The 55,966-nt window shown below is 70.0% G+C and carries 53 protein-coding genes and 2 tRNA genes (1 of these 55 cut by a window edge); 16 read left to right on the forward strand and 39 right to left on the reverse strand.

The features are described 5' to 3' along the window. On the reverse strand, positions 1-1,732 hold a 1,732-nt coding region (locus KIH73_RS10925), incomplete at its 3' end, for a PspC domain-containing protein (RefSeq protein ID WP_338023969.1). A gap of 128 nt (positions 1,733-1,860) precedes the next feature. Here KIH73_RS10925 and KIH73_RS06360 point away from each other — a divergent pair. Together KIH73_RS06360 and KIH73_RS06365 are read left to right on the forward strand one after the other, a co-directional pair. Further along, positions 1,861-3,177, forward strand: coding sequence for an ATP-binding protein (locus KIH73_RS06360; protein ID WP_219081841.1), 1,317 nt, complete (start codon positions 1,861-1,863; stop codon positions 3,175-3,177). A 20-nt stretch (positions 3,178-3,197) separates the two neighbouring features. Then, positions 3,198-3,881: a LuxR C-terminal-related transcriptional regulator gene (locus KIH73_RS06365; RefSeq protein ID WP_219081700.1), complete on the forward strand. Its 684-nt coding sequence runs from the start codon at positions 3,198-3,200 to the stop codon at positions 3,879-3,881. A gap of 155 nt (positions 3,882-4,036) precedes the next feature. Here the strand turns inward: KIH73_RS06365 and galE are convergent, their stop codons facing one another. The 7 genes from galE to KIH73_RS06400 form a co-directional block, all read right to left on the reverse strand. Continuing rightward, positions 4,037-5,056 carry a UDP-glucose 4-epimerase GalE gene (gene galE, locus KIH73_RS06370; RefSeq protein ID WP_219081702.1) on the reverse strand — a complete coding sequence of 340 codons (1,020 nt, stop codon included), beginning with the start codon at positions 5,054-5,056 and terminating at the stop codon, positions 4,037-4,039. A 74-nt stretch (positions 5,057-5,130) separates the two neighbouring features. After that, complete coding sequence (locus KIH73_RS06375; RefSeq protein WP_219081704.1) at positions 5,131-6,630, reverse strand: galactose-1-phosphate uridylyltransferase; 1,500 nt, start codon at positions 6,628-6,630, stop codon at positions 5,131-5,133. Beyond that, positions 6,627-7,709 carry a phosphotransferase enzyme family protein gene (locus tag KIH73_RS06380; RefSeq protein ID WP_219081706.1) on the reverse strand — a complete coding sequence of 361 codons (1,083 nt, stop codon included), beginning with the start codon at positions 7,707-7,709 and terminating at the stop codon, positions 6,627-6,629. Before KIH73_RS06380 ends, KIH73_RS06375 begins: the two co-directional genes overlap by 4 nt. Before the next feature lie 88 nt (positions 7,710-7,797). Then, a complete protein-coding gene (gene gnpA / locus KIH73_RS06385; RefSeq protein WP_219081708.1) occupies positions 7,798-10,044 on the reverse strand; it encodes a 1,3-beta-galactosyl-N-acetylhexosamine phosphorylase in 2,247 nt (748 codons plus the stop codon). 147 nt (positions 10,045-10,191) lie between these two features. Next, a complete protein-coding gene (locus tag KIH73_RS06390; RefSeq protein ID WP_219081710.1) occupies positions 10,192-11,130 on the reverse strand; it encodes a carbohydrate ABC transporter permease in 939 nt (312 codons plus the stop codon). Then, positions 11,127-12,107, reverse strand: a complete 981-nt coding sequence (locus KIH73_RS06395; RefSeq protein WP_219081712.1) for a carbohydrate ABC transporter permease — start codon at positions 12,105-12,107, stop codon at positions 11,127-11,129. The genes KIH73_RS06390 and KIH73_RS06395 overlap by 4 nt, the downstream gene beginning before the upstream one ends. Positions 12,108-12,242: 135 nt before the next feature. After that, positions 12,243-13,550, reverse strand: coding sequence for an ABC transporter substrate-binding protein (locus KIH73_RS06400; RefSeq protein WP_219081714.1), 1,308 nt, complete (start codon positions 13,548-13,550; stop codon positions 12,243-12,245). A 250-nt stretch (positions 13,551-13,800) separates the two neighbouring features. Here KIH73_RS06400 and KIH73_RS06405 point away from each other — a divergent pair, with 250 nt between their 5' ends. Next, positions 13,801-15,285: a right-handed parallel beta-helix repeat-containing protein gene (locus tag KIH73_RS06405; protein ID WP_219081716.1), complete on the forward strand. Its 1,485-nt coding sequence runs from the start codon at positions 13,801-13,803 to the stop codon at positions 15,283-15,285. 154 nt (positions 15,286-15,439) lie between these two features. Here the strand turns inward: KIH73_RS06405 and KIH73_RS06410 are convergent, their stop codons facing one another. From KIH73_RS06410 to serS, 3 genes are all read right to left on the reverse strand, one after another. Further along, positions 15,440-16,075 (reverse strand): HAD family hydrolase, encoded by a 636-nt coding sequence (locus tag KIH73_RS06410; RefSeq protein WP_219081718.1) that lies wholly within the window; start codon positions 16,073-16,075, stop codon positions 15,440-15,442. Positions 16,076-16,153: 78 nt separating this feature from the next. Continuing rightward, positions 16,154-16,238 (reverse strand) — tRNA-Ser (locus KIH73_RS06415). Between the two features lie 75 nt (positions 16,239-16,313). Beyond that, positions 16,314-17,600, reverse strand: coding sequence for a serine--tRNA ligase (serS, locus tag KIH73_RS06420; RefSeq protein ID WP_219081720.1), 1,287 nt, complete (start codon positions 17,598-17,600; stop codon positions 16,314-16,316). A 249-nt stretch (positions 17,601-17,849) separates the two neighbouring features. Between serS and KIH73_RS06425 the strand changes: the two genes are divergently transcribed. The 4 genes from KIH73_RS06425 (at position 17,850) to rpiA (ending at position 23,499) form a co-directional block, all read left to right on the forward strand. Beyond that, positions 17,850-19,043: a diacylglycerol/lipid kinase family protein gene (locus tag KIH73_RS06425; protein ID WP_219081721.1), complete on the forward strand. Its 1,194-nt coding sequence runs from the start codon at positions 17,850-17,852 to the stop codon at positions 19,041-19,043. 226 nt (positions 19,044-19,269) lie between these two features. Beyond that, positions 19,270-20,946: a phosphoglucomutase (alpha-D-glucose-1,6-bisphosphate-dependent) gene (gene pgm / locus KIH73_RS06430; protein WP_219081723.1), complete on the forward strand. Its 1,677-nt coding sequence runs from the start codon at positions 19,270-19,272 to the stop codon at positions 20,944-20,946. Between the two features lie 338 nt (positions 20,947-21,284). Further along, positions 21,285-22,628 carry a ribonuclease H family protein gene (locus KIH73_RS06435; protein ID WP_219081726.1) on the forward strand — a complete coding sequence of 448 codons (1,344 nt, stop codon included), beginning with the start codon at positions 21,285-21,287 and terminating at the stop codon, positions 22,626-22,628. A gap of 172 nt (positions 22,629-22,800) precedes the next feature. Beyond that, positions 22,801-23,499: a ribose-5-phosphate isomerase RpiA gene (gene rpiA / locus KIH73_RS06440; RefSeq protein WP_219081728.1), complete on the forward strand. Its 699-nt coding sequence runs from the start codon at positions 22,801-22,803 to the stop codon at positions 23,497-23,499. A 489-nt stretch (positions 23,500-23,988) separates the two neighbouring features. Here rpiA and KIH73_RS06445 read toward each other — a convergent pair whose 3' ends face one another. Then, complete coding sequence (locus tag KIH73_RS06445; RefSeq protein ID WP_004268639.1) at positions 23,989-24,078, reverse strand: 30S ribosomal protein bS22; 90 nt, start codon at positions 24,076-24,078, stop codon at positions 23,989-23,991. Positions 24,079-24,185: 107 nt separating this feature from the next. After that, positions 24,186-24,812 (reverse strand): hypothetical protein, encoded by a 627-nt coding sequence (locus KIH73_RS06450; protein ID WP_219081730.1) that lies wholly within the window; start codon positions 24,810-24,812, stop codon positions 24,186-24,188. 126 nt (positions 24,813-24,938) lie between these two features. Here KIH73_RS06450 and radA point away from each other — a divergent pair, with 126 nt between their 5' ends. From radA to KIH73_RS06485, 7 genes are all read left to right on the forward strand, one after another. Further along, positions 24,939-26,342 (forward strand): DNA repair protein RadA, encoded by a 1,404-nt coding sequence (gene radA / locus KIH73_RS06455; RefSeq protein WP_219081732.1) that lies wholly within the window; start codon positions 24,939-24,941, stop codon positions 26,340-26,342. Positions 26,343-26,422: 80 nt separating this feature from the next. Next, a complete protein-coding gene (locus KIH73_RS06460; RefSeq protein ID WP_236022634.1) occupies positions 26,423-28,057 on the forward strand; it encodes an adenosylhomocysteinase in 1,635 nt (544 codons plus the stop codon). Then, positions 28,054-29,481 (forward strand): amidohydrolase family protein, encoded by a 1,428-nt coding sequence (locus KIH73_RS06465; protein ID WP_219081734.1) that lies wholly within the window; start codon positions 28,054-28,056, stop codon positions 29,479-29,481. The genes KIH73_RS06460 and KIH73_RS06465 overlap by 4 nt, the downstream gene beginning before the upstream one ends. Next, positions 29,478-29,987, forward strand: coding sequence for a cupin domain-containing protein (locus KIH73_RS06470; protein WP_219081736.1), 510 nt, complete (start codon positions 29,478-29,480; stop codon positions 29,985-29,987). The genes KIH73_RS06465 and KIH73_RS06470 overlap by 4 nt, the downstream gene beginning before the upstream one ends. Positions 29,988-30,113: 126 nt before the next feature. Further along, a complete protein-coding gene (locus tag KIH73_RS06475) occupies positions 30,114-30,986 on the forward strand; it encodes an ABC transporter substrate-binding protein (RefSeq protein ID WP_219081738.1) in 873 nt (290 codons plus the stop codon). A gap of 19 nt (positions 30,987-31,005) precedes the next feature. Next, the gene (locus KIH73_RS06480) at positions 31,006-31,887 is read left to right on the forward strand and encodes an amino acid ABC transporter permease (RefSeq protein ID WP_219081740.1); all 882 of its coding nucleotides are present in this window, start codon (positions 31,006-31,008) and stop codon (positions 31,885-31,887) included. After that, positions 31,884-32,675, forward strand: a complete 792-nt coding sequence (locus tag KIH73_RS06485; RefSeq protein ID WP_219081742.1) for an amino acid ABC transporter ATP-binding protein — start codon at positions 31,884-31,886, stop codon at positions 32,673-32,675. Before KIH73_RS06480 ends, KIH73_RS06485 begins: the two co-directional genes overlap by 4 nt. Before the next feature lie 170 nt (positions 32,676-32,845). Here KIH73_RS06485 and KIH73_RS06490 read toward each other — a convergent pair whose 3' ends face one another. The 5 genes from KIH73_RS06490 to nusA form a co-directional block, all read right to left on the reverse strand. After that, the gene (locus KIH73_RS06490; RefSeq protein WP_219081744.1) at positions 32,846-34,099 is read right to left on the reverse strand and encodes a riboflavin kinase; all 1,254 of its coding nucleotides are present in this window, start codon (positions 34,097-34,099) and stop codon (positions 32,846-32,848) included. A 76-nt stretch (positions 34,100-34,175) separates the two neighbouring features. Further along, the gene (gene truB / locus KIH73_RS06495) at positions 34,176-35,345 is read right to left on the reverse strand and encodes a tRNA pseudouridine(55) synthase TruB (RefSeq protein ID WP_219081746.1); all 1,170 of its coding nucleotides are present in this window, start codon (positions 35,343-35,345) and stop codon (positions 34,176-34,178) included. Next, entirely contained in the window at positions 35,342-35,956 is a 615-nt protein-coding gene (gene rbfA / locus KIH73_RS06500; protein WP_219081748.1) for a 30S ribosome-binding factor RbfA, read from the reverse strand. Before rbfA ends, truB begins: the two co-directional genes overlap by 4 nt. Before the next feature lie 132 nt (positions 35,957-36,088). Continuing rightward, a complete protein-coding gene (infB, locus tag KIH73_RS06505; RefSeq protein WP_219081750.1) occupies positions 36,089-38,917 on the reverse strand; it encodes a translation initiation factor IF-2 in 2,829 nt (942 codons plus the stop codon). 221 nt (positions 38,918-39,138) lie between these two features. Then, on the reverse strand, positions 39,139-40,173 hold the full coding sequence (gene nusA, locus KIH73_RS06510; protein WP_219081752.1) for a transcription termination factor NusA: 1,035 nt from the start codon (positions 40,171-40,173) through the stop codon (positions 39,139-39,141). Positions 40,174-40,248: 75 nt separating this feature from the next. Here nusA and KIH73_RS06515 point away from each other — a divergent pair, with 75 nt between their 5' ends. Together KIH73_RS06515 and KIH73_RS06520 are read left to right on the forward strand one after the other, a co-directional pair. Further along, positions 40,249-41,310 (forward strand): hypothetical protein, encoded by a 1,062-nt coding sequence (locus tag KIH73_RS06515; RefSeq protein WP_219081754.1) that lies wholly within the window; start codon positions 40,249-40,251, stop codon positions 41,308-41,310. Positions 41,311-41,403: 93 nt separating this feature from the next. Further along, a tRNA-Ser gene (locus KIH73_RS06520) sits at positions 41,404-41,492 on the forward strand. Between the two features lie 228 nt (positions 41,493-41,720). On the opposite strand, the gene KIH73_RS06525 is transcribed toward KIH73_RS06520, so the two are convergent. The 21 genes from KIH73_RS06525 to rplN form a co-directional block, all read right to left on the reverse strand. After that, a complete protein-coding gene (locus KIH73_RS06525; RefSeq protein ID WP_219081755.1) occupies positions 41,721-42,524 on the reverse strand; it encodes a transglutaminase family protein in 804 nt (267 codons plus the stop codon). Between the two features lie 253 nt (positions 42,525-42,777). Further along, a complete protein-coding gene (locus KIH73_RS06530; RefSeq protein WP_219081756.1) occupies positions 42,778-44,952 on the reverse strand; it encodes a circularly permuted type 2 ATP-grasp protein in 2,175 nt (724 codons plus the stop codon). A gap of 236 nt (positions 44,953-45,188) precedes the next feature. Continuing rightward, positions 45,189-46,121: a tRNA pseudouridine(38-40) synthase TruA gene (gene truA, locus KIH73_RS06535; protein WP_219081757.1), complete on the reverse strand. Its 933-nt coding sequence runs from the start codon at positions 46,119-46,121 to the stop codon at positions 45,189-45,191. Positions 46,122-46,434: 313 nt separating this feature from the next. Continuing rightward, complete coding sequence (gene rplQ, locus KIH73_RS06540; protein WP_219081758.1) at positions 46,435-46,980, reverse strand: 50S ribosomal protein L17; 546 nt, start codon at positions 46,978-46,980, stop codon at positions 46,435-46,437. Between the two features lie 87 nt (positions 46,981-47,067). Further along, a complete protein-coding gene (locus KIH73_RS06545; protein WP_219081759.1) occupies positions 47,068-48,063 on the reverse strand; it encodes a DNA-directed RNA polymerase subunit alpha in 996 nt (331 codons plus the stop codon). Positions 48,064-48,142: 79 nt separating this feature from the next. Continuing rightward, on the reverse strand, positions 48,143-48,541 hold the full coding sequence (rpsK, locus tag KIH73_RS06550) for a 30S ribosomal protein S11 (protein ID WP_219081760.1): 399 nt from the start codon (positions 48,539-48,541) through the stop codon (positions 48,143-48,145). Positions 48,542-48,624: 83 nt separating this feature from the next. Then, positions 48,625-49,002, reverse strand: coding sequence for a 30S ribosomal protein S13 (rpsM, locus tag KIH73_RS06555; protein WP_026641530.1), 378 nt, complete (start codon positions 49,000-49,002; stop codon positions 48,625-48,627). A gap of 132 nt (positions 49,003-49,134) precedes the next feature. After that, positions 49,135-49,248: a 50S ribosomal protein L36 gene (gene rpmJ / locus KIH73_RS06560; RefSeq protein WP_003842636.1), complete on the reverse strand. Its 114-nt coding sequence runs from the start codon at positions 49,246-49,248 to the stop codon at positions 49,135-49,137. A gap of 22 nt (positions 49,249-49,270) precedes the next feature. Further along, entirely contained in the window at positions 49,271-49,489 is a 219-nt protein-coding gene (gene infA, locus KIH73_RS06565) for a translation initiation factor IF-1 (RefSeq protein ID WP_004268611.1), read from the reverse strand. 169 nt (positions 49,490-49,658) lie between these two features. Further along, positions 49,659-50,222 (reverse strand): adenylate kinase, encoded by a 564-nt coding sequence (locus tag KIH73_RS06570; RefSeq protein ID WP_219081761.1) that lies wholly within the window; start codon positions 50,220-50,222, stop codon positions 49,659-49,661. An 18-nt stretch (positions 50,223-50,240) separates the two neighbouring features. Then, complete coding sequence (secY, locus tag KIH73_RS06575; RefSeq protein WP_219081762.1) at positions 50,241-51,575, reverse strand: preprotein translocase subunit SecY; 1,335 nt, start codon at positions 51,573-51,575, stop codon at positions 50,241-50,243. 231 nt (positions 51,576-51,806) lie between these two features. Beyond that, a complete protein-coding gene (rplO, locus tag KIH73_RS06580; protein ID WP_219081763.1) occupies positions 51,807-52,268 on the reverse strand; it encodes a 50S ribosomal protein L15 in 462 nt (153 codons plus the stop codon). A gap of 2 nt (positions 52,269-52,270) precedes the next feature. Beyond that, a complete protein-coding gene (rpmD, locus tag KIH73_RS06585; protein ID WP_219081766.1) occupies positions 52,271-52,453 on the reverse strand; it encodes a 50S ribosomal protein L30 in 183 nt (60 codons plus the stop codon). Beyond that, complete coding sequence (gene rpsE, locus KIH73_RS06590) at positions 52,453-53,178, reverse strand: 30S ribosomal protein S5 (protein WP_219081768.1); 726 nt, start codon at positions 53,176-53,178, stop codon at positions 52,453-52,455. Before rpsE ends, rpmD begins: the two co-directional genes overlap by 1 nt. Beyond that, positions 53,175-53,543: a 50S ribosomal protein L18 gene (rplR, locus tag KIH73_RS06595; RefSeq protein ID WP_219081770.1), complete on the reverse strand. Its 369-nt coding sequence runs from the start codon at positions 53,541-53,543 to the stop codon at positions 53,175-53,177. The genes rpsE and rplR overlap by 4 nt, the downstream gene beginning before the upstream one ends. A 1-nt stretch (position 53,544) precedes the next feature. Then, a complete protein-coding gene (rplF, locus tag KIH73_RS06600) occupies positions 53,545-54,084 on the reverse strand; it encodes a 50S ribosomal protein L6 (RefSeq protein ID WP_219081772.1) in 540 nt (179 codons plus the stop codon). Between the two features lie 17 nt (positions 54,085-54,101). After that, positions 54,102-54,500 (reverse strand): 30S ribosomal protein S8, encoded by a 399-nt coding sequence (gene rpsH / locus KIH73_RS06605; RefSeq protein ID WP_219081773.1) that lies wholly within the window; start codon positions 54,498-54,500, stop codon positions 54,102-54,104. An 85-nt stretch (positions 54,501-54,585) separates the two neighbouring features. After that, the gene (locus tag KIH73_RS06610; protein WP_003808046.1) at positions 54,586-54,771 is read right to left on the reverse strand and encodes a type Z 30S ribosomal protein S14; all 186 of its coding nucleotides are present in this window, start codon (positions 54,769-54,771) and stop codon (positions 54,586-54,588) included. Between the two features lies 1 nt (position 54,772). Continuing rightward, positions 54,773-55,342, reverse strand: a complete 570-nt coding sequence (rplE, locus tag KIH73_RS06615) for a 50S ribosomal protein L5 (protein ID WP_219081776.1) — start codon at positions 55,340-55,342, stop codon at positions 54,773-54,775. Then, positions 55,339-55,674 (reverse strand): 50S ribosomal protein L24, encoded by a 336-nt coding sequence (gene rplX, locus KIH73_RS06620; RefSeq protein ID WP_219081778.1) that lies wholly within the window; start codon positions 55,672-55,674, stop codon positions 55,339-55,341. The genes rplE and rplX overlap by 4 nt, the downstream gene beginning before the upstream one ends. 2 nt (positions 55,675-55,676) lie before the next feature. Further along, on the reverse strand, positions 55,677-55,966 hold the 3' portion of the coding sequence (gene rplN, locus KIH73_RS06625) for a 50S ribosomal protein L14 (RefSeq protein ID WP_219081780.1). Its footprint extends 79 nt past the window's final position; only the last 290 of its 369 coding nucleotides appear in the window; the start codon falls outside the window, past its right edge — the gene reads right to left on this strand; it ends in the stop codon at positions 55,677-55,679.

Here is a 55,966-nt window from a genome sequence, read left to right on the forward strand (position 1 = left end):
GCGGGATGGGTCGCGACGGGGGTGCGGCGGGGCCGGACGGCCCGGCGAAGGGTTGCCGGACGGCGCCGTCGGGACGACTGCCCGGCGTTGCGGAAGGCCCGGCATCGCCGGGACGGGCGCCCGGCACGGCGGAGGATTCGGCGTCATCGAGACGAGTGCCCGGTGCGGCGGAAGGCTCGGCGTCATCGAGACGAGCGGCCCGCGCGGCGGGGTCGGCGTCGGCATGGATCGCGTCGCCGTTCGCGCCGTCTCCGGCCGTATCGTCGCCAGTCGTACCATCGCCGGCGCCGTCGGCCGGATCCACGGCATCGGCGTTCCGACCGGATACCGCGACGGGCGCGGCGACGGCGGCGGCATCGACAACAGCGCCATCGACGGCAGCGGCACCGACAGCGGCAGCGTCGACGGTTACATCATCGGCAGCAGCAACGACGTCATCAGCAACGGTGTCATCGGCACCGCCGACGGTCGCCGTGCCGCCGTCGGCGGCATCGGAAGCAGCGACAGTAGTGCCGGCGGCACCGGGCGCCGCAGCGGCGTCATTGGCGGAGTCCACCTCGCCGCGCGGGCCGGACGGGACCGGAGCGGCGCCGTCATTGCGGGTCAGCCCCGGCTCGGACGCGGGTCCGTGGGCCGCGGCACCGTCCGGAGCGGTCGGGACCGAGAGATCGGGGCCGCCGTTCGGCGTGCCGGCGCCATACGGGTTCGCGGCGCCGCCGGGATTCGTGGTTCCGCCGAAGACCGGAACCCCGCCGGATGCGGAGCCGGGTACGGAGCCGGAGGCGCCACCGCCGTCCCCCATGCCCTGCGGCGCGGGAACGGGCCCCTGGGCCGGGGCGCCGGGAGCGGCGGCACCAAAGACCGAAGCGCCGGGAGCCGGGGCGCCCGTCTCCTGTCGGAAGTCATACCCGCCGGCGGCACCCGCGGCATACCCGGCTGCACCGGCGCCCGCGGCAGAACCGGCGGCACCCGTGGCGTACCCGCCATCGGCTCCAGAGGCATACCCGCCGGCACCGGCGCCCGCGGCATACCCGGCGTACCCGCCGGCGGCATACCCCGGCGCGGCGTTGCCCTGCGCCCGCCAGCGGTTCGCGTCGGCTTCGTTGCGCCGGTTGACGCACGACCACACGATCAGCCACAGCGCGGACGCGCCGACGCCCAGCCCGAAGATCCACATGCCGGGCCAGAAGATCGTGGCCACCAGGCACACCAGCACGCCGACGCAGCTCCAGTCCCAGCGCGCCCCCATCAGCTCCTCGCACAGGATGCGCCCGTCGCGGCCGTCCGGCAGCAGGAACCATGCCAGCCCGTAGAACGCGGCGCCGATGCCGCACACCAGGACCGCGCCGACCATCAGCGCGCGCACCAGCATCGGGCTCCACCCCAGGTACGACGCCAGGCCGCCGCACACGCCGCCGATCCATCGCTCGTCGCCGCGCGTCAGCCCGCTTTCGCGGATCCAGGAGAAGAACCGCGTGGAATACCGTTCGTAGTCGCCCGGCGAGCCGGCGGGCCGCCCCTGCGGCGGCTGCCAGCCGGGCGCCCCCTGCCCGCCCTGCGGCGGCTGCCAGGATGCGCCGGACGTTGTGTGGTTTGCATTGCTCATGGTTCCATTACAGCAAAGCCGCGGCCTCGGAACCCATCCGGGAACACCCTGAAAATTCCCTGAACACCGCGGTTCTCCGGGTCCGAGCCGGTTCGCGGCGGGACAATGGAACCATGACGCAACCATGGAACCCCACGCCGGGCACTCCGCCCCACATGCCTGCGTACGCCACGCGCGCCGTGCCGTACGGCGCGCCGCCGCAATGGCACGGCGCGCCCGGGTACGGGCCGGCGCATCCGGCGGCGCTGCCCCTGATGCGCCCGAGGCAGGGGCGGTGGCTGTGCGGCGTGTGCCGCGGCATCAGCCTGCACCTGCACGTCTCGGTCGCCGTGGTCCGGCTGCTGTTCGTCGCCGCGGCGTTCCTCTTCGGCGCCGGCATCCTGGCCTACGTGTTCCTGTGGCTGTTCCTCCCGGTCGGCGACCCGGTCGCCGCGGCGGCCGCGCACGCCCGCCCGGTCGGCCAGGCGCCGCTGTCGCGCGGCAACGCGGCCTTCGGCGCCGCATCCGCGGACGCCGACCCCGGAGCGGACACCGACCCCGCCGACGGCTCCGAAAGCCTCGTCGACGCCCTCAAACGCGCGCCGAAACCCGCGCTCGTCGCCTCGGCGGGCGTCGTGCTGATCGTCGCCAGCATCCTGCTCATGGCCAGCGGCGTCAGCTCGTTCGCCGTGTTCCCGATCATGCTGGGCCTGTGCGGCGTCGGGGTCTCCTGGCTGCGGTTCACCGCCGAGGACGGGCGCCCCTGGCCGACGATCGCCGGCTTCGCGCTGCTGTTCCTCGCCTACGCGATCTACGTGGCCAACGTCGCCTCGACGGGCTGGACCGCGCCGGGCCGCTACATCCTCGGCGGCATGGCGCTGCTGGTCGGCGCGGTGCTGGCCGTCGTGCCGTGGCTGAACGCGATGGTGCGGGGGCTGGCCACCGAACGCGCCCTCAAGGAGCGCGAGGAGGAGCGCGCCGACATGACCGCGCACCTGCACGACGGCGTGCTGCAGACGCTGGCGCTGATCCAGCTGCACTCCGACGAGCCGCAGACGGTGTTCTCGCTCGCCCGGCAGCAGGAGCGCGAGCTGCGCGAATGGCTGTACCAGGAGCGCACGCCGTCGGACCGCTCCGTGAGCAGCGGGCTCAAGCAGATCGCCGCGCAGGTCGAGGACGAGCACGGCAAGCCGATCGAGGTGGTCACCGTCGGCGACGCGCGGCCGAGCGCGCAGACCGACGCGCTGCTCGACGCCGCCCGCCAGGCCCTGGTCAACGCGGTGACGCACGGCGGCGAGCCGATCTCGGTGTACTGCGAGGCGGGCGACGACACGGTCGAGGTGTTCGTGCGCGACCATGGCGACGGATTCGACGTCCACGCCATCCCCGAGGACCGCCTCGGCATCCGCGAGTCCATCGTGGGCCGAATCAAGCGCCGCGGCGGCTCCGTGGAGATCGTCTCGCGGCCCGGCTGGGGCACCGAGGTGCGCATGCACATGCCGATCCGCGGCACGGCGCGGACGGCGGACGGCGCCGACCAGACGCCGCACGGCGAGCCGGCCGGGGAGCAACGGGGAGGAGGCGCGCGATGAACGCTGCTACGCTCGAAGACATGACACCCTATGACACGACCGATCCCCATGCCGCCCCGATCCGGGTGGCCGTGGTCGACGACCACGAGATGTTCCGCGCCGGGGTCATCGCCACGCTGCAGCCGTATTTCGACATCGTCGGGCAGGCGCCCGACGTCGAGGGCTCGGTGGCGATGATCGGCGAGACCCGCCCCGACGTGGTCCTGCTCGACGTCCACGTGCCCGGCGGCGAGGGCGGCGGAGGCGCCGAGATCCTGGCGAAGTCGCGGGCGCTGTCGCCCGGGTCGGCGTTCCTGGCGCTGTCGGTCTCCGACTCCCCGCAGGACGTGGGCGCCGTGATCCGCGCCGGCGCGCGCGGCTATGTGACCAAGACCATCACCGGCGACGATCTGATCTCCTCGATCAAGCAGGTGCACGAGGGCTACGCGGTGTTCTCCCCCAAGCTCGCCGGGTTCGTGCTCTCCGCATTCCAGGGCGCCCCGGCCGGCGCGCCCGTGCACGACGACGAGCTCGACCGCCTCTCCGCACGCGAGCAGGAGGTCATGCGGCTCATCGCCCGCGGCTACACCTACAAGGAGGTCGCCTCGGAGCTGTTCATCTCCATCAAGACGGTGGAGACGCATATGAGCTCGGTGCTGCGCAAGCTGCAGCTGTCGAACCGCACCGAGCTGACGCGGTGGGCGGCCGACCGGCGCATCGTCTGACATCGGCGGGCGGCGGCACGCGCCGCGCATGGAACCGCCCGCCGGTCGCGGGGTCGCGGGCGGCGGGCGGTCACCAAGGGGTGCGGGAGACGACTAGACGACTTGTGTCGTTTGCGGGCGGCGGACCGTCTTACGGGGCGGCCGGCCGCCGAGGGTCACAGCCCGCGGAACCCGTTGGGGTTCTTTGTCTGCCAGTTCAGCGACGACGCGGCCATGTCGTCGATGGTCAGCTCGGCCTTCCAGCCCAGCTCCCGCTCGGCCTTCGAGGCGTCGGCGTAGCAGGCGTCGATGTCGCCGGGGCGCCGCGGCTTGATGGCGTACGGGATCGGGTGGCCGGCCGCCTTCTCGTAGGCGCGGATCACCTCGAGCACCGAATAGCCGTGCCCGGTGCCCAGGTTGTACACGTACACGCCCGGGTCCGTGATTTTGTCGACCACGGCGACGTGCCCGCGCGCCAGGTCCACGACGTGGATGTAGTCGCGCACGCCGGTGCCGTCCGGGGTGTCGTAGTCGTCGCCGAACACCTGCACCTCGGCCAGCTCGCCGAGCGCGACCTTGGCGATGTACGGCGTGAGGTTCGCCGGGATGCCCTTGGGGTCCTCGCCCAGCAGGCCGGACTCGTGGGCGCCGACCGGGTTGAAGTAGCGCAGCAGCACGACCGTCCACGAGTCGTCGGCCACGTGCACGTCGCGCAGCATCTGCTCCTGGAACAGCTTCGAGGTGCCGTACGGGTTCGTGGTGCCGCCGGTCGGCGTCTGCTCGGTGATCGGCAGCTCCTCGGGCTTGCCGTACACGGTCGCCGACGACGAGAAGATGATCTTCTTGACGTTGTGCGCGCGCATCGTGCGCAGCAGCACCAGCGTGCTGTACAGGTTGTTGTCGTAGTACTCGATGGGCTTGGCGACCGACTCGCCGACGGCCTTGAGCCCGGCGAAGTGGATCACCCAGTCGATGTCGTTCTCGCTGAAGATGCGCTCCATGAGCGCCGCGTCGCGCACGTCGCCGTCGTAGCGGCGGATGGTCCCGCCGGTGATCTGCTCGACGCGGCGCAGCGCCTCCGGCGAGGAGTTGCCGTAGTTGTCGACCGACACGACGTCGTAGCCGCGCTCCAGCAGCTCGACGTCGGTGTGGGTGGCGATGTAGCCGGCGCCGCCGGTGACCAGAATCGTTGTCATCGTTCGTCCTTTCGTGTCCGTTGCCGCCCTCGCGCCCGGCCTCTGCCCGGCGCGGGGGCGGCCCCGCCTCTACGCTACCCCTCGAACCCCAGCCCGGCCAGGAATTCGCGGGTGAGTTCCCTGCGCGGGAACACCGCGGTGTTGCCCAGGATGCGCGCGCACACGCTGCCGAGCTCGTCGCGGATGGCCGCGCGGATGGCCGTCCGGTCGCGCGAGCCGGCGAGCGCCGCGGTCAGCTCCCGCCATTCCAGCCCGAACTCGCCCACCGAGTCGGGCAGGTCGGCGCCGGCGGCGAGCGCGTCCTCGATCTCGCCCAGCTGCCCGACGAGCCGGCCGGGCAGGATGAACAGGCCCTGCGCCTCGATCAGCCCGATCGGCTCCTGCTTGACCGGGTAGTACTCGGGGTGGGCGTGGAAGATGCCGTCGGGGTACTCCTCGCTGACGGCGTTGTTGCGGAAGATCAGGCTCATCTCGTAGCCGCGGTCGGTGACGATCGCGCTGGGCGAGAGCGCGGACTGCCGGTTGCCCTGCGCGTCGCGCGCGGCGATGTGCAGGGCGGGGTCCGAGTAGGCCACCCAGCCCTCGCGGATCATGTCGCTCACCTCGATCACCGCCCGCCGCGAGCGCGACACGACGCGCACCGCGCTGCCCGGCCAGTCGAGGATCTCGACGACGGCGTCCGGATGCCCGGCCGTGCGCATCGTGGCCCAGGCCGGCGCGCGGTGCATCGGCAGCGTCTCGCCGCCGCCCTGGAAGTGGTCGTGGGCGAGCACGGAGCCGCCGATGCGGGGCAGCGCCGCGTTGCAGCCGAGGAAGTACCCGGGGAAGCGGTCGACGAAGTCGAGCAGCTGGCCGAATGTGTCGCGGTCCACGTGCATCGGCGTGTGCTCGGTGTTCACGCAGATGCCGTGCTGATCGAAGTACCCGTAGGGAGAGAACTGCCAGAACCACCGCTCGCCGCCGAGCGTGACCGGGATCGTGCGCAGCGTGCATTTGCTGCGCCCGGCGAAGCCCTCGTTCTCGTGGCAGATCGTGCAGCGCGGGTAGCCGCCGGCCATGGCGTTGCCCGCGGCGGCCCTGGCCATGTTCTTGAACTCGGGCTTGGCGAGGTTGATGGTGACGGTCAGGCCGTGCGAGTCGAAGCGCGGGTTCGCGTCCAGCTGCGCGCGCTTGACGTAGGTGTCGTCGACGCAGTAGTCGTAGAACCAGCGCATGGCCGCCATGCCGCCGCGTTCGCGCTCGATGTCCAGGAAGCGCCGCTGCAGCGCGGAGGGCCGCGCCGACAGCGCGCCCATCACGGCGTCGGCCTCGGCCGGGCCGTCCTCGGGGGCGAACGCGCCGGCCTCGACGCCCCGCTCGCGGAACGTGCGGACCAGCTCGTCGACTCCCCGGTCGGCGCCGGAGGCGCCGACCGGCCGGTACGAGTCGAGCCCGTAGCGCGCGAACACGAGGTTGCGCGCCCAGTCGGCGTCGGCCGGGTCGAGCCCGAGGCACCCGCAGGCGTAGTCGACGAGCGCGTCGATGGCCGCGTAGAACCCGTCGAGCGCGCGCCGCGTCGTCGTGTCGTCCGTCATCGCGGCTCCCCCTGCATCACCTCGTCGACGATGGCGCGGATGGCGTCGGCCTGCCGCTCCATCTCCTGCACGAGCCTGATCTGCGTGCGCGCGCGCACCAGGTTGTGCCCGGGGTACTTGGTGGCGAAGTAGGTGTCGCCGGCCAGATGGTCGGCGAGGAAGCGCATGCCGCACTCCATCGTCATCATGTTCCCGGCGACGGGCAGCAGCCCGGCCTCGCGCGCGGTGATGCTCGGGCGCATCCGGCCGACGAAGCCCTCGGTGTAGGCGCGGAACAGTTCGGCGCTGAAATGCACCTTGTCCAGGTCGGGCTCGTCCTCCAGCGCGGTGGAGGCGCCGAAACGGATCGAGTCGCCGAAGTCGAACAGCATGGAGCCGGGCATCACGGTGTCCAGGTCGATGATGGCGCGCGCCCGGTGCGTGTCGGCGTCCATCAGGATGTTGTTGAGCTTGGTGTCGTTGTGGGTGACGCGCAGCGGCACGGTGCCGTCCGCCAAGCCGTCCATGATCGTGCCGTACCGGTCGGCGCGCGCCAGGAAGAAGTCGATCTCCGGCCGGCAGCCGGCGGCGCGGCCCAGCGGGTCGGACTCCACGGCGGCCAGGAAGTCGCGGAAGCGGCTGGGCGTGTCGTGGAAGTGCGCGATGGTCTCGGTCAGCTGCGAGGCGTCGAAGTCGGCCAGCTGGTTCTGAAAGTCGCCGAACGCGGCGCCCGCGTCGCGGAAGACCGCGGCGTCGGGCACGAGGTTGTAGGACACGGTGTTCTCGATGAACGCGTACATGCGGTACGGGCCGTCCTCGGCCACGGTCCACGTCGCGCCGTCCCGCGTGGGGATGATCTCGAGCGTCTCGCGGCCCTTGGCGCGCAGGAACCCGGTGACCAGCTCGATGTTGCGCATCAGGTTCGCGGTGTCGGGGAACACGTCGGTGTTCATCCGCTGCATGATGTAGCGCCGCCGGTCGGTGACGACCAGGTAGGTGGCGTTGATGTGGCCGTCGCCGTAGGCCTTCGCGGACCGCACGGTGCCGTCGACGGCGAAGCGTCCGGCCGTCGCGGCGAGCATGGCGTCGTTGTCTGTCATGGTTGCCCCCTCATGGATTTGTCGTGTGTCGGGCCGTGCGCGGCGCGCCTGCCGCGTAGGCGGGCGCCGCGCGCGGCCGGCTGCGGGCTTACGCCTCCCGCCAGGCGATGGCGCTGCCGTCGAGGTCGAAGTGCTCCGACGCGCCGCCGGGCAGGCGGACGTCGGTGGACTGCGGGCGGTCGGTGTTGTTGATCACGCAGTACAGCCCGGCCTCGGGGAAGTGCGCCACCTCGCATTCGGGATTCGTCGAGCTCCATGCATCGTACCGCTCCTCGTTGCGGCTCGCATGGAACAGGATGCGTTCGAGCAGGCGCGCGTTGGCGGCCGAGTACGGCAGGCCGGAGACGTAGACGCCGCGGCCCTTGCCGTAGTCGTTCACCGCCAGCTGGACCTGGCCGTCGTCCGCGCGGATCAGCGTGACGTCCTCGTTGATCGGGTACGTGTTGGCGACCGGCTCGCCGAAGTCGATGCCGCCGATGTTCGCGCCGACCCCGCCGCCGCAGCCGCTGACGTTGCCGGCGTATCCGGCGCGGGCCGCGGCCTCGAGCACGCCGTCCTCCAGGTGCACGTCGGCGGTGATGAAGTGCTCCGGGGTCACGGGCGGGAAGTACTTGTCGACCGACAGCGTCTGGTAGCGCTCCTCGTCCACGCCGAGCACGTCGGCGAGCTGGAAGAACCGGCCCTGCCACGGGCACGCCGAGGGCTCGCCGACGCCGACGAAGGCGCCGCCGCCGCGCACCCAGGCGCGCAGCGTCTCCACGAGCCGCGGGTCCTTCCACACGTCGCCGCCGCTGAACGCGGTGCCGGCCGGGCCGCCGTTGATCACGACGTCGACGTCGGGGTCGATGCCGTGGTCGAGCACGTCGTCGAAGCTGATGAACCGCACGTTGACGCGCATGCCCGACAGCGCCTCGAGGATGCCGTAGTACGAGTAGGTCTGCTTGTTCGGCAGCGCGTGCGCCACGGTGAAGGCCATCCAGGAGCGCATGCGGCCCCAGCAGTTGAGGATCGCGACGTTGAGCTCGCCCTCGGCGGCCCGGCCGCCGGTGCGCTCGTGGATGTCGCGGAACTCGTCGGCGATGCGGGTCACCGTGTCCACGAACTTGGGGAACCTGGCGGCCAGCGACAGGTAGCCGCCGTAGCCCATGCGCGAGATCGGCGAGCGCAGGATCGCGCGGCGGGCCTTGCGCCAGTTGTCCAGGCCCTCGATGCTCGGGTCGTTGCCCTCGTGGAAGGTGTCGGGGAAGAAGTACGGCAGGAACCGCCCCTCGGTGTACCTCACGCCGGGGATGTCGGCGATCATGCGGGTCGTGGTGCCGTCGCCGATGGAGCCGACCACGGCGTCCAGCCCCAGGTCGGCGAAGCCGTCCTTGTACGGCTCGGTGCCGATCCACTGGTCGCCCAGGAACATCATCGCCTCCTTGCCGGCGGCGTGCGTCTCGTCGACCAGCGTCTTCACGTTGGCGCGCACGAAGCCGGACAGGAAGTCGATCCAGTCGCGCTGGGCCTTGCGCGGGATCCGCCACGCCGAGTTGTAGCAGCCCTCGTCCACGAAGTCCTCCGGGCGCAGCCGGTAGCCGTACTCGCGCTCGAAGTCGTCCAGGGCCTGCGGCGAGACGGTGCAGCTGCAGCCGAACCAGTCGACGACCTTCTCGCGGCGCTTGGCGTCGAAGATCAGCGTGAACTGGTAGAAGAACGTGGTGAACCGCACGACGTCGGTCTGCGGGTTGTCCTTCAGCCATTCGCGGAAGGTGTCGAACACGAACTCCCGGGTCTTCTCGTGGTAGATGTCGAACGGGATCTCGTGCTCCTTGTCGCCCCAGTCGTTGGTCAGGTGGTTGTACATCTCGACGGGGTCCCAGATGATGTAGGCCAGGAACGAGGCCGTGTACTCGTGCATCGGGGTCGCGTCCGCGACGTGGACGACGTCGGTGCGCGGGTCGTACGTCCAGCGGGCGGGGTCGACGACCTGCCCGGTGGTGCGGTCGACGACCTCCCAGTAGCGGTGCGGGTCGGCGTCGCGGTTCGGCCGGAGCTGCTCCTCGTAGAAGCCCGCCATCAGCGGGATGTCCACGTCCGCGCCCTCGGCCAGGACGCGCTCGGTCAGCAGGTAGACCTGCGGGGTCTCGTCCATGTGCAGGGTGATCCACTCGTTGTGCGCGCGCGTCGGGAAGTACGCGCTGTACACCTTCTTGCCCAGGGCGAGCACGGCGTCGTCCAGGTGCGTGCCGTCGGAGTTGCGGATCGCGTCCGCGCCCCACAGTTCGGCGAGCTCCCTGGTCTTCTCGGCGAAATTCTCCTCGCTGGGCAGGGTGAAACGTCCGGTGGTGGTCATGGTGGTGTGTCTCTCCTTTCCGCGTCGTCGCGGAGCGGGCGCGTTTGCGCGCGGTATGGCCGCGGGACGGCGTCCCGCGATGGGGATGGGGCGGGCCGGGGCGGAAGGAGGGCGCCGGCCCGCCACGATCGGGATGCGACCCGGCCGTCAGCCCTTGACGGCGCCGGCCGCGAGTCCGGCCTGCCAGTAGCGCTGCAGGCCGAGGAACAGGACGATCACCGGCAGCACGCCGAGCAGGGCGCCCATCATCAGCGCGCCGCGGTCGTTGAACGTGGACAGCGACACCATGCCGTACAGGCCCAGCGTGACCGGCTTGAGCTCGTCGCTGGAGATCATCATCAGCGGCAGCAGGAAGTTGTTCCACGTCTGCACGAACATGAACAGGAAGATCGTCACCATCGCGGGGGCGAGCAGCCGCAGCACGATGGTGAAGAAGATCCTGGCCTCGCCCGCGCCGTCGATGCGGGCCGCCTCGATCAGCTCGTCCGGCACCGAGGTCTGCGCGTACACGCGCCCCAGGAAGAAGCCGAACGGCGAGACCGAGCACGGGATGATGATCGCGAGCATCGTGTTGGTCAGGTGCAGCGCGTGGAAGATCGAATACTGCGGGATCGTCAGCAGCGAGGCCGGCATCAGCATGCAGCCCATGATGACGGCCATCGCCAGGCCGCGGCCGCGGAACGCGAACTTGGCGGTCGCATAGCCGGCCATCACCGACACGACGGTGCCGATGAGCGCGGAGATGCCCGAATACAGCAGCGAGTTGAGCACCCACCGCCAGAAGTTGCCGCGGGTCCAGCCCAACAGCGTCGTGTAGTTGTCGGCGATGGCGTCCGGCAGGTCGGCCAGTCCCACCGCGAACCACAGGCCGTTGCTGCCGGTGAGCTGCGAGGGGGTCTTGGTGCAGGCGATGATCGCCCAGTAGATCGGGAACAGGAAGTAGATGAGTGCGACCACCAGGATCACGACGGTGATGGTCTTGACCATCGCGTTCGGGCGCATCGAGCGCGGCAGGTCGTTCTCGTGCTTCTCGCGGATGCGGTCGGCCCTGCGGCGGGCGCGGGCAGCCTTGCTCATATCCCTCATTCCTGGTTCACCTTCCTTTCCGCGAACGCGTAAATCATCGCGAGAATACCCGCGATGAGCGCCATGACGATGGCGATGGCGTTGGCCGGGCCGTCGCCGCTGGGCGTGATCGTGCCCTGCGAGGTGTTCATCGCCATCATCATCGGCGTGTACGACTTGGAGATGCCCGGATCGGAGGTCTGCATGATCTGGGGCTCGTTGAACAGCTGGATCGTGCCGACGATCGACAGCAGCATCGCCAGCAGGGCCGCGGAGCGCACGTTCGGCAGCTTGATCTTCGTCGCGATCTGCCAGCCGTTCGCGCCATCGATGCGGGCCGCCTCGTACAGGTCATGCGGGATCGCCTGCAGGGCGGCGAGGAAGATGATCATGTTGTATCCGGTGAACGTCCAGGTGGTGATGTTGGCCATCGATCCCAGGATGATGTTGTCGTTGAAGAAGTCGACGTTGACGCCGAGGGCGGCCAGTCCCTTGACCAGCGGGGAGATCTGCCCGTTGTACAGGTAGACCCAGATGATCGAGGCGACCATGCCGGGGATGGCGTAGGGCAGGAAGTAGCCCAGACGGAAGCCGCCGATGTGCTTGACCACCAGCGAGTCGATGATCATGGCCAGCACCAACGCGATGATGATCATGATCGGCACCTGGATCACCGTGTAGACGACCACGCGTCCCACGCCGGCCCAGAAGTCCTGCGAGGTGATGACGTAGATGAAGTTCTCGACGCCCACGAACTGGTTGACCAGCTCGCCGCCGCCATAGGCGCCGCCGCCGGTGGCCACCTGGCGGAAGAAGCTCGAGTAGATGGCCCAGATGATGGGCAGGATGAACACGAAGACGAACAGGATGGCGAACGGTGCCATGAACGCCCAGCCATAGCGGTTCGCACGCTTCGTCGCGTTCGATCGTCCCGGCTTGGCGGCGCGCCTGCCCGCCCCGGCCTTCGCGGCCTTTGCGGAATGCGTCGTTGCAGTCATAACAAACCCTTGTCCTTGGAAAACGTTGCGGCCCTCACAGGGCCGGGGAGGTCGCCGTTGGCCTCGGAAAGAAAGGGCCGGAGCAGGGTCCCGCTCCGGCCCTTCATGGTTGGAGTGTCGGTTCGAAGGACCCCGTCACTCCTTCACGGGAAGGTTGAGGTTCTTCAGCGCGTCCACCGACGTGGTCTGGGCCACGGAGAAGATGTCCGCGACCGTGGCGCTGCCGTCGACCGCCTTGGCGGCGGTCTCCTTCATCGCCGCGTCGACCGCGGAGTAGCCCGGCATGTAGGTGAAGTCGCCCATGTTCTCGTTCGCGGTGGCGAACTCGGCCATGACGTCCTGGCCGCCGAAGAACTCGGCCCACGAATCGGGCGTGGTGGCCGGCTCGGTGGACGCGGCCACGACCAGGCCCTGCGAGACCAGATCGGCGACCTGCGTGTTGAACCAGTCGAGGAACTCCATCGCCTCGGCCGGATGCTCGCAGCCCTTGAGCACCACGACGCCGGAGCCGCCGTCGGGGCCGGTCTTGCCGTCGTTCTCGAACCAGTCGCCGATCTGGGCGACCTGCCAGTCACCGGAGCCGGTGCCGCCGGAGGAGTCGATGAACAGCGGGGCCTCCCAGGCCGCGGCGATGGTGCCGATCAGCGAGCCGTCCTGCAGCGAGGCGTCGAAGGACGGGTCCCAGCGCGGGTTGGTGGTCGCCGCGCCCGCGTCGAGCAGCTGCTGGTAGACGTCGGCCACGGCCGCGGAGCCGGCCGTCTCGGTGTCGACGACCCATTCGCCGTCCTCGACCGAGTACCAGCCGCCGGAGGCGCCGGCCAGGCCGGAGAACATGTTGCCGACCTCGTCGGCCTGGTAGGACATGATGTACTTGCCCTGGGCGGCCGCGGTCTTGGCGGCGGCGATGAGCTCGTCCTTGGTCTGCGGCACCGAGATGCCCAGGCTGTCGAACTCGGCCTTGTTGTAGAAATAGACCAGCGGACCGGTGTCTTGCGGCAGGCCGAAGGTCTTGCCGTCCACCTGCATCAGCGAGTACGGGCCGGAGGCGAAGTCGTCCTCATACTGCGAGGCGTATTCGGTGACGTCCATCAGCATGTCCTTGACGTACACCTCGGGAATCTCGGAGTAGCCCATCTGCGCCAGGTCGGGGGCGTTGCCGGACTTGACGTCGCGCTCCAGCTTCTGCTTCATGTCGGCGGCGTTGCCGTCGAACTTGGTGGCGGTGACGTGGATGTCGGGATGCTCCTCGTTCCAGCGCGCCACGATGTCGTTGACCAGCACCATGCCGTCGCTGTCCGGCAGGCGGTGCATGTAGGTGATCTCGATGGGGCCGTCCGAGGCGGCGTCGCCGCCGCTCGACTCGCCGCCGCAGCCCGCGAGCGCGATGCACAGCGCCGAGATCGTTGCCAGTCCGGCCATGAAACGCTTTCTATTCGATACCATTCTCTCAGTCTCCTTTCGAGCGAGACGCCGCACATCCCTTGTGCGGCTTGCCGGCACCCCGTTGTGCGACATGGTTCATTCTCCCACCATCGCGAATAAAATGTCAACTAACCTAACAATAGAAGCGTGTCTTGTTGGAAAATCGCGGATTTCGGCAAAACGGCCGTCAGCGGACGGGATATCGCGTCATACTGTAAACTGTCTTAACAAGTTCGACGACGAACGATCGACCCGACGATGGGAGCGCACCATGACCATATTCCATGTCTCGTCCACGCACGGCAGCGACGCCGCCCCCGGCACCTCGCCCGAGCGCCCGTTCGCGACGCTGGCCGCCGTCAACGCGCTGACCCTGGCGCCCGGCGACCAGGTGCTGCTCGAACGCGGCTCCTCGTTCCGCGGCCAGTTCCTGCACATCGCCGGCTCCGGCGCCGAGGGCGCGCCCATCGTCATCGGCGCGTACGGCGATCCGGAGGCGCCGCGGCCCGCGATCCACGCGGACGGGGCCGGCGTGTGGCACGAGGACTACCGCGCGCCGATCGGCGGCTCGCCGCACCGCAACCGCGGCGACGTGTCCACCGCCCTGCTGCTCCGGGACGTCTCCCACGTCGAGGTGCGCGACCTCGAGATCACGAACCGACGCGTCGACGACTCCGACGGCATGGCCTACAACGACCTGGAGGTCATGGACCGCACCGGCGTGGCGGTGGTCGCCGAGAACGCCGGGACCGTGCGCCACGTGCTGCTGGAGCGGCTTGACATCCACGACGTGGATGGCAACGTGTACGACAAGCACATGGCCAACGGCGGCATCCAGGTCGTCGCGCACATGCCCGAGGACCCGGCCCGCGTCGAGACCGACGTCGCCCGGTTCGACGACGTGCGCATCGCCGGCAACACGGTGCGCCGCACCAGCCGGTGGGGCATCGCCGTGGGGTACACCGCGTACCTCAACTACATCGACCGCGGCGGCCGCGACGCCTCGGGCGCCTGGGACAACACCTTCGACTACGGCGACGGCACCATCGACGACGCGCTGCTCGCCCGCTACGGCGCCACGAACGTGGTCGTCGAGGACAACCTCGTCGAGGACGCCGGCGGGGACGCGATCACGACGATGTACTGCCTGCGCCCGGTGATCCGGCGCAACATATCCCGCCGCGCCGCCCGACAGATCCGCACCGACGTCTACACCGCCACCGAGAACGACCGGGTGGCCGCGGCGATCTGGCCCTGGCGGTGCAAGGACGCGCTGTTCGAGTACAACCAGGCCTGGGACACGCTCAACGCCGACCGCGGCAACGGCGACGGCCAGGCCTGGGACGCCGACTACGGCGACGGCACCGTCTACCGGCATAACTACTCGTCCGGCAACTCCGGGGGCACCGTGATGTTCTGCAACGAGAAGGCCGTCAACTCCGAGTTCTGCCACAACGCGGCGTTCCACGACGCGATGGGCGCGATCGACATCCCGCGCAACCCCGACGCGCACGTGCACGACAACGTCTTCGTCCTCGGCGCGGACGCGGACCCGCTGCGCCTGGACCGGGCCGACGGCGCGGCGCGCGTCGAGCACAATGTGTTCATCGCCGACGCCCCGGAGCCCAAGGCCACGATATGGCACCCCGAGGGATCCTCGGTCACGTACGCGCACAATGTGTATGTGAACTTCGTCGACGCGCCCGGCGAGGACACGCCGCAGGACGAGGCCGCCTGCCGTAGCCGCACGGCATGACCATGCGGGCCGCGGCAACGGCCCGGAAAAGCGGAACGGGCGCGCCCGTGCGTGCGCGGGCGACGCCGTTCGGATGCGGGGCGCCCGCCGAACGCCGCACGCCCCGCATGACGTGGCCGGCGTGACGCGGCCGGCGCGCTGGGCGCGGGCGGGCTCAGACCGCCGCGCCCAGCGCGCGCAGGGCCGCGCGCGCCTGCGCGGCGTCCTCGAAGCGGATGCCGTGCATCCCCAGCGCACAGGCCGCTTCGGCGTTGGCCGGCTTGTCGTCGAGGAACGCCGTCGCGGCGGGGTCGACGCCGAAACGCGCGATCGCGCGGCGGTAGATCTCCGGATCGGGTTTGAGCACGCCCTCCTGCGAGGACACCACCGTGTCGCGCAGCAGGTCCAGCGCGGGGAACAGCTCATGCGCGGCGTCCACGTACTTGGTCGTGAAGTTCGTCAGCCCCCACAGGCGCACGCCGGCCGCGTCCAGGTCGCGCAGCAGCGCCTCCATGCCGGGCTGCATGCCGGCGAGCGCCAGCCGCTGCCGTTCGAAGTAGATGCGGAACACCCACGCGACGGCGGGGCCGTGCCCCTCCTCGTAGTCGGCGAGGATCCGCTCCTCGCTCCAGCCGGAATCCGACAGCCGGTCGTAGTGGCGGAACCCGCGGTCGTCGGCGTCGTCGAAGAACATGTCCACGACGCCCGGCGGGTACTGGCCCTCCAGCGGCAGCCGCGGGTTCCAGTCCAGCAGCACGTCGCAATAGTCGAAGATGACGTCGGTGACGCGCCCCGGCGTTCGCCCGTCCATGCGCCCCTCCCCTCGGTACCAAAAAACGTACATCCCGGAACCCGGGATGTACGTTGCAGCATTACGGCTGGTCGGCGGCGGGCAGAGCGAGATTCGAACTCGCGGAGGCTTGCACCTCAACGGTTTTCAAGACCGTCTCCTTAGACCGCTCGGACATCTGCCCCAATCGCGCCCGTCACGGACGCGTCGACCATCATAGCCGGACCCCTCGATTGGCCCCGGCGCGCCGGCGGCGCGCTCAGGCCTCCCAGGCGGTCGGCTCGATGACCTCGCGGCCGCCCATGTACGGGCGCATCGCCTGCGGGATCTCGATCGAGCCGTCCGGGTTCTGGTGGTTCTCCAGGATCGCGACCAGCCAGCGGGTCGTGGCCAGCGTGCCGTTCAGCGTGGCGACCGGGCGGGTGCCGCCGTCGGCCACGCGCTCGCGGATGTTCAGGCGGCGCGCCTGGTACTCGGTGCAGTTCGAGGTGGACGTCAGCTCGCGGTAGCGGCCCTGCGTCGGCACCCAGGCCTCGCAGTCGAACTTGCGCGCGGCCGAGGAGCCCAGGTCGCCGGCGGCGGTGTCGATGACGCGGTACGGCACCTCGACCTTGGCCAGCATCTCCTCCTCCATGGCGAGCAGGCGCTCGTGCTCCCGGCAGGAGTCCTCCTGGCGGGCGTAGACGAACATCTCCACCTTGTCGAACTGGTGGACGCGGATGATGCCGGTGGTGTCCTTGCCGGCGGCGCCCGCCTCGCGCCGGTAGCAGGAGCTCCACCCGCAGTAGCGCAGCGGGCCGTCGGACAGGTCGAGGATCTCGTCCTCGTGCATGCCGGCGAGCGCCACCTCGGAGGTGCCGACCAGGTACTGGTCGTCGGGCTCGCGCAGACGGTAGATCTCGTCGGCGTGGGAGTTGAGGAATCCGGTGCCGCGCATCACCTCGGGGCGCACCAGCGTGGGGGTGATGGCCAGCGTGAAGCCGTGGCTCTCGGCCTGGTCGACGGCCATCGTCAGCATCGCGATCTGCATGCGGGCCACGGCGCCGCGCAGGAAGTAGAAGCGCGAGCCGGAGACCTTCGCGCCGCGGCGGGTGTCGATGCCGGCGACCAGCGTGCCCAGCGCCATGTGGTCCTTGGGCTCGAAGCCCTCGGCGGCGAAGTCGCGCGGCGTGCCGACCTTCTTGACGACCACGTAGTCGTCCTCGCCGCCCTCGGGGGCCTCGGGCTCGACGATGTTCGACAGCTTCCACATCGCGGTGGTGTACGCCTCGGACGCGGCGTCGGCGGCGGACTTGTACTCGGCGACCCGCCGGCTGAGGTCCTTGGTCTGCGCGATCAGCGCGGCCTTCTCCTCCGGTGCGGCGGCGGCGACCTTCTTGCCGATCTCCTTCTGCTGGGCGCGGGCGGACTCGAACGCCTTGAGCGAGGAGCGGCGGACCTCGTCGGAGCGCAGCACCTCGTCGACCAGCTCGACGGATTCGCCGCGCTTGCGCTGCGACTCGCGCACCACGTCGGCATGTTCACGGATGAATTGGATATCAAGCATGGCTCCCAGAGTAGTGCCGCAAGCCGACAGTCCCCCGGCTCCGGCCCCGCGCGGTTCCGCCATGCGGGCACGGGGCCCGGACGGCCGCGGCGCGGCCCGACCGCGGCGACGACGCCACGGCGGCACGGCGACGACGCCGCGGCGTCGGTGCGACAATCCCGCCGCGAATGCCCAGCACACGTGCAGGTATCGTTCGATTTCGCCCGCCACGGTCGTGTCGCGGTCGCGGCGGCGGAGACAATGGAAACCATGCCCCAGCCTCTGCTCGTCGCCCTCATCGTCATCGCGGCCCTCGTCGTCGTAGCGGCCGCCGTCGCGTGCGTGCTGCGTCTGCGGCGCCGACGCCGCCTCGCCGAGGTCCTCGACCGGCGCGACGACGACCAGGTGCGCTACGCGTTCGTCATCAACCCGTCCAAGCCGCAGGCCGACGAGTACCGCCGGCGCATCCGCCGCTACTGCGAGGAGCGGGGGCTGACCGAGGTGCAGTTCATCGACACGCAGCTCGACAAGAGCGGGCGCGTGTGCGCGCAGGAGGCGCTGGCCAACGGCGCCGACGTGGTGGTGGCCGTCGGCGGCGACGGCACCGTGCGCACCGTCGCCAGCGCGCTGTCCGGGACCGGGCACGCGCTGGGCATCGTGCCGATCGGCACAGGCAACCTGTTCGCCCGCAACATGGGCATCCCGGTGGACGACGTCGACGCCGCGCTGGCCGTCGCCACCTCGCACGGCTCCAAGCTCGTGGACATGGGCCGCCTGACGATCCTGGACAACGAGCAGGAGGACCACGGCCACGCGTTCCTGATCATCGCGGGCATCGGCTTCGACGCGCAGATGATCGACGACACCGACCCCGAGCTCAAGAAGAACATCAGCTGGCTCGCCTACTTCACCGGCGCGTTCAAGCACCTGTTCGCGCCGAAGTACCGCGGCAGCGTGTCGATCACCTCGCCGGACGGCTCGACCCACACGCGCACCAAGCTGACCTTCCGCACGCTGATGGCCGGCAACTGCGGGCAGATCCCCGGGTTCTCGCTGATGCCCGAGGCCTCGTACGACGACGGTCTGCTCGACTTCGAGCTCATCGACACCTCGGGCGGGCTGATCGGCTGGGCGAACCTGTTCGGCGACGTGGTGCACCAGACCGTCACCGGCAAGGCGCAGCAGAGCCCGCTGTCCACGAACTCGACGATCGACCAGGTGCAGGGCGTCAGCGCCGAGGTCCGGCTGGAGAAGCCGGCGCTGGCCGAGGTGGACGGCGACATCCTGCGAGAGACGCGGCACATCCGCTTCACCGTGGAGCGGCGGGCGCTGACCGTGCGCGTGCCCGAGGGCACGCCGTCGTCGGCCCCGGCACCCATCGAGGCCGCGGCCGACGGGCCGGCGGGCGTCGACGCCGATGGCGCCGCCGGAGTCGACGGCGAGCGGACCGCCGCGGCCCGCTGACGGCACCCGTACCGACGGTACCTTGCCGGCGGCGGCCCACCGACGGCGGCTCGGCCGGCGAAACCCCGCTGGCGGGCAACCCGCCCGCGCGTCGCCCTGCGCCGGCCACGCGCGAAGGTGACGGGACGGCGCACCGCCGGTGAACAGTCGCGTCGAACGCACGCGAAACGCGCATCATCGCGCGTCCCTGCACACCGTTCATCCGTCGGCGTGGCAGAATGGGGACATGGTAGCAAACAATGCGGGCATGCCCGCCACCCCAGCAGATCTGATCAACGTCGACGAGGTTGTTGGCAAGTACTACGACCTCGTCCCCGATCCGTCCGTCCCGGAGCAGCGCGTCTCCTTCGGCACCTCCGGCCACCGCGGATCGTCCCTGAAGACCTCGTTCAACGAGGCCCACATCGTCGCCATCACGCAGGCCATCGCCGAATACCGCAAGTCGCAGGGCGTCACCGGCCCGCTGTACATCGGCCGCGACACGCACGCGCTGTCCGAGCCGGCGTGGAGGACCGCCATCGAGGTGCTCGTCGCCAACGGCGTGCGCGTGCGCATCGACTCGCGCGACGACTTCACCCCCACCCCGGTCGTCTCCCAGGCGATCCTGACCCACAACCGCGCGGCCGACGGCACGCAGCGCTTCTCCGGCGAGGACCTCGCCGACGGCATCGTCGTCACCCCGTCGCACAACCCGCCGACCGACGGCGGCTTCAAGTACGACCCGCCGACCGGCGGCCCGGCCCCGGCCGAGGCGACCAACGCGATCGCAGACCGCGCCAACGAGCTGCTCGGCGGCTACAGGAACGTCAGGCGCGTGCCGTTCGAGCAGGCCGTCAAGTCCGACCTGGTCGAGCGCTTCGACTACCGCGACCACTACGTCTCCGACCTGGGCAACGTCATCGACTTCGACGTGATCCGCGCCTCGGGCGTGCGCCTGGGCATCGACCCGCTGGGCGGCGCGTCGGTGAACTACTGGCCGCTGATGAACGAGAAGTACGGCCTGTCGATCGACGTGGTGCGCCCCGAGGTCGACCCGACCTGGCGCTTCATGACCATCGACCACGACGGCAAGATCCGCATGGACCCGAGCTCGACCTACGCGATGAAGGGCCTGGTCGACGAGCTCAACGCCGGCGCGTGGGAGAAGTACGACCTGGTCGGCGGCACCGATCCGGACGCCGACCGCCACGGCATCGTGTGCCCGGACTGGGGCGTGATGAACCCGAACCACTACATCGCCGTGTGCGTGGAGTACCTGTTCGGCGGCAACCGTCCGGGCTGGCCGGAGGGCGCGGGCATCGGCAAGACGCTGGTGTCGTCCTCGCTGATCGACCGCGTGGCCGCCTCCATCGGCGCCAAGCTCGTCGAGGTGCCGGTCGGCTTCAAGTGGTTCGTCGACCCGCTGTTCAAGGGCGAGGTCGCGTTCGGCGGCGAGGAGAGCTCCGGCATGAGCTTCCTGCGCATGGACGGCCGCGTGTGGACCACCGACAAGGACGGCCTGATCCCCGACCTGCTGGCCGCCGAGATCACCGCCAAGACCGGCAAGAACCCGGCACAGCTGCACCAGGAGCAGGTCGAGCGCTTCGGCGAGAGCTGGTACAAGCGCGTCGACACGCCGACCACGCTGGAGCAGAAGCAGAAGTTCGCCAAGCTGTCCGGCGACGACGTGACCGCCACGCAGCTGGCGGGCGAGGACATCGAGGCCAAGCTGACCGAGGCTCCGGGCAACGGCGCGAAGATCGGCGGCCTCAAGGTCGTGACCAAGGACAACTGGTTCGCGGCCCGCCCGTCCGGCACCGAGAACATCTACAAGGTGTACGCCGAGTCCTTCGTCTCCCCCGAGGCGCTGGACAAGGTGCTCGAGGAGGCCACCGAGGTCGTCGACAAGGCGCTCGGCGAGTAGCGCGCGCTTCACGCTTCGCGCTTCGCGCTTCGGCCGCGGTTTCCGCACGCACATTGTGCGTGTACGGAGACCGCGGCCGTTTCCATGTCCCGCCGTCCGAGGCCGGGGCGATGACATCACCCGAGCAGTCCGTACGCGCACAATGTGCGCACGGAGGCTGCGGTCATTCCGCATCGCGCCGTGCGACACGGCCGTGTCGCACGTGCACAATGTGCATGCGGCATGCCACGCGGCTCACCTGAACGCGCCGAGCATATGAGGGGACGTCCCGCATGGGGGCGCCCCTTTCGCATGCCGGCGCGCCGGTCGCGTCGGAGTCGCTCCGTACAGTGGGACGCATGACGATCACGGTTTCCACAGACGGTTCGGCGCTCGGCAATCCCAACGGCCCGATGGGCTGGGCGTGGGCGGACCACGACCCGCACGCCGGCGGGCGCCCCGGGCACCGGCATCCCGGCGACTGCGACGCGGGCGGCGCCACCAACGGCACCAATCAGATCGGCGAGCTGTGCGCCGTGCTGGAGGCGCTGCGCGCGCACCCCGGCAGCGAGCCGCTGGTCATCGAAACCGACTCGCAGTACGCGATCAACTGCGCCACCACCTGGGTGCGCGGCTGGAAACGCAACGGATGGAGGAACTCGCAGAAGCAGCCGGTCAAGAACGCCCCGCTGATCAAGGCGATCGACGCGGAGCTGTCGAGGCGCGAGGGCGAGGTGAGGTTCGTATGGGTCAAGGGCCATGCGGGCAACGCCGGCAACGAAAAGGTGGACGAGCTGGCGCGCACCTATGCCGGCGACTGCCGAAGCGGCGTGCGCGACGGCTACCTGCCCCGGGAGGGCTGGCAGTCGCTGATCGCCTCCGACTACGCGAAGGGGCTGGACGTGCCCTCGGACGCGCAGCTGCTGCTGGACGGCGCCATCGACGACGACGCCTACCATCTGGGCCGCGGCCCCGAGGACGCCGACACGGACGGCGATTCCGGCGACGGCGCGCCGACCGAGGCCATCAACCGCACGCGGGTGCTGCCGGCCGTGAAGCGCGGCTCGCTCGCCGAGCGCCTGGCCGAGCCCGAGGGGGTGCCCGACTACCCGTTCGGCCCGCGCGTCGCCGGCAGCACCGCCGCGTTCGGCGGCGACCCGACCGCCACCACGGTGCTGCCGCGGAAAGCTGACTGCGAGACGACGCTGGTCGCCCTGCCGGCCGTCACGGGTTCCGGCTTCGGCGACGACGTGGATACCGTGGTCGAGGCCGAGGACGGCAACAGGGCCGTCGACGACACGGCCGCGCCGAGCGTCGGGAACGCGGCGGACGGCGCCGCCCCCGCGGACGCCGGCGTCACCGACGCCGTCGGTGACGCCGCGGACCGTGTGGACGATGCCGACGGCGGAGCCGACCACGGCAACGCCCGCGTCGCGGACGCCGACGACGCCCGCACGGCAGATGCGGCGGCGCGCGACACGCTCACGACGCACGACGCGCGGCCCGCGACCGGCACGGTGCGGCGCCGGAGTTCGGGACTGTCGGTTTCGGGCACGCTGCGCTTCTCCCCGCCGCCGGCGTCGAGCCCCACCTACGACGGCCGGCCGCGGTTCATCCGCGGCACGATCACCGTGGAGGGATTCGTGCAGGGCGACGGGACGATCGTCCTCGACTGCGCCGAGTTCGACGTCCGGCACGCCTGAACCGGACGTCCCGGCCGCCGCGCAACCGGCGCGCCCGGACCGGACCGTCGCGGCCGTCGTCGCCCGGCGCCTGACGTCCGCGATGGCCGCAGATGCGGCGCATCCGATACTATGGGGTACGGAAGTCCGGGCCGCGGGGTCCGGGCGACTATCCGTCGAAGGAGCACTCATTATGGATAAGGCACAGCAGGATGCGCTGAAGAAGGCGGCCGGCATCGAAGCCGCCAAGCTGATCGAGAACGGCATGATCGCCGGTCTGGGCACCGGATCCACCGTTCGTTTCCTCGTCGACGAGCTCGGCCGTCGCGTTCAGGAGGAGGGGCTGCGGTTCACCGGCGTCACGACCTCGCGCCGCACGCAGGAGCAGGCCGAAGGCTACGGCATCACGATCGTGGACATCGACGACGTCGACCACATCGACGTGACGATCGACGGCGCCGACGAGGTCGACAAGAACTTCAACGGCATCAAGGGCGGCGGCGCCGCACTGCTGTGGGAGAAGATCGTGGCCATCAACTCCAACAGGATCGTGTGGATCGTCGACGAGTCCAAGGTCGTCGACACCATCGGCAAGTTCCCGCTGCCTGTCGAGGTCATCCCGTTCGGCGCCGGCCAGGTCGTCAAGAAGTTCGAGGCCAAGGGCTACAAGCCGGTGCTGCGCCTGGACGCCGAGGGCCAGCCGGTGCGCACCGACGAGAACAACTACGTGGTCGACCTGCACCTCGACCGCATCGACCATCCGGAGGCGCTGGCCGAGGACCTGATCACCACCGTCGGCGTGGTGGAGCACGGCCTGTTCCTCAACATGGTGGACACCGTCATCGTCGGCGACCCGAACGGGCCGCGCGTCATGACCAACTCCAACAAGTAGGCCCGTCCCGCCGGTCCGCCGACCCGAACACGGGGCGGACGGACCGCCATGTCCACTCCGTCCGCCCCGATCGCCCCGTCCGAACCGACCGGCCTGACCGGCGCGGACGGCAGACAGGCTCGACCGAGCGGTCCGGCTCGGCCGCCGTCGGACGACGGCGTCGCGGGACGCACCCCATACGCGATGTCCGGCAGTGTGCTGTCGGCTGCCGATAAGCAGCCGGTGACACGCTGCCGGACATCGCGTATATGCCGCGTGACGCGGCTGGCGCCGCCGGACCGAACCGACATAGTCGTTGCCGGGCCAACCTTGTCGCCACGCCGGATAACGCACGAACGTCCAACGTGACGATCACGAGCCGGTTCCCGGAAGTTCCCGCAGGTTCCCGCAGCCCCGCCGGCCCGGATACGCAAGGCCCCGCCGGCAATACGCAAGGACCCCGCAGGCCAGGTGGCGTGCGGGGTCCGTCGGCGCTCATCGCGCTGAAGACTACTTGCGCTGGTGACGAGTCTTACGCAGCAGTTTGCGGTGCTTCTTCTTGCTCATCCGCTTGCGGCGCTTCTTGATGACCGAACCCATCTCAAGCCTCCGTTCCTAGAAAATCGTAAAGATTGCAACTCGCCCAATAGTACACTGCTTCGGGGACTTTGCCGATACGGCGTTCCGCGGCGCACCCCCGGATCGCGCTACAGCGGGAATTCCATGTAGAAGTCCTCGACGGACTCCCTCGCCCCCGTGGCCTGGAAGACCGCGGTGTCGTTCTGCCACACCGCGACGGCCTTGGCGTCGTCGGAGGCGTCGACGCGCGCGACGTAGTTGCCGGTGGTCTCGCCGGAGACCTTGACCTCGCCGCTGCCCAGCTCGTCGCCGGTCAGCGCGCCGGCGAGCGCATCGTACTGGGTGCGGGCCTCGTCGGCGGTCGCCCACTGCGCCACGATCAGCGTCACGTCCTGCGCGGCGTCGCCGGTCGAGTAGGTGAGCGTGTACTCCTCCAGCGGGTTCGACGTCGTCCAGCTGCCGCTGGCGCCGGCCGCGGTGCGCGCGAAATCGAGCACCGTGTCCGGCATGGCCTTGAGCAGCTCGCTGGCGTCGTCGGGCAACGCCACCGGCTCGATGCTCGGCGTGGTCTCCCGCTGCCCCTCCTGCTCCTGTTGCGTGTTCTGCTGGGGGTCGCCGCCGTCGCTGCGCACGGCCCAGCCCGGCCAGACGAACGCGGACAGCACCGCGAGGACGATGACCACCGCCGCGGCCACGACCACGGCGATCAGCTTGCCATGAGAAGAACCTGAAGAAGAACCTTGAGTATTCGCCATGCCGTCGATTCTCTCACAGCCGCATGACGCGGGCGGGTCCGCCCCGCCGCTTTCTGCGCCGGACCGACACACTCCCCCGCCGCCGGCCGTCCGCGCTTGTCGCGCAACACCGATACCGTCGAGGCCATGGCGAAGACGTCCGTGCAGTATCTGTGCTCCGAATGCGGCTGGAGCGGCCCCAAATGGTACGGCCGATGCCCCGAATGCGGCCAGTGGGGCACCATCGAGGAGTTCCACGAGGCGCGCCCCGCGGCCGCGACGCGCACCGCCGCGCCCGGAAGGACCTCGCGCACCAAGGCGCTGAGCGTGGGCGACGGCGCGCTGCGCCCGATCACCGAGGTCGGCACGGAGTCGGTGAGCCGCATACCCACCGGGTTCTGCGAGTTCGACCGCGTGCTCGGCGGCGGCATCGTGCCCGGATCCGTCGTGCTGGTGGCCGGCGAGCCCGGCATCGGCAAGTCGACGCTGCTGCTGGAGACCGCCGGCAACGTGGCCCGGGCGAGGCGCGACGGCGCCGTGCTGTACGTCTCCGGCGAGGAGTCGCAGGCGCAGGTGCGGATGCGGGCGGCGCGCATCGGGGCCGTCGAGGGCAATCTGCTGCTCGCGGCCACCACCGACCTGGCGACCGTGCTCGGGCTGATCGAGCGGGAGCGCCCGGCGCTGGCCATCGTCGACTCCGCGCAGACCATCGTCTCTCAGGACGTCGATGGCATCTCCGGCGGCTCGACGCAGGTGCGCGAGGTGGCGAGCGCGCTGATCGACACGGCGAAGACGCTGGACGTGCCGGTGCTGCTGGTCGGCCATGTGACCAAGGACGGCTCGATCGCCGGCCCGCGCACGCTGGAGCATCTCGTGGACGTGGTCTGCCAGTTCGAGGGCGACAGCGAGACCGCGCTGCGCATGCTGCGGGCGGTGAAGAACCGCTTCGGCCCGACCGACGAGGTGGGCTGCTTCGACATGAGCGGCGAGGGCATCGAGGAGGTGCGCGACCCGGCCGGGCTGTTCCTCTCCCCCGCCGACGCCCCGGTGGAGGGCACCTGCGTGACGTTCACGCTGGACGGCCACCGCAGCCTGCCGATCGAGGTGCAGGCGCTGGTCACGACCTCGGTGCTGCCGACGCCGCGGCGCGCGGTCAACGGCGTGGACGCGAACCGCATCGCGATGCTGACGGCGGTGCTGTACCGGCACGGCCGCATCAACCTGCTGTCCAACGACCTGTACGTCTCGACGATCGCGGGCGGGCTGGCGAAGGAGCCGGCCTGCGACCTGGCGATCGTGGCCGCGCTGGCGAGCGCCGCCCGGTCGCGTGCGATCCCCCGCACGACCTGCGCGATCGGCGAGATCAGCCTGACCGGGCAGGTGCGCCCGGCTCCGCGGCTGGAGCACCGGCTGCGCGAGGCGGCGCGGCTGGGGTTCACGACGGCCGTGGTGCCGCCGCTGCGACGCCCGGTGGACGTTCCCGGACTGCGGCTGGTCGAGGTCGTCACGCTGCGCGACGCGCTCGACGCCCTCGGCCTGGCGAAGCGCTGAGCCGGACGCCCGCTCCCGGCGACGGGGGTATGGGCGGCGGCCGGCCGCGGGAACGCACGGGCCCTCGTATGATGGCTCTCATGAGCACGATGACGAGAGACGACGGCCGGCGGCGCTTCGCCGCGTGGGCGGCCGCGGTGTCGCAGCGCACCAACCGCTCGCTGGCGGGGTGCCGGCTGACGGTGGCGAACGGCATCCCCGGATGCGCGGACGGCGATGACGGACGCATGGATGACGCCGCCCGGTATGACGCGCAGGGTGACGCCGCCGCCCGGAACGACGCGCAGGATGAGGGGCTCGCCGGATTCGTCGACGCGGCCGCGCAATGGGGCATGGTCGTGCGCCCCGACGCCGACGACCGCGCGCTGGACCCCGCCGCGCCGCTCGACGGCATGTTCGATTCGCGCCGTGCCTCCGGGCTCGCGGCGATGGACTACGCGCAGGCGCATATGCCGGTCACCGCGCGGCTGATCGGCGAGCTGTCGGCGTCCGGTCGCCTGGCCGGGGCGCGCATCGCGGTCTGCCTGATCCTGGAGCCGAAGACCGCGGTGCTGCTGCGGCTGCTCAGGGCCGCGGGCGCCACGGTCGGCGTGTTCTGCGAGCCCGAGTCGACCGACCAGCGCGTGGCCGAGCAGCTGCGCCGCGAGGGCGTCGTCGTCGAGGCCGACGCCGGCTGGAGCGCCGGGGAGTCGCGCCGGGGCGCGCTGCGGCTGCTCGACGAGATCCGCCCGCAGATCATCATCGACGACGGCGCCAGCTTCGCGCGGCTCGCCGCGATGGAGCGGCCGGAGCTGCTGGACGACCTGATCGGCGTGGCCGAGGAGACCACCAGCGGCGTGCGCGCCTTCCAGGCCATGCAGGACGCCGGCGCGCTCACGTTCCCCGTCATCGCCGTCAACGACAGCGTGCTGAAGACCGGCTTCGACAACATGCACGGCACCGGCGAGACCTGCGTGACCACGATGCAGCGCATCCTCGGCGCGCAGGCCTTCGACGGCGCGCGGGTCGCCGTCATCGGCTACGGTCCGGTCGGCCGCGGCTTCGCGACGCGCGTGCGGGCGCTCGGCGCGCGGGTCGCGGTGTGCGACACCGACCCGGTGGCCGCGCTGCGGGCCGTGTTCGACGGCTTCGCCGCCCTCGACGTCGACGACGCGCTGCCCGGCGCCGACATCGTGGTCTCCGCGACCGGCGTGCGGCACACGGTCACGATCGGGCATATGCGGCGCATGCGCGAGGGCGCCGTGCTGGCCGTCATCGGCGGCATCGCCAACGAGATCGCGCTCGACGAGATCCCCGGGTTCCGCGCCGAGACGGGCCGCGACGCCGTCGCGCTGCCGGTGCCCGGCGGGCCGACGCTGACGCTGCTCGCCGACGGCGACGGCGTGAACTACACCGTCGGCGGCGGCAACCCGATCGAGATCATGGACCTGAGCTTCGCGGTGCAGGCCTGCGCCGTCGCGCACCTGCTGGAGACGCGCGGCGCGCTCGCGCCGGGCCTGCACCGGCTCGACGCGGCCGCGGACCGGCGCATCGCCACGGCCGCGCTGGCCGTCCGCGGCTTCGGCGCCAGCCATGCCGACGGCGACAACGGATACGACTGGACGATGACGCGCTTCGCCGACGGCCACGGCGGGACGGCCGCATCGACCGACGCAACCGACACGACCGATACGTCCGGCACGTCCCGCACGACCGCGAAGGAGGCCCGCCGATGAGCGCGCACGACGACCCGTTGTACCGCGCGGCCCACCCGGCGCCGCTGCGGCAGGTGACGCTGTACTCGGCGCCGCTGGTCATCCCGGTCACCGGGCCGGTGATCGTCGACGGCGCGGTGGCCGTGTCCGCCGGCCGCGTCGTGCACGTGGGCACCCGCCGCTGGATGCTCGGCGTGCTCGCCGACGAGATGGCCGCCGGCGGCCGCATCGACGAGCGGCATTGGGACGGCGTGATCACGCCGGGTCTGGTGAACGCGCACACGCATCTGCAGTACACCTGCATGGCCGAGGTCGGCCGCGGACGCTACGCCGACTTCCACGACTGGGAGCGCGCGTTCGACGTGGTGTACGAGCGGCTGGGGGCCGGCGACTGGAAGGACTCGGCGCGCGCGGGCGCCCGCATGATGGTCGAGGCGGGCACCACGGCCGCCGCCGACATCGTCACCGACCCGCAGGCCGCCGACGCGCTGGCCTCGCAGGGCATGCACGGCATCGCCTACTGGGAGGTGATGAACTGGCGCAACGACGACTGGAAGACCGAGGGCGTGCGCGAGCTGGTGAACCATCTGGGCGCGATGAGCCGGGAGCGCCTGCCCAGCGTCGGCATCAGCCCGCACGCGCCGTACACGCTGGAGTCCACACCGTTCGTCGACCTGCCCGACATCGCGCGCCAGCTCGACATGCGCCTGCACATCCACCTGGCCGAGACCCCGATGGAGGCCGGCGGCGACGAGGACACGCTGACCACGTATTCGGCCGCCGCCTGGCGCGACAGCCACTGGTCCAGCTACACCGAGCTCAAGCGGGCGGGGCTGCGCGCCTCGGCCATCCAGTTCCTCGACCAGCTCGGCTCGCTCGGCCCGGACGTGCACATCGCGCACGGCGTGTGGGCGAACGCCGAGGACCGGCGCATCCTGCGCCAGCGCGGCGTCGGCGTGGCGCTGTGCCCGCGGTCGAACCGCATCACCGTGACCGGCCGCGACGCGCCGGTGCGCGAGTACCTCGAGGAGGGCAACCTGCTGGCGGTCGGCACCGACTCGCTGTCCAGCTCCCCCAGCCTCGACGTGCTCGAGGACGTGGCGACGCTCTACGACCTGGCCCGCGGGCAGGGCTACGCGGCCGCCGACCTGACCCACCGGCTCATCCGCATGATGACGCTCGGCGGCGCCCAGGAGCTCGGCATGCACGTCGGGGCCGGGCGCATCGGCCAGATCAACGCCGGCGCGACCGCCGACCTCGCCTTCTTCGGCGTCCCCGTGGACGTCGCCACGCCGCAGGGCATCGAGGACACGCTGACGACGCTGGTCCGCCACGGCGCCGGCACCAACCGGGCCACCGTCATCGCCGGCCGGCTCGTGTACAACGACGGCGCCTTCGAGGCGCCCGTCGACACCGACAGCACCACGGAAAGGAGCACACCATGAGCGTCGCGCTCGACGACATGAGCCCGTACGCCCGATCGGTCGTGGACCGACTCGGGCTCGAACCGCATCCCGAGGGCGGATGGTACGTCCGCGACTGGCAGTCGCCGATCGCGGACCGGTCCGGCGACCGGCCGCTGTCCTCGCTGATCTACTTCCTGCTGGCGCAGGGCGACGCCAGCGCCTGGCACAAGGTCGACGCCGACGAGATCTGGCTGTGGCACGGCCCGGCCCCGGTGACCATCGAGCTCGGCGGCGACGGCCCCGCGCCCGCCGGTCCGGATCGCGCCGTGACGCTGGGCGCCGGCATCGCGACGGACGACGCGCAGGGGCCAGTCGGCCACCTGGTCATCCCGGCGGGCGTCTGGCAGCGCACGGTCCCCGGCCGCGGCGACGCCCTCGTCTCCTGCGTGGTCAGCCCCGGATTCGAGTTCGCCGGCTTCACGCTGCAGCAGACGGAGCAAACGGACCCGGTACAGCCGACGGACCGGACGCGGCCGACGGCATAAGCGGAATCGATGGCGTCCCATCGCGAAAAACGATGGCCACGCCATGGCGCGGTAACACGCGGCAGCATAGTATAGCTGTGGTTATCCGTCGCACGGCAACCGATTGACAGAACAGGAGAGACATCTATGGCATTCCATGGCAAGCAGTTCGCACGCGCCTTCGCGGCGACCCTGAGCATCGCGGCCCTCGCCCTGACCGCCGCCTGCGGATCCGGCGACTCCGATGCCGCCGGCGACAACGCGGCCGACGCCTCCGGCGACATCACCCAGCAGACCGTCACCCCGGGCAAGCTGACGATCGCCACCGGCGACCCGGCGTACGAGCCGTGGGTGATGAACGACGACCCGGAGTCCGGCGAGGGCTACGAGGCCGCCGTCGCCTACGCCGTCGCCGAGAAGCTCGGCTTCAGCGACGAGGACGTGGTCTGGACCCGCACCTCGTTCGAGACGGCCATCGCGCCGGGCGCGAAGGACTGGGACATGAACATCCAGCAGTTCGGCATCACCGACGAGCGCAAGAACGCCGTCGACTTCTCGTCGCCGTACTTCAAGGACACCCGCGCGGTGATCGTCAAGAAGGACGGCCCGTACGCGAACGCCACCAGCCTGGCCGACCTCAAGGACGCCGTGATCGGCGCGACCGTCGGCACGCAGGGCTACACCGTCGCCTCCGAGAAGATCAACGACAACGTGCAGACCTTCAACGACGACGCCTCGCTCGCCCAGGCGCTCGACGCCGGCCAGATCGACGCGCTGGTCGCCGACACGACCGTGTGCGTGTACATGGTGGACTCCGGCCAGGTCGCCGACGGCGTGGTGATCGGCCGCATCGCCGGCTCCGAGGACGTCGACGGCATGGGCATCGTGCTGCCGAAGGGCTCCAAGCTCACCGACGCGGTCTCCGACGCGGTCGACGAGCTGACCGAGGACGGCACGCTGGCCCAGCTGCAGGAGCAGTGGCTGTCCGAGTACACCTCCGACCTGCCCGAACTGGCCTGACCGCGCATCCGGAACAGCCATGAACGTTTCGGAGCCGACCCCCGATGACCTCGCCCGCGGCGACGCCGTGAGCGAGGTCGAACTCTCCCGCCGCCGCTACCGCCGCGGACAGCAGCTCAGGTCCGTGGCCATCAGCCTGGCCAGCACCGTCGTGCTGGTCGCGCTCGTGGTGGTCGGGCTGACGATGTCGCCCGGCTGGCCGAGGGTCAAGGAGACCTTCTTCTCCGCCGAGTACTTCGTCGCCTCGTTCCCCGAGGTGCTGGACGGCCTGTGGCTGAACCTGCGCATCCTCGTCGTCGCCGTGATCGGCGTGGCGGTCCTCGCCACGGTCATCGCGCTGATCCGCACCAGCCGCAATCCGGTGCTGTTCCCGCTGCGCGTGATCGCGACGGTGTACACCACCGTCATGCGCGGCATCCCGATGATCGTGCTGCTGTACCTGATCGGCTTCGGCATCCCCGGGCTGGGCCTGTTCGGCCGCATCGACCCGGCCGTCCTGGGCACGATCGCCATCGTCATCGGCTACTCGGCGTACGTCGCCGAGGTGCTGCGTGCCGGCTTCAACGACGTGCACCCCTCGCAGCGCGCCTCGGCGCGCTCGCTGGGCCTGACCGCGGGGCAGACGACACGGCTCGTGGTCATCCCCCAGGCGCTGCGCAAGGTGACGCCGGCGCTGATGAACGACTTCATCTCGATGCAGAAGGACGTCGGCCTGATATCGGTGCTGGGCGCCGTGGACGCCGTGCGCGCCGCGCAGATCGAGGTGGCCAGCTCGTACAACTTCACCCCGTATGTGGTGGCCAGCCTGCTGTTCATCCTGATGAGCGTGCCGTTCATCCTGCTCAGCGACTGGTATTCGGAGCGCCTGCGCAGGCGCGAGCAGAGCGGAGGCGTCGTATGACGGAAGCAACGCAACGCACGGACGGAACCGCCACGACCGGCGCGGACGGCGGCGCGCCGGTCGTGCTGCGGCTGGACAACATCCGCAAGTCCTTCGGCGCCACCCACGTGCTCAACGGCATCTCCTTCGACGTGCGGCAGCACGAGGTCGTGGCGCTGCTCGGCCCCTCGGGCTCGGGCAAGTCGACGCTGATGAAGTGCGTGAACCTGCTCGAGCGCGTGGACGACGGCCAGATCTGGCTGGGCGGGACCGACATCACCGACCCGCGCGCCGACCAGGACCGGATCCGCGCGCGCATCGGCGTGGTGTTCCAGCAGTTCAACCTGTTCCCGCACATGTCGGTGATCAGGAACGTGACGCTCGCGGCGCGCAAGGTCCACCACTGGCCCAAGGACCGCGCCGAGGCGCGCGCGCTGGAGCTGCTCGACCGCATCGGCATGCGCGCCAAGGCGGGCGCCTACCCGGACCAGCTGTCCGGCGGCCAGCAGCAGCGCGTCGCCATCGCCCGCGCGCTGATGACGAACCCCGAGCTGCTGCTGCTCGACGAGATCACCTCCGCGCTCGACCCGATGCTGGTCGGCGAGGTGCTCGACATGGTCGCCGAGCTCAAGGATCAGGGCACGACGATCCTGATGGCCACGCACGAGATGGGCTTCGCCCATGACGCGGCCGACCGCGTGGTGCTGCTGCGGCGCGGCGTCATCGCCGAGAACGGCACCCCGCGCGAGGTGATGGACGAGTCGCAGGACCCCGAGACCAAGGAGTTCTTCAGCCACTTCCGCAGCTAGCCGTCAGGCGTCCATGACCATAGGCAAAGGCCGCACGCCCGGAGTCGGGGCGTGCGGCCTTTTGCGTGTGTGCTGCGTCGTCGGTCGGGTGTCGCACGCGGACGGACAGGAGGACGGGGTGGATGGGGGGACGCGGATGATGTGCAGGCCAGGACCGACGGGCAGGCCCTTTACGCCCCGACCAGACTCCGGGTCTGGTCCACGTAGGAGTTGAGCGCGGCGACGAGGGCGTCGGCACCGTCGTAGCGGACCATCGGGTTGAGGAAGCCGACGAACTCGAAGCGCACGCGGTGGCCGTACAGGTCCAGCCACGCGCCGTCGTCGGTGATCGCGTACGCCTCGGCGACGCGCTCGTGCAGGCCGGTCCGCTCGCTGAACGTCGGCTTGGTGCCGATCGAGATCGCGGCCGGCCAGCGGTATCCGGAGTCCGGGGCCATGCGCGCGGCGATGTCGGAGTGGTCGGCGGTGCGCACGACCGTGCCGTGGTCCCGGCGGTCCGCGGCATCCGCCTTGTCTGCGGCGCCGTCGGCGGCCGCCGGGCCCAGGTCGACCAGCCAGCCGGCGTACACGCCGTCGACCGGCAGGTAGCCGTCGATGCGGCCGCCGAGGTTCGCCGTCGGGAAGCCGAGCATGCGGCCGCGCTCCTCGCCGTGCACGACCACGCCCTCGACGCCGTGCCGCGCCCCGAGGATCTCGTTCGCGGCGACGATGCGGCCCCGCCCCAGCAGGTAGCGCACGTTCGTCGAGCTCCACACGCGGGTCTTGCGGCCCTGGTGCCGCTTGCTCCAGGCGCGCAGCTGCGCCTTGGTCATCCCCTCGGTCGGGTCCTTCGGCTCGCCCGGCTCGGTGGGCGCCTGCGGCGTCGCGTCGGCGGGGATGCGCACGTACCCGGGGCCGAGGTCGTCGACCACGTCGAGCTCGAACACGCCGGTGGCCGCCGCAAGCGTGGCGATGGCCTCGACGTCGCCCTCGCGGTTGTTGCCCATCGCGGCGTCGGCGCCGAGCACCAGCGTGCGCATGCCGACCTTGCCGACCATCTGGCCAAGGAAGAACCGATACGATTTGGCGGCGAACGCCAGCGAGTAGCGCACGACGAGCACGCGGTCCACGCCGAGCCCGTCCATCACGCGCAGCCGCTGGTCGACGCCGGTCAGCGCGTCCGCGTCGATGGTGCCGGCCGGCGGTTCGGCGCCATCGTGCGCGGCCGCGTAGCGGTGCACCAGGCCGGGCCGGGGGTCGAACAGCACGACCACGGCGAACGAGTCCGTCTTCCGGGCCAGCTCCACGACGCGGCCGACCACCGCGCGATGCCCGCGGTGCATGCCGTCGAACACGCCGACGGTCACCACGGATTTGCGGTCCATGCTCGGCGCCGGCCAGTCGACCATGCCCTGCTCATCGGGAATCAGCGTGATGACTTCCATACCCGTCCTTCGATCGCATCGTTCATTCGTCACAAGCTGGATTAACTGTAGCAGTCGCCGCCGAAGGCCCCACGGATCACGCGGGGAACACGGTCACCGGCTTGGCCATGCCGCGACCGCACGGCTCGACGACGGCCACCAGGTCGTCGGCGTCGGGGACGTACGCCGCGATGCGGGGGCGTTCCCCGCCGGCGGCGGCGCGCGCCATATCCCGGGAGTCCGGAGCCGTCCGCGGCATCGGAGCCCCGGCCGCGGGGGCGTCGCCGGCCGTCGGATCCCCCGTCCCCGGCGGGACGACGGCGGCCGGGTCCAGCGCGATGCGCCGGCCGAAGCGCAGGTCGCGCGCCTGTACGGCGTCGACGGCGACGCAGGGCATCGCGGCGCGGGCGGCCTCGACCAGCGAGAGCGCCGACGCGGCGAGCCGTTCCGGCGTGCCGTCGAGCACGGCGCGGTTGCGCACCACGGTCCCTCCCTCGCGGTTGGTGAACGTACGCTGTTCGGCGTGCGCGGCGACCACGCGCGGGTCGTCGATCCGGTACCCGCCGACGCGCGTGCGGCGCAGCCTGGTCAGGTGGCCGCCGACGCCCAGCGCCTCGCCCAGGTCGCGGGCGAGCGCGCGGATGTAGGTGCCGGCCGAGCAGCTCACGCGCACGTCGACGTCGATGACCGGCGTCATCGGCCCGTCGTCGCGGCGCTCCCCCAGCGGCAGGCCGGAGGTCGCGGCGCAGGCCTCGCCCGCGCGTACGCCCAGCACGGCGAACTCGTCGATGTTCACCGGTCGGGCCTTGAGCGCGACCTGCTCGCCCTCGCGGGCGAGGTCGTAGGCGCGCCGCCCGTTGATCTTGATGGCCGAGTAGGCGTTCGGCACCTGCTCGATGGCGCCGGTGAAGCGCTCGGCGATCGTGGACTCGATTCTCTCGGGGGTGATCGCGGCGATGCGCGGCCCCGGTTCGTCGGCGGCCCCGGCGGGCAGCGGCTCGCCGTCGGCGTCGTCGGTCGTGGTGCGCTGGCCGAGCCGGATCGTCGCCTCGTAGGTCTTGTCGTGGTCGACGATCACGTTGAGCAGCCGGGTCGCGTTGCCGAAGCCGACGACCAGCACGCCGGTGGCCATCGGGTCGAGCGTGCCGGCGTGGCCGACGCGTTTCATGTGGAACACGCCGCGCACGGCCGCGACCACGTCATGGCTGGTCACGCCCTGCGGCTTGTCGACGATCAGCAGGCCGGAGCCCGGGGCGGCGGCGCTCATGCGCGCGCGGCCGCCCGGCCGTCGGCGTCGTCCGCGTCGGACGTGTCGAACGTATCGTCGTCGGACGGTTCGGCCGCCGCGGTGGCCTCGAGGTCGATGTCCTCGAGGTCGTCCCAGTCGTCGTCATCGTCCATGTCGTCGTCCGCGTCGTCATCCCGGTCCGCGTCCTCGTCGCGCTCCTCGGGGTGGCGGTACGGGTCGGCCTCGCCGGCGTACTCGGCGTGCTCGCGCGCCTTGGCCAGCTCCTCGTCGCGCCGGCGGGCGACGGCGAGGATGTCCTCGATCTCGTGCGCCTCGCCCGGCACCTCGTCGAAGACGAACTGCAGCTGCGGGGTCAGGCGCAGGCCGGCCTTGGTGCCGACCAGCGAGCGCAGGCGGCCCTTGGCCTGCTCCAGCGCCTCCTTGGCGCGCTGACGCTCGCCGCGCTCCTTGCCCGAGTGGCCGAGCTGGGTCCAGTACACCCTGGCGATCTGCAGATCGTTGGTGACGCGCACCTCGGTGATCGTCACGTTCGCCAGGCGCTTGTCATGCAGATGCGTCTCCATCGAGGAGGCGATCACGCGCTGGATCAGCGCCGCGATGCGCGCGGCGCGGGGATTGGTTCCTGCCATGGAAAGGTCCTATCGTCGAGGCCCGCGGGGCGGGCCGGAATGCTGCTTACTACAGGAACAACGCACACCCCGGGCATGGCCGGGATGTGCGTTGCCGTATTGCGGCGCCACGGTCGCGCGGCGCGGCGGGCGCTACTTGCGCTCGACCTCCTGCATCTCGAAGGTCTCGATGACGTCGCCGATCTCGATGTCGTTGAACGAGCCGAGGTTGATGCCGGCCTCGAAGCCCTCCTTGACCTCGGTGACGTCGTCCTTGAAGCGACGCAGCGAGGAGATCTCCAGGTCGTTGACCGTCGCGACGCCGTTGCGCAGGATGCGGCACTTGGTGCCGCGCTTGACGATGCCGTCCTGCACCATGACGCCGGCGATGTTGCCCCACTTGGAGGAGCGGAAGATCTCGCGGATCTCGGAGTGGGAGGTCACGACCTCCTCGTACTCCGGCTTGAGCATGCCCTTGAGCGACGCCTCGATGTCCTCGATCGCCTTGTAGATGACCGAGTAGTACTTGATCTCGACGCCCTCGCGCTCGGCCAGATCCGCCACCTGGCGGTTCGGGCGCACGTTGAAGCCGATGATGACGGCCTTGTCGACCGTCGCGAGGTTGACGTCGTTCTGGGTGATCGCGCCGACGCCGCGGTGGATCACCTGGATGCCGACCTCGTCGGACACCTCGATCTTCATCAGCGAGTCCTCGAGCGCCTCGACCGAACCGGACGAATCGCCCTTGATGACGATGTTGAGCATGTCGATCTCGGACTTGGCGAACTGCTCCTTGAGGCTCTCGAGCGAGACGACCTTGCGGCGCTTGGCCAGCTGCGCGGCGCGCTCGGTGGCCTGGCGCTTCTCGGCGATCTGACGCGCGGTGCGGTCGTCCGGGGCCACCAGGAACAGGTCGCCCGCGGTCGGCACCGAGGTCAGGCCGAGCACCTGCACCGGGGTGGAGGGCAGCGCGGCCTTCATCTGGTTGCCGTTCTCGTCGAGCATCGCGCGGACGCGGCCGTACGACGTGCCGGCCACGATCGCGTCGCCGACGTGCAGCGTGCCCTGCTGGACCAGCACGGTCGCCACGGCGCCGCGGCCCTTGTCGAGTCGGGCCTCGACGGTCGCGCCGCGCGCGTCCATGTCCGGGTTCGCGCGCAGGTCGAGCTCGGCGTCCGCGGTCAGCAGCACGGCCTCGAGCAGCTTGTCGACGTTGGTGCCCTGCTTCGCGGAGATGTCGACGAACATCGTGTCGCCGCCGTACTCCTCCGGCACCAGGCCGAACTCGGTGAGCTGGCCGCGCACCTTCTCGGGGTTCGCGCCGGGCACGTCGATCTTGTTCACGGCCACGACGATCGGCACATGCGCCGACTGCGCGTGGTTGATCGCCTCGACGGTCTGCGGCATCACGCCGTCGTCGGCGGCGACCACCAGGATCGCCACGTCGGTCAGCTCGGCGCCGCGGGCGCGCATGGCGGTGAACGCCTCGTGGCCCGGGGTGTCGAGGAAGGTGATGCGGCGCTCCTCGCCCTCCAGCGTCACCGTCACCTGGTAGGCGCCGATGCGCTGGGTGATGCCGCCGGCCTCGCCGGCGATGACGTTGGTGCGGCGGATCGTGTCGAGCAGTCGGGTCTTGCCGTGATCGACATGGCCCATGACGGTGACCACCGGCGGACGCGGCTTGAGGTCCTCGTCCTCCTGCAGCTGCTCCTCGTCCAGGTCGATGTCGAACTGCTGCAGCAGCTCCTTGTCCTCCTCCTCGGCGGACACGATCTTGATGTTCCAGCCGATCTCCTCGCCGAGGATCTGGAACGTCGACTCGTCCAGCGACTGGGTGGCCGTGGCCATCTCGCCGAGATGGAACAGCACGGTGACCAGCGCGGCCGGATTGACGTTGATCTTCTCGGCCAGGTCGGACAGCGAGGCGCCCTGGCGCAGACGGATGGTCTGGCCGTTGCCCGCGGGGATGCGCACGCCGCCGATCGTCGGCGCCTTCATCTCCTGGAACTCATGACGCTTCGCGAGCCTGTTCTTGCGGGCCTTCGAGGACTTGCCGCCCTGACGGCCGAACGCGCCCGCCGCGCCGCCGCGGCCGCGGCCGCCGCCACGCGCCGGCCCGCTGTTCGAGCCGCCCTGGTAGCCGCCCGAGGCGCCGCCGAAGCGGTTGCCGCCGGCCGGACGGCCGTTGCCGCCGCCCTGGCCCGGACGATGCTGGCCCCACTGCCCCGGCTTGGCGCCCTGGGCGCCCTGGCCTGGACGACCGCGGAACCCGCCGCGGCCGCCGCCCTGGCCCGGACGACCGCCGCGGTTGCGGCTGTTCTCCACGGTCGGGCGCGCCATCGGATGCGGGCGCGGGATGTCGCTCGGCGTCGGGGTGTGCATGCCCTGCTTGCGGCTGAACGGATTGTTGCCCGGGCGCGGGGTCTGCGAGCGCGCGGACGAATCCTGCTGCGGACGCGGGGCCGGCGTGGGGGCGGCGCCGGAACGGCCGGGCCTGCCGCCCTGCTGGCGGGAGCCCTGCGGGCGCGCGCCCGGCTTCGGCTGCGCGGAACGCTGCTGGGACGGCTTCGGCGTCGGCTGGCCGTGGCCGCCCGGACGGCCCTGCGACTGGGCATGGCCGGAGGCGGGCTGCTGGCCGCGGCCGGCGCCCGGCTTCGGGGCCTGCTGGCCGGGCTTGGGGGCCGGGGTCGGCCTGGACGATTCGCTCTTCGGCGCGCCGGGCTTCGGGGCGTTGCCGTGCCCGCCGGCGTGATGCGCGCCCGGCGTCGGGGCCTCGCGCTTGGGCGCGGGCTTCTTCTGCTGCGGCTCGGGCTGCCCCTCCCCCTGCTTGGGGAACGCCGCCCTCAGGCGGCGCGCGACCGGGGGCTCCACGGTCGAGGACGCCGACTTGACGAACTCTCCCATCTCCTTGAGCTTCTCAAGGACGGTCTTGCTGTCGACGCCAAATTCCTTGGCCAGATCATATACGCGTGCTTTCGGCACTCATTCTCTCCTATTCTGCGACCGCGCATATGACTGCACGGTCACTCTTCGGTGACGGCGAGCTTACCCTGTCTCATCGTTCGACCATGTTCGTGATTACCTCGTTCTGTACCGTGGCGCAGGCATGGGTGGCCGGCGCTCGGAATACCGCAGTCCAGCATACTCGCGGCTGTGGATGTGGCGCGGTCCGCGAGTTCGCCGGAAACCGCCCCGCCGGGGGACTACGCCTCGTGCCGCTCCTCGCGCTCCTCGCGCTGGTGCGCCTCGGCGGACTCGATGCCGATCTTCCAGCCGGTGAGCTTGGCGGCCAGGCGGGCGTTCTGCCCCTCCTTGCCGATCGCCAGCGACAGCTGGTCGTCGTGGATGAAGGCGACGGCGGTCTTGTTCTTCTCGCTGATCACCTTCACGCCGGTCGCCACGGCCGGCGACAGCGCGGCCGCGACGAACTTCGCCGGGTCGGCCGACCAGTCGACGATGTCGATCTTCTCCGGGCCGAGGTTCTCCATCACCGCGCGCACGCGGGCGCCGCCGGGGCCGATCAGCGCGCCCTTGGGGTTCACGCCGTCGGTGTTGGCGCGCACCGCGATCTTGGTGCGGGCGCCGGCCTCGCGGGCGATCGCCATGATCGAGACCGCGCCGGAGACCAGCTCCGGGACCTCGCGCTCGAACAGGCGGCGCACCAGCTCCGGGTGCGAGCGCGAGACGATGATCTCCGGGCCCTTCAGGCCGCGGGCCACGTTCACCACGTACACGCGCAGACGCTCGCCGTGGCGGTAGCGCTCGCCCGGCACCTGCTCGCGGCGCGGCAGGATGGCCTCGACGTCGCCGACCGCGATGTGCACGTTCGCCGTGTCCTTGGCGTCCTGCTGCACCACGCCGGTGATCAGCTTGCCCTTCTGGCCGGAGAACGCGCCGAAGATCTTGTCGTCCTCGGCCTTGCGGAACAGCTGGGAGATCACCTGGCGCGCGGTCGAGGCGGCGAGGCGGCCGAAGTCGCGCGGGGTGTCGTCGTATTCCTCGCCGAGCCGCGGGGCCGGGTGCGGGTCCTCCTCGGTCGGCTCGACCGGGATCTCGTCCCGGGCCCACACCGTGAAGGTGCCGGCCCGGTCGTCGAGCTCGATCCGCGCATGCTTCGCGGCATGCGGCGTTTTCATGTAGGCGAGGCGCAAGGCCTCCGCAAGAGCGGCATCCAGCGTCTCGGGGTCGATTCCCTGCTCAGCGGCAAGCTGATGCATTCCGTTCAGGTCCAGTTCCATCTTCAAGACCTCCTATGAAGTTATGTCCGAGCGCTTAGCCCAAATGGTCACAGTCGGATACTAGTGTAAAGGCTTATGCAGACACGTCAGACTCGCGGATCCGCGTGTTCCGCCGGCGGCTTACTGAGGCTTGCGGCGGCGGTCGCCGGCACCGCCCTCGCGCTGTCGGCGTGCTCGCCGCCACGCATCGACGGGCGTGCCGAGGCCGAGCAGGAGCCCAGCCCGTGCGAAAACGCGCTGTACGCGGCGCTCGGCCACGACGCGACGGCCGATTCCGCGGCCCCCGCCCTGCTGCGCTACCACGCGCTGCGCGCCGCATGGGGCGAGTGGCTCGACGTGGCGGCCAACTGCCCGACGCGCTTCGACGAGGGCGTGCTGCGCGCGGCCAAGGCCGCGGCGCGCGCCGTCGTGCTGGGCGGGCGCTGGGGCGTCGAGCCGGGCGATTGGGACGATACGGTCGAGGCCGCGGCGATGGACGCGGACACCGACCTCGCCGGGCTGTCGGCGCGGATCGACGCGGCCGGGGCCGCGCTGGCCGAGGACCGCGCCGGATTCGCCGTCGAGGTGCTGGCCGCGCGGGGCGCCGCCGGCGCGTCGCTGACGCTGAGCGACCGGCACAAGGCCGCCGCCGAACTGCTGGCGTCGCTGTCCGACGAGGACGCGCGGCTCAAGGTCTATGACGTCGCCGCGATCCTGGCCTCCCCGGACGCCGCCGTCGACGCGGCCAACGGACTGCGCGCGTCGACCCTCGCCGTCGTCGAGATGGACTGCGCGCGCTCGCTGGTCGCCGCCGCGGGCGACGCGGAGGCCGACGGCGGCGCCGATGCCGATGCGACCGACGCTGATGCGGATGCCGATGCCGTCGCCAGTGCCGACGACGGCGGGACCGTTGGCGGCACCGGCGACGCAGGCGCAACCGGCAATGGGGCTGATGGTGACGCCGGTACGGAGGTCGGCGGTACCGACGCCGTCGCCGGCACCGGAAGCGCCGCCGATGACGCCGACGGGCTCGCCGAGGCGGCACGAATCGCGGCGCTGCGCGGCTACGCGGCGCTGGCGGCCTCTCATGCGTACCAGGCGTTCCGCTCCGGCTACCCGATGTTCGACGAGGCGCTGTTCGCGCAGGACGCGGGCTGACGGCGGCGCCCGGGCCGGGCGGCACGCGCGAAACACGCGGTTTGACGCATCGAAAACTTATGGCATAATGGACAAGTTGCTTGTGCAACCTATGGATGAGTGTCCGAGCGGTCTAAGGAGCACGCCTCGAAAGCGTGTGAGGGCGAACCCCTCCGCGAGTTCGAATCTCGCCTCATCCGCCATCGCCCGTACCGAGCTGGCTCGGTACGGGTTTTTCGTATGCGACGCGCCCCGTCGCCCCCGTCAGCCCGTATCAGCCCCCGTCCGCGAAGGCGGGCGCCCCGGCGCCGGGTTGAAGGCCCGGGCCCGCACGCCGGCAACGGTCCGGCATCGCCCCACCGGTGCTCGCCTCCCGCCCGTCGGCCCGATCATGCCGTCCGACTGCCCGGCCCGACCCGCCGACCGCCCGGTCACACCTGAAGCTCGTGGACCGAGGCGTTGACCCACTGCCGCTGTTCGACCGTCCCCGGGGACGAGAAGATGCCGATGTCCAGCATGCAGTCGCGGTAGTCGCGCCCGTGGGCCAGCGTGATGTAGGTGTCGTCGACCATGCGGTCGTGCGTCGGGTCGAGGCCGATCCACCGGCCGCCGTGGTACACCTCCACCCAGGCGTGCGTGGCGCCCTCGCCGCACAGCAGCCCCGCGATGTAGCGCGCGGTCAGCCCCAGGGACCGGCACGCCGCCAGCATGACGTGCGCGTAGTCCTGGCACACCCCGCGCCGCTGGGCCATCGCCTGCTCCGCCGTGGTGCGGATCGTCGTGGCCCCGGGCGCGTACGTGAACGCCGCGTACACCTCGTGCATGACCTCGCGCGCCCGGTCGACGTCGGTGACGTCGGCCCCCAGCGCGTCCAGCCGGGCGCTGCATGCGCGGATCAGCGCGCCGACGGCGTCGCCCGGCGTGGTCAGCGGCGTGTTGAAGCGGTACAACGGCTTGTACGGCTCCGGCCTGACATGCGCGGTGTCCACGAACGCGATGCCGGTGACGGTGTATCCGAACGCGTCGTGCGGCTGCGGGATCAGGCCGGTGAGCACGATGGAGTCGAAGGAGTCCACCGCGCGCTCCGGCTCGACGTCCGGCTCCAGCCCCACCTCGACGTCGACGATCTGCTGGCGCGGCCCGGTCGCGGGCACGCAGCGCAGCTGGAACCGGTGATCGCTGACCGGGGCGCTGAACGTCAGCCTCATCTCGTAGTCGAACTTCAGTTTCCTCACGCCGTCTCCCATGCCTCCGCGCGTCGCGGGGCGCCCGTGCGCACGCCCCGCCCACAACCTTATGAACCCATGCGCGTCTTCGCAAACCGCCGTCCACGCCCGCGATCCGACGCCGCGGGCACCGCCGGGCGGACGCCGCGCACGCCGGCGGTCCGGTCCCGAGGCCCCGATCCGTCACGGCCGGCCCCACATGCGTGTCGGGCGCCGCACGCTCCGGCGGTCCGGCATCGCCGCCGCGCCGCCGGCCGGCGCATCACGGCCGGGCCGCGTCCATGTCCATCGCGCTCAGCCCGCCGTCCTGCCCGCCGTCCGCGGCGGCGACCTCGAACCCGCCGAGCAGGGCCCGCAGCCGGTCCGCGACGTCGGCCCGGCCCCGGTCCGGCAGCCTGTCGGCCAGCCAGCGCATGCCGTCGGCGTAGCACTGCGGCAGCGGGTCGCCGTGCAGCGGCGCCAGGTACGTCTCCAGCTTGCGCATCGGCGCGTCGAGCTCCTCGCGCGACAGCCCCAGCCGCGTGTACAGGTCGACGCGTTCGATGTACTTGCCGACGAACAGCAGCGACTTCAGCGTCGGCTCGGCCGGCGAGTTCTCGATGCCGCCCCAGAACGCGAGCATGTTGTCGGTGATGTCGCGCTGGGCGTACACGTCGCGGGACGCGTCGCCGTGGCTGGCGGCGCGCACGATCTTGCCCATCGCCAGCTCGATGTACTGCAGCAGCCGCGAGCTGATCTCCGGCCGCAGGATCACGGCGTTGCGGAACGCCGCGACGATCGCGCTGCGCACCGAATCGGGGTTGGACTCGTCGTACAGGAAGCTGTCCACGAACGCGTCGAAGTCCTCGAAGTCGCCGGGCAGGTCGAGCGCGCGGGCGAACGGGCGGAACGCGTCCACGTCCGTGTCCATCACGCGGTCGTAGAACGGGAAGAACTGCCCCAGCGTGGTGAACACGCGCTCGGTGTAGCGCCCCAGCCAGTACAGGTTCTCCGCCTTCGACGCGGTCACCAGCGCCAGGCCGTGGTGCCGCGACTGGCTCATCACGTTGATCACGCCGCCCGGCCGGTCGTCGTGCGCGACGCCCTCGGGCGGCGCCAGCACCCACGTGTCCTTGAAGCCGCCGCCCTGCGAGGAGTTGACGATCATCTGGCCGGGCACCGACGAGTACCGGGTCAGCCCCGAATACCACACGTGCGTGTTCCTGCCGCTGAGCACGAACGCGCGCAGGTCGCACTTGCGCGGGCCGAGCTCGCCGGTTTGCGGGTCGAGCACGTCGATGTCGCGGAACTCGATGACCTCCTGCGCGATGAACCGGCGGGGCTCGGCCATGATGCGCCCGGCCAGCTCCTCGCGGCCGCGGCGGTCGAGCGACGAGCCGAACACGACGCCGTACCCGCCGGCCTCCGCGACGTCCTTGACCACCAGCTCGCCGAGCCGGTCGAGCACGGTCCGCCGGTCCGCCTCGAACAGCGGCATGTACGTCGGCGCGTTGTCGAGCAGCGGCTCCTCGCCGAGGTAATACCGCACCATCGCGGGCACGAAGTAGTACACGGCCTTGTCGTCGGCCACGCCGTTGCCCGGCGCGTTCACGATCGCGACGTTGCCGGCGCGGTAGGCGCCCAGCAGGCCCGGCACGCCGATCACCGAATCGGGGTTGAACGCGAACGGGTCCAGGTAGTCGTCCGCCAGACGCCGGTAGACCACGCCGACGCGGTGCCGTGCGCCGGAGTAGTCGCGCAGGAACAGCTTGCTGTCCACGACCTCCAGGTCCTCGGGGAACGCCAGTTCGGCGCCCGTCTGCTCGGCCAGGTACGCGTGCTCGAAGAACGCGGAGTTGTACCGGCCCGGGCTGAGCACGACGGCGAGCCCGTCCGTGGCGACGAAGTCCATCGTCTTGCGCAGCAGCCGCGGGTAGTCGCGGTTGTCGCGCACGCGGACGTCGCGGAACAGCCGCGGGCTGATGCGCCGCTCGATCTCGCGGGCGAACAGCGGGTAGCTGGCCCCGGAGGGGATGCGCAGGTTGTCCTCGAGCACCCACCAGCGGCCGTCCTGCCCCTGCACGAGGTCCTCGCCGGCGATGTGCGCGAACACGCCGCCGGGCGGGGCGACGCCGTTGACCTGCGGCAGGTAACCGGCCGAGGTGTACACGAACTCCTCGGGGATGACGCCGTCCGCGATGATGCGCTTGTCGGAGTAGATGTCCCTCAGGAAGGCGTTGAGCGCGTCGACGCGCTGCTTGAGCCCGGCCTCCAGCCGGTCGTACTCGTCGGACTCGATGACGCGCGGGATCGGGTCGTACGGGAACAGCCGGTCGTGGTATTCGCCGTCGTGGTAGATGCCGAAGCGCACGCCGTTGCGGCTGAGCTCCCGGTTGATGAGTTCCCGGCGGTCCACCAGTTCGGCGGCGAGATTGCGTGCCGTCGTTTCCACTGCCATCGCGACTCCTTACCGTTGCGGACGATCGACGCGGCGCGTCGCTGCGGCGCGGCCGTCGGTACGGCACTGTACCGCGGTCCCGTTTCGGCGGGATGCGGGCCGTGTTTCCGGCAGATGACGGACGGGGATGACGGGCGCGGGATTGCGGACGCCCCGCCGCAGACGCGGCGGCGGCACGATGGCGCCGTCCGGCCGGCCGCACGGGCGATGGGGCCGGGCGCCGGCCTGCTGCGGGCCTACAGCGTGCGCCTGGCGCGGATGGCCTCGGCGCGCGCGGCCAGCCCGTCGTCCGGCGGATAGGCGACGTGCTCGAGCGTCAGGCCCTGCGGGGCGATCGGCCCGGTCGACCCCTCGCGCAGCGGTTCGGCCATCTTGCCGGCGAACCACTCGACCGTCCTGCGGCCCTGCCCCACCTTGACGCAGGCGTTGACCAGCGAGCGGACCATGTTGCGCGCGAACGCGTCGGCCACGATGGTGAAGCACAGCAGGCCGGACTCGGCCGCGGGCGTCGCGTAGCCCTCCCCGCGCGACTCGGCCGCGGGCACGAGCGGGGCGTCCGGGATGCGGGTCCACCGAGCGTGCTTGACCTCGCGGATCGTCGTGCCGCCGGGGTTCGGCGTGGCGAAGGACCCGAAGTCGTGCAGGCCGAGGGTCATCGCCGCGGCCGCGTTCATCGCCTCGACGTCGAGCCGGTCGCCGAGCGCGAGCACGAAGCCGCGCGTCCGGGGGTCGACCGGGCGGGCGGCGTCGCTGATGCGGTACACGTAGGTGCGTTCGAGGGCCGAGAAGCGCGCGTCGAAGCCCTCGGGCGCCGGGGCGATGCCGTGGATCGCGATGTCGGGCGGCAGCGCGCGCGACAGCCGCCGGCGCAGCGCCTCGACGGCCGGCACCGCCATGTGCCCGACGCAGCGTTCGAGGGTCGGCTCCCCCACGTCCAGATGGCAGACCTGATGGGCGGCGTGCACGCCGGTGTCGGTGCGCCCGGCCACCGTGAGCCGCAGCGGCTCGTCGGCGTCGCCGTCGGGCACGCGCAGCACCATGTGCAGCGCGCGCTCGAGCTCCCCCTGCACGGTGCGCAGGCGCGGCTGCCTGGCCCATCCGTAGAACGCCCCGCCGTCGTAGGCCAGGTCGATGCGCAGTCTCACCGTCGATCCCCTTTCCTCGGCCATGCTCCGCGGCCGTCGCGGCGCCGCGGCGGTCCGGCCGGCGCGGCCCCATCATTATCCCATACCCGCGGCGGCGCGGCCGCGGCCGTCGCTTGGGGACTGCCGGCGCAGGAACGTCCTCCTTGACATGACGCCGGGCGCGCTCGCTCCGACCGCGGTTCCGGCGCCGAACACGGTGCCTGAATACAAGACCCGGGCACGCCGTCCGGACACGAGACTTGAACACGGCACCCGGATACGACGTAGGGCCGGACCCTTGTCGGATCCGGCCCTACGGTCACGGTGCGTCTCAGTCGGGCTCGCCGACGAGCCGGACTCACTCGGCCTTCTCGGCCTCCTCGGCGGGAGCCTCGGTCTCGGCCGGCGCCTCAGCCTCGGCGGCCTCGACGGTCTCCTCGGCCGGGGTCTCGGCTGCGGTCTCCTCGGTCACGGCCGGGGTCTCGTCCTCGGCGGCGACCTTGGCGGCGGCCTCGGCCTCCTTGACGACGGCCTTCTTCGGGCTGACCGGCTCGGTCACCAGCTCGATGATGGCGGCGGGGGCGGAGTCGCCCTTGCGCGGCGCGATCTTGATGATGCGGGTGTAGCCGCCCTCACGCTGCTCCATCTGCTCGGCGATCTGGGTGAACAGCACGTGCACGACCGACTTGTTGCGGATGACGCGCATCACGCGACGGCGGGAGTGCAGGTCGCCGCGCTTCGCGAAGGTGATCAGGCGCTCGGCGAGCGGGCGCAGGCGCTTGGCGCGCGGCAGCGTGGTGGTGATGCGGCCGTGCTGGAACAGGCTGGTCGCCATGTTGGCGAGCATCAGGCGCTCGTGCGCCGGGCTGGAGGCCAGACGCGGGCCCTTCTTGGGTGTAGGCATGGTTCAGTTACTCCTTATTGCCCCGGGGCTCAGGTGGGCATATGCCCGAACATCCGAACCCCGAAGCGGTCATGGTGAAGCTGGTCGTCACTCGTCCTCGGGCGAGAAGAACGTGCCACCTTCGAGGTTGTTGGTGTCGAAGCCCAGCGGCGAGGCCTTGAGCGACAGGCCCAGGGCCTGCAGCTTCTCCTTGACCTCGTCGATCGACTTCATCCCGAAATTGCGGATGTCGAGCAGGTCCTGCTCGGTATGGGAGACGAGCTCGCCGATCGTGTGGATGCCCTCGCGCTTGAGGCAGTTGTAGCTGCGCTGCGTGAGGTTGAGGTCCTCGATCGGGACCGCCATCTCCGGATTGGTCTCCTCGGCCACGGGAGCCGGGCCGACCTCGACGCCTTCCGCCTGGATGTTCAGCTCACGGCACAGGCCGAAGAGCTCGACCAGCGTCGAACCTGCGGAAGCCACCGCGTCGCGCGGCGAAATGGCGGGCTTGGTCTCCACGTCCAGGATGAGCTTGTCGAAGTCCGTGCGCTGTTCCACACGGGTGGCCTCGACCTTGTAGCTCACCTTGAGCACCGGGGAGTAGATCGAGTCGACCGGGATGCGGCCGATCTCGTCGGTATCCTGCTTGTTCATCTGGGCCGGCACGTAGCCGCGGCCGCGCTCGACGGTGAACTCGATCTCGAGCTCGCCGTCCTCGGCCAGGGTGGCGATGTGCAGGTCCGGGTTCGCGATGGTGACGCCCGCGGGCGGCGTGATGTCACCGGCGGTGGCCTCGCCCTTGCCGCTCTTGCGCAGGTACACGACCACCGGCTCGTCGTACTCGCTGGTGAGCACGATGCCCTTGATGTTCAGCAGGATCTCGGTGACGTCCTCCTCGACGCCCGGCAGAGTGGTGAACTCGTGCAGGGCACCGGAGATACGCACCGACGTCACAGCCGCACCCGGGATGGAGCTCAGGAGCGTGCGGCGCAGCGAGTTGCCAAGCGTGTAGCCGAATCCGGGCTCGAGCGGCTCAATCGTGAAACGGGAGCGCTGAGGATTGAGTGATTCCTCGGTAAGTGTCGGACGCTGTGCGATAAGCACTGTATGTATCCTTTCAGCTTCTGATCGGTGGTGCACTCACCGGTCAAAGCGGGTTGGATGGATGGGATGTGGTAGTGCTTCAGACGCGACGGCGCTTCGGGGGGCGAACGCCGTTGTGTGCTTGGGGAGTGACGTCGGTGATGGAACCGACCTCGAGCCCGGCGGACTGCAGGGAGCGGATCGCGGTCTCACGACCGGAGCCCGGGCCCTTGACGAACACGTCGACCTTCTTCAGGCCGTGCTCCATCGCCTTGCGGGCGGCGGACTCGGCAGCCATGCCGGCGGCGTACGGCGTCGACTTGCGGGAGCCCTTGAAGCCGACATCGCCACCGGACGCCCAGGACACGACGGCCCCGGACGGATCGGTGATCGAGATGATGGTGTTGTTGAAAGTGGACTTGATGTGCGCCTGCCCGACCGGCACCGACTTGCGGTCCCGGCGACGCGGCTTGCGCGCAGCTTGCTTGTTCGCTGCCATTGACCCTCGTTTCCTAATGACGAATTATTTCGACAGTCCCGGGCGATGGGGCGTGCGCCCCGTGGTCCGGAACACGCCACCGACTACTTGGTGGCCTTCTTCTTTCCGGCGACCGTGCGCTTCGGGCCCTTGCGGGTGCGCGCGTTGGTCTTGGTGCGCTGGCCGCGCACAGGAAGTCCCTTGCGGTGACGCTGGCCTTGGTAGCAGTTGATCTGGATCTTGCGACGGATGTCCGCGTCGATCTCACGACGCAGATCGCCCTCGATCTTGTAGTTGCCTTCGAGATAATCACGCAGCGTGATCAGCTGCTCATCCGTCAGATCCTTGACGCGGGTGTCCGGGTTGATACCGGTCGCGGCAAGCGTTTCCTTCGCACGAGTGCGGCCCACACCGAAGATGTAGGTGAGCGCGATCTCGATGCGCTTCTCGTTGGGGATGTCGACTCCGGCAAGACGTGCCATTGCGATTCCTTCTGTTGTCCGCAGGTCTTGCGCCAAGTCGCCCGGTCTCCCGGCCCGGGCCTGCGAACCCGGGGTTCAGCGTTTCCGCTGTGACTCAGCGCCTCTACTGTATGCCGCTGGAAATCTGCTGGCTCAGCCCTGACGCTGCTTGTGGCGCGGGTTGATGCAGATCACCATGACGCGGCCGTGACGACGGATCACGCGGCAGTTCTCGCAGATCCTCTTCACACTAGGGCTGACCTTCATGGTTTTCCTTTACTGATGTACCTTACTTGTAACGGTACGTAATGCGGCCGCGGTTCAGATCGTAGGGGCTCATCTCCAGCACCACCCGATCCTGCGGCAGGATGCGGATGTAGTTCTTGCGCATCTTGCCGGAGATGGTGGCCAGCACGATGTGCTTGTTCTCGAGTTCAACGCGGAACATCGCGTTGGGCAGCGCTTCGACCACCCGTCCTTCGACTTCAATCACACCGTCTTTTGCCATGAGCCTCGTTCCGTTCCTTGGCTGATTACTGTGAGTGCATCCGAAGACACACCAAATTGCAATATTACAGGAAGGGGAGACGTACCGGCACTCGGCGTGTCGTATACGTCTCCCCCGTCGTCGCCGGGCGCCGGATCCCTTGCGGCCGGCGCCCGTCACCGTGGCCCGGTCACTCGCCGAGCTGCTCGATGATGCGCGCGTTGATCGCGTCGATCTCGCCGACGCCGTTGACCACGACCAGCATGCCGCGGTTCTCGTAGATGTCCAGCAGCGGCGCGGTCTCGCGCTCGTAGGTCTCCAGGCGCTTGGCGATCGCCTCCGGCGTGTCGTCGGCGCGGCCCTGCTCGGCGGCGCGCTTGGCCATGCGCTCGAGCAGCACCTCGCGATCGGCCTCCAGCGCGACCGCGTGGTCAAGCGGGGTGCCCAGGTCCTGGAGCATCTCGTCGAGTGCGGCGACCTGGGCCGCGTTGCGCGGGTAGCCGTCGAGGATCCAGCCGTTCTTCGCGTCGTCCATGGCCAGACGGTCCTTGACGATCATGTTGGTCAGCTCGTCGGGGACCAGCTCGCCGCGGTTCATGTAGGCCTGGGCCTGGATGCCGAGCTCGGTCTGGTTCTTGAGGTTGTAGCGGAAGATGTCGCCGGTCGAGATGGCGGGGATGCCGTAGTGCTCGCTCAGCAGCGCGGCCTGGGTGCCCTTGCCGACGCCCTGCGGTCCCATGATCAGCAGTCGCATGGTGTTCTCTCCTTGGTGTTACTTGCCCTCGGTGTGGTCGGTGTTCTCGAACAGGAATCCGGCGTACTGGAACTGTTCGGTCTGGGCGCGGGCCTGGCGCAACGTGTCGAGGCCGACGCCCGCGATGATCAGGATCGTGGTGCCGCCGAACGGCAGCTGGCTGTTCAGGTCGAGCGCCATGATCAGCACGGTCGGGATCAGCGCGACGAACAGCAGGTAGATCGCGCCGACGGTGTTCAGACGGTTCATCACGTAGCTCAGGTAGCGGCTGGTCGCGCTGCCGGCGCGGATGCCGGGGATGAAGCCGCCGTACTGCTTCATGTTGTCGGCGGTCTCGTCGGGGTTGAACGTGATCGACGTGTAGAAGAAGCAGAAGAACACGATCATCAGCGCGTACAGCGCGATGTACCACACCGACGTGGTGTCGGCGAGGTTGGCGTTGATCCACTCGGCCCAGCCGGCGCTGGAGTCGAACTGCGCGATCAGCGTCGGGATCGCCAGGATCGACGAGGCGAAGATCGGCGGGATGACGCCGCTCATGTTGATCTTCAGCGGCAGGTAGGTCGAGGAGCCGCCGTACATCTTGCGGCCGATCATGCGGCGCGTGTACTGCACCGGGATCCGGCGCTGCGACAGCTCGACGAAGACGACGAAGATCAGGATGACGGTCAGCACGCCGACGACGATGCCGAACTTGAGCCAGTCGCCGTCGGTGCCGTCGGTGCCCCAGCCGATCTGCCACAGCTGCGGCAGGAAGCCCGAGCAGATGGACATGAAGATGAGCACGGACATGCCCTGGCCCAGGCCCTTGTCGGTGATGAGCTCGGCCATCCACATGATCAGGCCGGTGCCGCCGGTCATGATCAGCACCATGACGATGAGGTTCCACGGCGAGCCGTCGGGGATGACCTGCGAGCACTGGTAGTTGAACAGCGCGCCCGAGCGGGCGGTGACGATGATCGTCGTCGACTGCAGCACGGCCAGGCCGATGGTCAGGTAACGGGTGTACTGCGTCAGCTTCGCCTCGCCGGACTGGCCCTCCTTGTGCAGGGCCTCGAAGCGCGGGATGACCACGCGCAGCAGCTGGATGACGATCGACGCGGTGATGTACGGCATGACGCCCAGCGCGAAGATCGACAGCTGGAGCATGGCGCCGCCCGAGAACAGGTTCACCAGGCCGATGAAGTTCTCCTGATTGTTGGTCATCTCATTGGTGCACTGCTGCACCACCGTATAGTCGACCCCCGGAATCGGGATGAACGAACCGATGCGGTAGATGATGATCATGCCGAGAACGAAGAGAATCTTGTGTCTCAGTTCCTTGGTTCGTAAGGCCTGGATTAACGTCCTCACCTTGGGTTCCTTCCCTTGACGCGCGCAACGGCGCATGATGCAAACAGACTCTAACCGTCGAGTCTAGCGTAGAGCGTCTACCTTGGAACGTCCGCGGGCCGTGCCCCGGTCCCCCACCGGCCCCGTCGGCCAGACAGACGCAACGTGCGGTAAAAGCGACGTGACCCTCGCCCGCTCGCGCGGGGAGGGTCACATCATGTCGATATCACAGGCGTGTCCCCGTCCGGAACGTCAGTCCTCGGAGACGGAGCCGCCCGCGGCCTCGATCTTGGCCTTGGCGGAGGCGGAGGCCTTCACGCCCTTGAGCGTGAACGCGGCCGTGGTCTCGCCGTCACCCAGGACCTTGACCGGGTAGCCGTCGCGGACGGCGCCCTTGGCGATCAGGTCGGCGACGGTGATCTCGCCACCGTTCGGGAACAGCTCGTTGAGAGCCGCGATGTTCACGACCTGGAACTCCTTCTTGAAGGGGTTCTTGAAGCCGCGAAGCTTCGGCAGACGCATGTACAGCGGCAGCTGGCCACCTTCGAAGCCAGGACGGACCTGGTAGCGCTTCTTGGTGCCCTTGTCGCCGCGGCCGGCGGTCTTGCCCTTGGAGCCCTCACCGCGGCCAACGCGGATGCGATCCTTGTTGGCACCCGGAGCGGGCTTGAGGTCGTGCATCTGGAGAATCGTGGGTTCGTTCTCAGCTGCCATAATCAGTCCACCTCCTCAACGGTGACCAGGTGACGCACGGCGTTGACCAGTCCGCGGTTCGCGGGGGTGTCCTCGCGCACGACGGTCTGGCCGATCTTGCGCAGGCCGAGCGTCTTGACGGTGGCACGGTGGGCGGGCTTCGTGCCGCTCACGCCGTGCACCAGCGTGACCTTAAGCTGTGCCATCACTCACCATCCTTTGCGGTAGCGGCGGCCTGGGCCTCCTCGCGGGCCTTGCGGGCCTCGGCGATGCCCTGGGCGCGGGCGCGGAGCAGCGAGTCCGGGGCGACCTCGTCGAGCGCGAGGCCACGACGGGCGGCGATCTCCTCCGGCTCCTCGAGCTGCTTGAGGGCGTCGACGGTGGCACGCACCACGTTCACCGCGGTGGGCGAGCCCATCGACTTGGTGAGGATGTCGGTGATGCCGGCGCACTCCATGACGGCACGGACCGGGCCGCCGGCGATGACGCCGGTGCCGGGGGCCGCGGGGCGCAGCAGGACGGTGCCTGCGGCGTCGTGACCGATCACCGGGTGGGTGACGGTGCCGCGAACGCGCGGAACGGTGAACATGTGCTTCTTGGCGTCCAGCTGGCCCTTGGCGATGGCCGCCGGGACCTCACGGGACTTGCCGTAGCCGACACCGACGGTGCCGTTGCCGTCGCCGACCACCACGAGGGCGGCGAAGCTGAACGTGCGGCCGCCCTTGTGGGTCTTGGACACACGGTTGATGGTCACCACGCGGTCGAGCAGCTCGTCGCCGCGGTTCTCCTCGCGACGGTTGCGACGCTCGCCACGGCGGCCCTCGCCGCGCTGTCCGCGACGCGAACGACGGTCGTCGTTGCGGTCCTCGGTGGGCGCCTGAGTGTTCTGAGTCTCTTCAGCCACTTGGGTTTCCTTCTCGTTGTCGCTCACAGCTCCAGACCTCCCTCGCGGGCGCCCTCAGCAACGGCTGCGACGCGACCATGGTACTTGTTGCCACCGCGGTCGAAGACGACCTTGGTGATGCCGGCATCCTTGGCCTTCTGGGCGATGAGCTCGCCGACCTTGCGGGAGGCCTCGACCTTGGTGCCCTCGAAGCCGGCCAGATCGGCGATCGTCGAGGCGCTGACCAGGGTGATGCCCTTGGTGTCGTCGACGACCTGCGCGACCATGTGGCGGTTCGAACGGGTCACCACCAGGCGCGGACGCTCCGGGGTGCCGGCGATGCGCTTGCGGAGACGGGCGTGGCGGCGCTGCAGCGCGACCTTCTTGCCCTTACCGAAAATCCGGACGGTCATATCACTTACCAGCCTTTCCAGCCTTGCGCAGGATACGCTCGTCGGCGTACTTGATGCCCTTGCCCTTGTAGGGCTCCGGGGCGCGCAGCTTGCGGATGTTCGCAGCAACCTGACCGACGGCCTGCTTGTCGATGCCCTTGACGATCACCTGGTTCGGGTTCGGCAGTTCGAACTCGATGCCCTCCGGCGGCTCGACGGTGATGGTGTGCGAATAGCCGAGCGAGAACTCGATGCCCTTGCCCTTCATCGCGGCGCGGTAACCGGTGCCGACGATCTCCAGGGTCTTGGCGTAGCCTTCGTGCACGCCCTTGACCATGCCGGCGATGATCGAACGGCTCAGGCCGTGCTTGGCGCGGGTCGGACGCAGGTCGTCCGCCGGGACGAGCACGATCTCGTTGCCCTCGACGGTGCCGGTGATGCCCTCGGGGATCACGTAGGAATCGGAGCCCTTCGGGCCCTTGGCCGAGAAGTTCTGACCCTCGATAGTGACCTCCACGCCGGCCGGGATGGCGACGGGGAGCTTACCAATATGCGATGCCATGTGTCAGCTCTCCTTTCTCACCACACGTAGGCGACGATCTCGCCGCCGATGCCCCGGTCGAGGCATTCCTTCTGGGTCAGCAGTCCCGAGCTCGTCGAGATGATGGCGATGCCGAGGCCGCCGAGCGGCATCGGCAGCGCGTCGGACTTCGCGTAGCGGCGCAGGCCGGGCTTCGAGATGCGCTTGATGCCCTGGATCGAGCGCTCGCCGTTCGGACCGTACTTGAGCGTGATCTCAAGGGTCTGGCCGACGCGAGCCTCCTTGGCGGTGAAGTCCTTGATGAAGCCTTCACGCTTGAGGATCTCGGCGATGTTCGCCTTGAACTTCGAGTACGGCATGTCCACGGTCTCGTGCTTCGCCGCGCTCGCATTACGCAGACGCGTAAGCATGTCTGCGATCGGATCTGTCATTGTCATGTGGGCTAGCGCCCTTTCTCGCCGTGGTTTCCGCCGCCCTCGCCCATCCGTATGGGGTCGGGCCGCGGACCTTCAGCGTCGATGTTTACCAACTGGACTTCGTAACTCCGGGCAGCTCGCCACGGTGAGCCTTCTCGCGAAGGCAGATGCGGCACAGGCCGAACTTGCGGTAGACGGAGTGGGGACGACCGCACACCTGGCAGCGCGTGTAGGCGCGCACCTTGAACTTCGGCTTGGCGGCCGCCTTGTTCTTCAGAGCGGTTTTTGCCATATCAGTTCTCCTTGAAGGGGAAGCCCAGGTGCTTGAGCAGCGCGCGGGCCTCGGTGTCGTCCTTGGTGCTGGTCACCACGGTGATGTCCATGCCGCGCTGGTGATCGATCGAATCCGGATCGATCTCGTGGAACATGGACTGCTCCGTGAGGCCGAAGTTGTAGTTGCCGTTGCCGTCGAACTGGTTGCCGTTGATGCCGCGGAAATCGCGGATGCGCGGCAGGGCCAGGGTCAGCAGACGGTCGAGGAACTCCCACATGCGGTCGCCGCGGAGCGTGACGTACGCGCCGATGGCCTGGCCCTCGCGCAGGTGGAACTGCGCGACGGACTTCTTCGCACGGGTGATCTTCGGCTTCTGGCCGGTGATCAGGGTGAGGTCCTTGACGGCGCCCTCGATGAGCTTGGAGTCGCGGGCCGCGGCGCCGACGCCCATGGAGACGACGACCTTCTCGACACGCGCGACCTGCATCGGGTTGGAGTACTTGAACTCCTTCTCGAGCTCGGGCACGATCTGCTCGTGGTACTGCTGCTTCAGGCGCGGGGTAGCCGGCGCTTCGATGGTATCGGTCATGCCAGCTCCTTTCCGGACTTCTTGGCGTAGCGCACGCGCACGGTCTTGACCTTGCCGTCACGCGCCTCTTCCTTGACGATGACGCCCACGCGGGTCGGCTGCTTGGTCTCCGGGTCGATCAGCATCACGTTGGAGCGATGGATCGGCGCCTCGGTGGAGACGATGCCGGACTGCTGACCCTGCTGGGTGGCGCGCACGTGCTTCTTGACGATCTGCACACCTTCGACGATCAGGCGGTCGTTCGGCAGCACGCGGGTGACGGTGCCTTCCTTGCCGCGGTCCTTGCCGCGGATGACCTTGACCAGGTCGCCGGTCTTGATCTTGGCTACCATGCTCAGATCACCTCCGGGGCGAGGGACACGATCTTCATGAAGCGCTTGTCGCGCAGCTCACGACCGACCGGTCCGAAAATACGAGTGCCCTTCGGTTCGCGGCCGGAGCCGAGAATGACGGCGGCGTTCTCGTCGAACTTGATGTAGGAGCCGTCCGCGCGGCGGCGCTCCTTGACGGTGCGGACGACGACGGCCTTGACCACGTCGCCCTTCTTGACCGACCCGCCAGGAATGGCGTCCTTGACGGAGGCGACGATCACGTCGCCGATGCCGGCATAGCGTCGCTTCGATC

Source organism: Bifidobacterium phasiani (assembly GCF_019331775.1).
In the GTDB taxonomy this organism is placed as follows: domain Bacteria; phylum Actinomycetota; class Actinomycetes; order Actinomycetales; family Bifidobacteriaceae; genus Bifidobacterium; species Bifidobacterium phasiani.

Excerpts from the sequence above, each read along its gene's own strand:
- KIH73_RS06360 (WP_219081841.1), top strand. The coding sequence starts at position 1,861 with ATGCGCCCGAGGCAGGGGCGGTGGCTGTGCGGCGTGTGCCGCGGCATC.
- KIH73_RS06365 (WP_219081700.1), top strand. The coding sequence starts at position 3,198 with ATGACACCCTATGACACGACCGATCCCCATGCCGCCCCGATCCGGGTG.
- galE (WP_219081702.1), bottom strand. The coding sequence starts at position 5,056 with ATGACAACGATTCTGGTCACCGGCGGCGCCGGCTACATCGCCACCCAC.
- KIH73_RS06375 (WP_219081704.1), bottom strand. The coding sequence starts at position 6,630 with ATGACGGACGACACGACGACGCGGCGCGCGCTCGACGGGTTCTACGCG.
- KIH73_RS06380 (WP_219081706.1), bottom strand. The coding sequence starts at position 7,709 with ATGACAGACAACGACGCCATGCTCGCCGCGACGGCCGGACGCTTCGCC.
- gnpA (WP_219081708.1), bottom strand. The coding sequence starts at position 10,044 with ATGACCACCACCGGACGTTTCACCCTGCCCAGCGAGGAGAATTTCGCC.
- KIH73_RS06390 (WP_219081710.1), bottom strand. The coding sequence starts at position 11,130 with ATGAGGGATATGAGCAAGGCTGCCCGCGCCCGCCGCAGGGCCGACCGC.
- KIH73_RS06395 (WP_219081712.1), bottom strand. The coding sequence starts at position 12,107 with ATGACTGCAACGACGCATTCCGCAAAGGCCGCGAAGGCCGGGGCGGGC.
- KIH73_RS06400 (WP_219081714.1), bottom strand. The coding sequence starts at position 13,550 with ATGGTATCGAATAGAAAGCGTTTCATGGCCGGACTGGCAACGATCTCG.
- KIH73_RS06405 (WP_219081716.1), top strand. The coding sequence starts at position 13,801 with ATGACCATATTCCATGTCTCGTCCACGCACGGCAGCGACGCCGCCCCC.
- KIH73_RS06410 (WP_219081718.1), bottom strand. The coding sequence starts at position 16,075 with ATGGACGGGCGAACGCCGGGGCGCGTCACCGACGTCATCTTCGACTAT.
- serS (WP_219081720.1), bottom strand. The coding sequence starts at position 17,600 with ATGCTTGATATCCAATTCATCCGTGAACATGCCGACGTGGTGCGCGAG.
- KIH73_RS06425 (WP_219081721.1), top strand. The coding sequence starts at position 17,850 with ATGCCCCAGCCTCTGCTCGTCGCCCTCATCGTCATCGCGGCCCTCGTC.
- pgm (WP_219081723.1), top strand. The coding sequence starts at position 19,270 with ATGGTAGCAAACAATGCGGGCATGCCCGCCACCCCAGCAGATCTGATC.
- KIH73_RS06435 (WP_219081726.1), top strand. The coding sequence starts at position 21,285 with ATGACGATCACGGTTTCCACAGACGGTTCGGCGCTCGGCAATCCCAAC.
- rpiA (WP_219081728.1), top strand. The coding sequence starts at position 22,801 with ATGGATAAGGCACAGCAGGATGCGCTGAAGAAGGCGGCCGGCATCGAA.
- KIH73_RS06445 (WP_004268639.1), bottom strand. The coding sequence starts at position 24,078 with ATGGGTTCGGTCATCAAGAAGCGCCGCAAGCGGATGAGCAAGAAGAAG.
- KIH73_RS06450 (WP_219081730.1), bottom strand. The coding sequence starts at position 24,812 with ATGGCGAATACTCAAGGTTCTTCTTCAGGTTCTTCTCATGGCAAGCTG.
- radA (WP_219081732.1), top strand. The coding sequence starts at position 24,939 with ATGGCGAAGACGTCCGTGCAGTATCTGTGCTCCGAATGCGGCTGGAGC.
- KIH73_RS06460 (WP_236022634.1), top strand. The coding sequence starts at position 26,423 with ATGAGCACGATGACGAGAGACGACGGCCGGCGGCGCTTCGCCGCGTGG.
- KIH73_RS06465 (WP_219081734.1), top strand. The coding sequence starts at position 28,054 with ATGAGCGCGCACGACGACCCGTTGTACCGCGCGGCCCACCCGGCGCCG.
- KIH73_RS06470 (WP_219081736.1), top strand. The coding sequence starts at position 29,478 with ATGAGCGTCGCGCTCGACGACATGAGCCCGTACGCCCGATCGGTCGTG.
- KIH73_RS06475 (WP_219081738.1), top strand. The coding sequence starts at position 30,114 with ATGGCATTCCATGGCAAGCAGTTCGCACGCGCCTTCGCGGCGACCCTG.
- KIH73_RS06480 (WP_219081740.1), top strand. The coding sequence starts at position 31,006 with ATGAACGTTTCGGAGCCGACCCCCGATGACCTCGCCCGCGGCGACGCC.
- KIH73_RS06485 (WP_219081742.1), top strand. The coding sequence starts at position 31,884 with ATGACGGAAGCAACGCAACGCACGGACGGAACCGCCACGACCGGCGCG.
- KIH73_RS06490 (WP_219081744.1), bottom strand. The coding sequence starts at position 34,099 with ATGGAAGTCATCACGCTGATTCCCGATGAGCAGGGCATGGTCGACTGG.
- truB (WP_219081746.1), bottom strand. The coding sequence starts at position 35,345 with ATGAGCGCCGCCGCCCCGGGCTCCGGCCTGCTGATCGTCGACAAGCCG.
- rbfA (WP_219081748.1), bottom strand. The coding sequence starts at position 35,956 with ATGGCAGGAACCAATCCCCGCGCCGCGCGCATCGCGGCGCTGATCCAG.
- nusA (WP_219081752.1), bottom strand. The coding sequence starts at position 40,173 with ATGGAACTGGACCTGAACGGAATGCATCAGCTTGCCGCTGAGCAGGGA.
- KIH73_RS06515 (WP_219081754.1), top strand. The coding sequence starts at position 40,249 with ATGCAGACACGTCAGACTCGCGGATCCGCGTGTTCCGCCGGCGGCTTA.
- KIH73_RS06530 (WP_219081756.1), bottom strand. The coding sequence starts at position 44,952 with ATGGCAGTGGAAACGACGGCACGCAATCTCGCCGCCGAACTGGTGGAC.
- truA (WP_219081757.1), bottom strand. The coding sequence starts at position 46,121 with ATGGCCGAGGAAAGGGGATCGACGGTGAGACTGCGCATCGACCTGGCC.
- rplQ (WP_219081758.1), bottom strand. The coding sequence starts at position 46,980 with ATGCCTACACCCAAGAAGGGCCCGCGTCTGGCCTCCAGCCCGGCGCAC.
- rpsK (WP_219081760.1), bottom strand. The coding sequence starts at position 48,541 with ATGGCAGCGAACAAGCAAGCTGCGCGCAAGCCGCGTCGCCGGGACCGC.
- rpsM (WP_026641530.1), bottom strand. The coding sequence starts at position 49,002 with ATGGCACGTCTTGCCGGAGTCGACATCCCCAACGAGAAGCGCATCGAG.
- rpmJ (WP_003842636.1), bottom strand. The coding sequence starts at position 49,248 with ATGAAGGTCAGCCCTAGTGTGAAGAGGATCTGCGAGAACTGCCGCGTG.
- infA (WP_004268611.1), bottom strand. The coding sequence starts at position 49,489 with ATGGCAAAAGACGGTGTGATTGAAGTCGAAGGACGGGTGGTCGAAGCG.
- KIH73_RS06570 (WP_219081761.1), bottom strand. The coding sequence starts at position 50,222 with ATGCGACTGCTGATCATGGGACCGCAGGGCGTCGGCAAGGGCACCCAG.
- rplO (WP_219081763.1), bottom strand. The coding sequence starts at position 52,268 with ATGGCAGCTGAGAACGAACCCACGATTCTCCAGATGCACGACCTCAAG.
- rpmD (WP_219081766.1), bottom strand. The coding sequence starts at position 52,453 with ATGGCACAGCTTAAGGTCACGCTGGTGCACGGCGTGAGCGGCACGAAG.
- rplR (WP_219081770.1), bottom strand. The coding sequence starts at position 53,543 with ATGACCGTCCGGATTTTCGGTAAGGGCAAGAAGGTCGCGCTGCAGCGC.
- rplF (WP_219081772.1), bottom strand. The coding sequence starts at position 54,084 with ATGGCATCGCATATTGGTAAGCTCCCCGTCGCCATCCCGGCCGGCGTG.
- rpsH (WP_219081773.1), bottom strand. The coding sequence starts at position 54,500 with ATGACAATGACAGATCCGATCGCAGACATGCTTACGCGTCTGCGTAAT.
- KIH73_RS06610 (WP_003808046.1), bottom strand. The coding sequence starts at position 54,771 with ATGGCAAAAACCGCTCTGAAGAACAAGGCGGCCGCCAAGCCGAAGTTC.
- rplE (WP_219081776.1), bottom strand. The coding sequence starts at position 55,342 with ATGACCGATACCATCGAAGCGCCGGCTACCCCGCGCCTGAAGCAGCAG.
- rplX (WP_219081778.1), bottom strand. The coding sequence starts at position 55,674 with ATGGTAGCCAAGATCAAGACCGGCGACCTGGTCAAGGTCATCCGCGGC.